The sequence below is a fragment of the Paenibacillus sp. NPDC056722 genome, assembly GCF_042790635.1.
GTDB classification, from domain to species: Bacteria; Bacillota; Bacilli; order Paenibacillales; family Paenibacillaceae; genus Paenibacillus_AQ; species Paenibacillus_AQ agri.
Window position 1 is genome coordinate 57,672 of sequence record NZ_JBHTYV010000008.1, and the last position, 57,671, is coordinate 115,342.

Genomic DNA, 57,671 nt, shown 5'->3' on the forward strand with positions numbered 1-57,671 from the left:
ACACAAAATAACCCCACAAAGTACAGCAGGGAGCTCGCTGCTCTGTCACCATACTTTGTGGGGTTTTCTGATACCAATTTAAAAAAAGAGGGCACTCTCCATAGTCACTAGTCGACTTAAGAGAACCCCCGCCTTAATTGTTCTATTATTCCGGTAGACGTCTGTCCTGCGGAACATTGGCCGCTGCATTCTGCGGGGCTTCCGGCGCTGGTGGAGCTTCGCTCTTCTTGGCCGGCTCAGAATCACCGACGATATCACGTGCGCCTTCCTTGAACTCGCGGAAGGTTCGTCCAACCGCCCGGCCCAGTTCGGGAAGCTTATTCGGACCAAAGAGCAACAGCGCCAGTATCACCAGCAAGATAATTCCCGGAGTACCAATTCCACTTAACATTGTTTATCCTCCTTGTCATTCTGTCCGTTCATGATACCGTTTACGACGATTTAATAATACCATAACTTATATCACACATCCATCGATTTTCTTCGAGTGATAGGGTGACATGACAAGAAAATGACCCGGATAGACAGTGTTACTGGCGGTACTGTCCAGTCACCATCAATAATGCCTCAGGAAGCTGGTCCATGATGGCCGCCAGATTCTCGTGAACACCCTTCGGCGTGCCTGGCAGATTCACAATCAGCGTGCGCCCGCGGATCCCGCAAATGCCGCGAAACAGCATCACTGCACGGTTCTTCTGCATAACCGTGCTACGCATCGCCTCGGAAAGCCCTGGCACCTCCCGCTCAATAACACGCCGAGTGGCTTCTGGCGTTACATCGCGGATGGCAAGATCTGTCCCCCCGGTAGTAAGCACCAGGTCCGCCTGAAAGTAATCAGTCAATTCTATTAAAGCCGCAATAATCTCATCTTGCTCGTCGGGGACAATTCGATATTCAACAATCTCCCCTCCAAGTTCTTCCTCTACCAGCTCCCGGATCACCTGGGCGCTCGTGTCTTCCCGTTCGCCCCTGGCCCCTTTATCGCTGGCCGTCAGGATTGCTGTTTTCCACGCCATAGGTTCGCCCTCCCTCTCTTATATGCTATGTATCGTTATGCAGTGCAGCGCGCTTCTAGAGCTTCTGCACTTCTTGCTGTCAGGGGTTATCCCTTGAAAAACTCTCCGTTATGGCAATCCAGCACGCCATGCTCCGTAATCAGCATGTCCATAACAGCATCATGATCATCCATCGGTACTTCTTCCACGATCTGCATGTCGTAGGCCAGCCCGATCCAAAGCGGGGGGCTCACTCCTTCATAAAGACCGCTAGTCTCCCAAGATGCACGGAGACGGTCATAGTAACCCCGTCCATATCCGAGGCGTCCGCCCCGGATATCAAATGCCAGTCCCGGTACGAATACTGCGGCCGGAAGTTTGCGGGAGAATATGGTCCCCGCATTCTCTCCGGCCGCTGTCGGCTCCATGATGCCATACGTACCGACGGACAACTCCTCCCAGGAAGTGACAATATGCAGTGTCATTGCTCCGCTGCCGGGAACAACCCGGGGCAGTAGCACCTCGCACCCAGCTTCCCAAGCGCGTGTGATTAACGGCCTGGTGTTTAGTTCTGAACGGAAGGATACATAGGCCATAATTGAAGACAGAGTCTCAGACTCACTCCACGCCCAAGCTTTGCGGCAGACCTTCGCGGACAACTCGCTGCGCTGCCCCAGGGACAGACTGTCCCGAGCGGTAGCCTGCTGCACCCGCAGCTCACGCTTTCTTCGCGCGAGCTCTTCATGCAAGCCCGTCATAAGCAGCCGCCTCCCTCTTCTGTCCGTCGTTTCTCCTAGTTTGTAAGATTAGTTTACCACTCTTCTCCCCGGTTCGCCAAGATAGCCCGAAGACATGGTTTTGCGCACGGGCGTTCCCCGTGTCCCGGGCCCTGTTCGTGAAACGTTCGGGTCTTCTTCCCTCCAGCAAGCTCTCGCACCGGAAACGCTTTTCATGTAAACTAAAGGGAATACGTGATTATAGCGGCTGAGGCGACAGCGCCAAGGCGTAATATGCAAGGGTGGAGGTTTCATCATTATGCTTCTTCAAGCAACAGGAATTACGAAATTATATGGAATACAAAGCGTGCTGGACGGTATCAACCTTCAGGTTAATGAAAAAGAGCGGGTAGGCCTAGTCGGCGTTAACGGAGCCGGGAAATCCACTTTTCTGCAAATTCTGGCGGGTGAACTGTCTTTTGACAGCGGGCAAATTCATAAATCCAAAGAAACAACAATTGGCTATCTGGCCCAGAACAGCGGACTACAATCGGACAAGACCATAGAAGAAGAAATGCTCGCGGTCTTCGCTCCGTTAATAGAAGCTGAATCTGAACTTCGGCGACTGGAGGAACAAATTGCCGATCCCGCACTCGCTGAAGACCCCAAACGGTACGAGGATCTGCTGGAGCGTTATGCCCGTCAGTCTGACTGGTTCAAGGACCACGGCGGCTATGAGATGAATACCCGGATTCGCAGCGTCCTGCATGGTATGGGCTTCGGCGACTTCGCACCGGATACCCGCATCTCTACCTTGAGCGGCGGGCAGAAGACACGGCTTGCATTAGCCCGGATTCTGCTTCAGGCCCCTGACCTGCTTATGCTGGATGAGCCGACCAACCATTTAGACATCGAGACTTTGACCTGGCTGGAGGATTACCTGCGCGGATATTCCGGCGGCATTCTCGTGGTTTCCCATGACCGGTATTTCCTCGACCGGCTGGTGACAACGATTGTAGAGATTGAACGGCACCAGTCCCGGCGGTATACGGGCAATTACAGCCGTTATGTAGATATTAAGGCAGCCGAATATGAAGCACGGCTCAAGCAGTATGAGAAACAACAGGGCGAGATCGCCAAAATGGAGGAGTTCGTACAGCGCAACATCGTCCGGGCCTCCACAACCAAACGGGCACAGAGCCGTCGCAAGGCACTGGAGAAGATGGACCGGATCGACAAACCGCTGGGCGACCTGAAAAAGGCCAACTTCGCTTTTGAGCCAGACTTCATGTCAGGCAAAGAAGTGCTGCAGGTGCGTGATGTCGCCGTTGCCTTCGGTGAAGGACAGCCGCCTCTGTTCCGCAACGCCTCTTTCGAACTACGCCGGGGTGAGACCGCCGCGTTAATTGGACCGAACGGGATCGGCAAGTCCACGATGCTGCAATGCATGATGGGCACACGCGAGCCTTCTGCTGGAACCGTAAACTGGGGCACCAAGGTTAAAATCGGGTACTATGATCAGGAACAGACACGCCTAAATCCGCGAAATACGGTTCTGGAAGAGCTGTGGAGCGAATACCCGATGCTGGAGGAAGCCAGAATTCGTACGATCCTCGGCAACTTCCTGTTCAGTGGTGAAGATGTTCTAAAGAAAGTCTCTGCACTGAGCGGTGGGGAAAAAGCGCGGGTGGCGCTCTCCAAGCTGATGCTGCGCGGCGCTAACATGCTCATCCTGGATGAGCCGACGAACCATCTGGATCTCGTCAGCCGTGAAGTACTGGAATCAGCCCTGATTGATTTTGAAGGCACACTGCTGTTCATTTCCCATGACCGTTATTTCCTCAATAAAATGGCAGAGCGTGTGCTGGAATTGCACCCGGACGGCATCGACCCGTATCTCGGCAACTACGACGACTATATTGAGAAAAAGCGGGAGCTAGAGGACATCGCCAAGGAGGCCGCCGAACAAGCTGCGCTCAAGTCTGCTGCTAAAAACATCGACAAAGAGCCACCTCCCGCCGAGAAAGGCACGGCCTCTTCCTTTGAAGCAGACAAACAGGCCAAGCGGGAGGAACGTAACCGTCAGCGCCGGATCGCTGAACTGGAAGAGAGCATCGCGACAGTGGAAGAAGAGATTGCTGTTATAGAGAATGAGATGACCAAACCGGAAGTCTACCAGGATTATTTGGCGCTTCAGCAACATGAGGAAGAATTGAAGGACAAGAAGGAACGATTGAGTCAATTTTTTAGCGAATGGGAAATCCTTGCTGACGAATAATGTAAATCTGCTTCAAAAAAATATTTTTACAGTTCCCAATTTGTTCAAATATACTTATCCACAACTCTATCCCCAGTTTTCGTGCATAACTCTTTGTTAAACACAGCCCTTCGGGGCTTTTTTTATGGATTAAATCGCCCTTTCTGTTGTCAAGGAAATATTATCCACTATACTATCCACATTATCCACAATTTCCACAGAATAACTTCACATCCCCCCATCTAATCAAAGCCCTTAAAAAAAGAGCTGGTATTGCTGATTTTACGCACTTTTTACACAATTCGGCCGGAATATGTGGATAACGTTGTCCACACCTTGACAAAGGCAATTCCCCTTAATATTTCCCGTGATTTTATGGCAAAAAAGAACCCGCCATCTCCAGTTCAGACAGCGGGTATAGTCAATATAAGACAGCTAAGTGGGGGCCATGCCTTCCCTTTCGCCGAAACCTGAAGAACTATGGAGCTGAGAATCGCGGATAAAACGGCCGCCGGCGCAATCGTAAAGCCGATTTCTAGCGGCGATCTGCCGAACAGGTTGGCCAGCGCACATCTTTTGGCTACTCCGCTTCTACACTCCGTGTGGAGAGCAGCGCCGCGTTGCAGGCTGCAATGTAGGCCAATCCGGCAGCCATTACAATATCCTGGTGAATTGCCGTACCCCTGAATTTGGCGCCGCCCCATTCCACCATCACAGCAGCCTCAGCCTGGGCATTCTCTCCGCTGCTCAGCGAGTGCAGTTCCAGCCCGGCAAAATCAATATCTTCCGCAATTCCTTGCCCAATCGCAGCAATAATCGCTCCGAGAGGACCATCACCTGTGCTGGTATGAGAGGTCTCGCTGCCGCTCTGTAAATGGCGCACGGTCACAGCAGCTACACGCCGTGCTGCGCTTCCCGCCAGTACCTGTACCTCACCCAGTTCATAGACCTGGGCTTGCTGTCCAGTGGTACTGCTCACCATCTGCAGAAGCTGCTCGTCACTGACAACCTTTTGCCGGTCAGCTGTTTCTTTGAACGACTCGTACAGGGCATCCAGTTCCGCCGGTTCCAGTGCAATGCCGTATTTTGCGGCTCTGTCTTTCAGTGCATGTCGGCCGGAGTGTTTGCCCAGGATAATCATACTGCGCGGAATACCAAGGCGTTCCGGGTCCATGATCTCATAGGTGCTGCGATCCTTCAGCAAGCCATCCTGGTGAATACCCGACTCATGCTGAAATGCATTTCTGCCGACGACCGGTTTATTGTAAGCAATGGGAAAATGCATCGCGCTACTGATCAGTCGTGAAGACTCATAGAGCTGATCCAGTGCAATGCCCGTCTCTGCACCCAGAACGTCGCCACGGGTCTCCAGCGCCATGACCAGTTCCTCTAATGCACAGTTGCCTGTTCGCTCACCAACACCGTTGACGGTGACCTCAATCTGTGTCGCACCACCCTCAATGGCTGCCAGGCTGTTAGCCACGGCAAGCCCCAGATCATTGTGACAGTGGGCACTATAGATGACTTTATCTCCACCTCTGGCCCCCAGCCGCACCCGCCGGAACATTTCGCCATATTCATGCGGCAGCGCGTAACCAACCGTATCTGGCAAGTTAATAATAGTAGCGCCTTCCTCGATGACAGCCTCCACCATCTCAATCAGGTCATCAATATTGGTCCGAGCGGCGTCCATCGCCGTGAACTCTACAACATCTGTGAATTGACGGGCGTATGCCGTCATCTCACGGGCTTTTGCCACCACTTCGGGTCTGCTCATCCGCAGTTGATGCTGAAGATGAATGTCCGAGGAGGAAATGAACAAGTGAATCCGCCGCCGCTCGGCATCACGGGTTGCTTTTACAGCAGCATCAATGTCGCCCTTGACCGCACGGGCAAATCCGCAAATTTCCACGTTCCGTATCTTGCGCGAAATGGTCTCCACGGCGTTAAAATCACCAGGGCTGGACACGGGAAATCCCGGTTCCATCACATCTACGCCCAACTCTGCAAGCTTGTAAGCCAACAGTATCTTTTGCTCCGGCGTCAGGCTCGCACCCGGCGCTTGCTCGCCGTCACGCAGTGTGGTATCAAAAATCTGAATTCTTTTCTTGACTGGAATAATCATGGTAAGTCCCTCCTGATTTATGTGTTAGATTTGGATTGATTTTGGGTTTGATTTGTTTTGCTTTGCTTTGGGTTTGTTTTTTTCAGCTTTGCTTTGGGCTCGCTTTAGATTTGCTTTCGGCTCTCTTTAGTTTCGTTTTGGGCTCGCTTTAGATTTGCTTTGGACTCGCTTTAGATTTGTTTTCGGCTCGCTTTAGATTCGTTTTGGGTTTGTTTTGGCTCGTTTAGATTTGTTTTGGATTGCTTCTTGTTTTGTCTGGTAACGGACCACAGAGACGTTATTTCCTGACCATCGACCGTTCCAGAAAAATAACGGACTCCAGAGACGCTATGAGTAGAAATCCTGTGTAAAATCCATGATTTGAGCGAAAATAGCGTCCCCTGAGTCCGTTACATGTTCCAGAAGCGGCTTAACGGGCAAATAACGACTATAGAGTCCGTTAGCTCATCGTTAGCCCATCATTAGCCCCATGCCCTTATGATAGTCAGCATATTGGTATTGGCCCTGAAGCTGTACTAGTCGTGTGGTCACGACACATTCTGCGCTTGTTTTGCACTCGCTCTGTACTCGCATATGTCCCTCTGTGAGCGCTCTGTGTACCCACTAAACTTGCTTTGTACTCACTCTGTACTCGCATATGCCCCTCTGTGAGCGCTCTGTGTACTCACCAAACTTACTTTGCACTCGCTTCGTATCCAACTATGAAGTCGTTTTATGCACTGTGTACCCACTGTTTACTCACTGCGTGCGAACTTGCTTTGGACTTGCTTTGGACTTGCTTTGGACTCACTGGACATCCTTCTTTGTGTATATTCGTTATGTTCATTACGCACAGCCGTACGTCGACTTGCGGCTGTGCTTATTCCCACCCACTGCTGCCGGCAGCTAGATGACAGCAGGGATTCCGCTGTTTATGCAGCGGAACTCCCACTCTCCGCGCCCTGTGGATTCGGATGCAGCCACGCTCCATCCGGTCCGCAGGAACGCAAAAACCCGCCGTCTCTTATAAGAGACGGCGGGTTTCCCCTCCGCGGTACCACTCTTGTTGACGCACAGTCGAACAGTATAACATCATCTGCTCGCTGTATGCGTCCAGCTCCTCTTCCCGGCAAGACGCTGAAGTTCATCCTCATCCTGCGGGAAGGTCCGGTAACGGGGACGAACCGTAACGGCCTACTGTTGTTCAGCCGCTCCGCTCCCGGGCGAGCTTCAAAGATTCTGGTGACTGCGTCGCACCTTACCGCAGCTCTCTGAACACCATAGCCTTCTACTACTCCCGTTCACAGCGTATATTTTTTGAAAAAAACCATACAAAAAAGCCTGCCGTCTCATTCAAGAGACGACAGGCTATTAACCTTCGCGGTACCACTCTTGTTGATACTCCTGATACCGGCTGATCTGCACCGACACTGGAATATCCACTTAACAGCCAAACAAATCAACCGGACATGCTGTCCTTTCCTTTGTTTGACCACCCTCTCACGGAGGTTAACCGTAACGATGTATGAAAGGCCTGGCGTGCACTGCCAGTCAATCCCTATTCTAGGGTTTCCTTTGTTCCACCGCTCCGCTCCCGGACGAGTTCAGGTCTCCTTCGACTGCGTTGCACCATCCCGCAGCTCTCTTAACCCGGAGTTTCCTTACTGCTTCCATTCATTGCGTTTACGTCAATTTATAATTGAACTGATTATACCCAGACAAGGAACTGAAGTCAATAGGCGGGAACGGACCATTTTTCCAGCGAAAATCCAGGGTCAGCCACCATATCAAGAGGAATGCCACCCTCATGTTTCCATTTTACATAAGCAGCCGCACCGATCATGGCCGCATTGTCCGTGCAATAAACCGGCGGAGGCACAATCAACTCGATGCCCTCTTTCTCACAGCGGGCTGTCAGTGCTTCACGCAAGCCTTTATTGGCAGCCACACCACCACAGAGCAGCAATTGTTTGGCACTGTGTGCCCGGACAGCCCGAACGGCTTTCTCGACCAGCACCTCTACAACCGACTCCTGAAAGCCCCGAGCAATTCCGGCCACATTCGGTGTCAGACCTTTCATCTTGCTCTGGTTGACTACATTCAGCACAGCAGATTTCAACCCGCTGAAGCTGAAATCATAAGAATCCGGCTCCAGCCACACTCTAGGCAGCGGCACGACTTCTTCGGCTTCCCGAGCCAAACGATCCACATGAGGCCCCCCTGGATACGGGAACCCTAATGCACGTGCGACTTTGTCGTAGGCTTCGCCCACCGCATCATCACGAGTGCGGCCAATAATGTTAAAGCGACCTTCCTGCTCCATATGGACCAGCTCAGTATGTCCGCCAGAAACCACCAGTGTCATGCAGGGATACTGCAGTTCAGCAACGAGGCGGTTGGCATAGATATGCCCAGCGATATGATGTGTGCCGATCAGCGGCTTGTTCCAGGCAAGCGCCAGGCTTTTGGCAGCTACTACACCTACCAGAAGCGCCCCCACCAGACCCGGGCCTTGCGTTACAGCGATGGCTGTTAAGTCCTCAGGTGTTATGTTAGCAGCCGACATTGCCTCTTCAATGACGAGCGTCATTACTTCCACATGCTTGCGCGAAGCAACTTCAGGGACTACCCCGCCGAAGGCACGGTGCGTCTCGATCTGGCTAGAGATGATGTTGGACAACACCTCACTGCCGTCCTTAACCACAGCCACTGAGGTTTCATCACAGCTTGTCTCAATTGCCAATATAATCACAGGCTGAATTGCACCCGTTTCAGTCTTCATTTATGGTCCACGCTTCCTTCCAAAATGCTTCGCTCCTCGTAAGCCGGCAGGTCGGCCCACATAATGAGCGCATCCTCACGGTTATCGGAGTAATAACCTTTACGGGTACCCGCCGAGCGGAAGCCTTTTTTGCGGTACAAATTCTGGGCAATTTCATTGGTTACCCTGACCTCAAGCGTGATGGACTGCATGCCTAAAAAAGCTGCCGTTCTCATCAGCTCGTCCAGCAGGCGTTCTCCCCATTTGCGGCCCCTATAGGCCTCCAGCAGGGCGATGTTCGTCACATGGGCCTCATCCACGATTGCCCACATTCCAGCATAACCGATAATATGACCGGCCAGCTCCATCACCATATATTTGGCAAAATGATTGTGTGTCAGCTCGTTGCGGAAGGCTTCCTCCGTCCACGGCATAGTGAAGGCTTCCCGTTCGATAACCAGAATATCGGGAATATCCTCCACCTTCATCAGGCGAAAAACAAGACCGTCTCCCTGCCCTCTTACTGACTCCGCTTCCGTCATCGTTTATTTATGCTCCCTTCTCTGCTTAACTGCAGATTGGCTTCCGCTTCCGAAAGCTGGGTATAGTTAGGTATGATGCTGTGCAGGTCATCGCTCTCTCCCTGCACCAGTCTTGCTTCGCCGAGCAGTCCTGCCCAGCGTCCTTCCAATTCATAAGGCACCGCCTCTAAGCACGCGGCCCCTTGCAGCGGCCGCAGCGATTCTTCGCTGGCATGCAGCGCCGTCTCGCCGACAAACCAGAGCCTGCGCGGTTTGGTGCCTGACGCAGCAGCCTGTTCCAGCCGTTCGCCGAGTTGCTGCACCCAATCCGCCATCAGGCGGATGGCGTCCGGCTCCAGGCGAACCGGCGCACCGCTGTCAGCAGCTGCGAACAGCGCCGTATAGGCTTGCCCGCGGCGGGCATCCAGCAGCGGGATGATCCAGTCCGGGCCATAGGTACCGGCCCCGGACTCCGCTGGAACGCCGGCATCGGCATCGCTGCCGGCGTTATCCTGCCGGTTCGCCGCAGCCTCTCCGGCGAGACCGGCCTTCCAGCCGCCCCATGCCAAGGCATGCAGGCTGGACACACCGGCCACGGGCAGTTTCCAAGCCCAGGCCAGTGTCTTGGCAGCGGTCACGGCTATACGCGTTCCGGTATAGGAACCCGGCCCAATGCCAACCGATATACCGGCCAGGCTGGCAGGGTCCGTTCCCGATGCCGCCAGCGCCTGCTGAATAATCGGCAGCAGGTGAACGGAATGATTCCGTTCGCCGGATGCGTTAATCTCATGCAGCACGGCGCCTCCTTCTGTGACGGCAACCCCCAGTGTGGCCGTCGATGTATCAAGCGCCAAAAACCGCTTGCGCGGCTTTACATTTTCATTCGTCATTCTTCTTAACCCCGTTCTGTTCCAGAGTCCGGCACCATTCATCATAAGGCGCGCCGGTTCCCGTTACCGTGATGATACGTTCGTCCGGGCCAACCGTCTCCATGTATATATGCAAATGCCGCGGAGGCATCAGCTCGGCGATGATACTGCTCCACTCCACGAGGCAAACTCCCTGCCCGTAGAAATATTCATCCAGACCCAGCTCGTCCGCTTCCTGAACCGAAATCCGGTATACATCCATGTGGTACAGCGGCAAACGCCCCGCATACTCCTTGATGATTGTAAATGTAGGGCTGTTGACGATGCCCTCTACGCCCAGATGACGGGCAAAGCGTTGGGAAAAAGCGGTCTTTCCAGCTCCCAGATCGCCGTCCAGTCCGATTACGGTACCAGGTACCGATGCAGCCGCCAGAGCAGCAGCAAGCCTCTCTGTATCCTCCAGGCTGCAGGAATGGTATTTGAGCACCGATTCGACATTATTGTCCAACTTCAATACCACCTTTGAATAAGTCCGTAATCGTCAGATTACCCAAGAAATCTGTCGAAGTACAATACAATTAATTATATCGGTATGATTGTTTTACCGCAACAACGGTGTCATTTTTGAGATTCGCAAGTAGAAACGGCTTTGCCGTCCTTTAAGGGACGGTATCCGTTTCAGCGAGAAATATAAGGATAATTTAAAGCGTAAAACATATAAATTCATATATTTACAAAAAGGCCCTTGCCCACAAAAAGGGCAAAAGGCCTGAAGCAGATCAAGCCGTTAGACAGCATGATACTGTTCTTTACTGGGTAGTTCTTCTCAACGTAATTCTTCACCACGTCGTTCTTTACAACGCAGTTCTTTATTACACAGTTCTTTATCTCGCTCTCATTATTACGACGTTCATTGTATAACTAATTCCTTAACGCTTCTCTTCCAGCCGTTCCACGCCAACGGTATGCGTATTGGTCGGACGTGACCCCACCTGCACGGTAGCCATGCCGTTCTCGGCATCCACATGCTCAATCCAGACCGGATCGCCGTCCAGATGAACCGAAATCATTTCCTTCGAAGCATAAATATCCTTAGCCCGTTGTACATCCATGTCATGTCCTCCTCCCTTGTGAAATTGGATCATTTACGCTTTATCCTTTTGTTTTGTGATCGGCGGGACTTCGCCAATGGTCTGCTCTGCATCCAACTTGTCCGCATCCGCGCTATCCTCATTCTCTGGCGTGTTCGACGTGACGGCATTCCAGTCGACTACCTCTGCAGGAATGTCCTGCTCACTCAAGCTGTCGCTCCACTCGTTCCAAGATTTGCCCATCTTTTCCCCTCCGCCGTACGTCATATCAGCACGCTTATTGCTGAATTACAGCCGCTTGCCTGACCTTATTTTTTCCCATGGTTCACAAAAAATGCATCCGGCTAGAAAAACGTATCCAGCCTAATACTAAGCCAAAGCAAATCCATGTCCTTATGCTCTTATAACATTAAAAGCAGCAAGATAATTGTTCAGGAGGCGATATCATGCATACCGTTTGGAAGGGAGCCATCAGCTTCGGACTTGTACATGTTCCGGTCAAAATGTTCTCCGCTACGGAGGATAAAGACATCTCGCTGCGTTACATTCATAAAGAATGCGGCAGCCCGTTGTCGTATGTGCGCAAATGCCCGGTCTGCGACAAGGAGGTCGCCTGGGAAGAAATTGGTAAGGGTTACGAATATGAGAAAGGCAAGTTTGTCACCTTCGATAAGGAAGAGCTTGACCAGTTGAACGAAGAAAGCAGTAAGAACATTACCATTCTCGATTTCGTCGATTTGACGGAGATTGACCCGATTTATTTTCAAAAAACTTACTACCTCTCCCCCGATCAGGCTGGAGGCAACGCTTACCGGCTATTGATGGAGGCTATGCGGCAGACGGGCAAAATCGGCATCGCCAAAATCTCCATCCGCTCCAAGAGCAGCCTGGCAGCGATTCGGGTGCTGGAGGAATGCATTGCTATTGAGACGATTTTCTACCCGGACGAGGTTCGTCCGGCTTCTCAAGTTCCCAATCTGCCGGGTGCCGGTGCCGTGAACGACAAGGAACTGGAAATGGCCAAGCTGCTGATCTCCCAGCTGTCCACGCCGTTCGAGCCGTCCAAATATACGGACGATTACCGCCAGCGAATGCAGGATCTCATCTCGCATAAGATTGCAGGGGAGGAATTTCATATTGCACCTACCAAGCAAGAGAGCAATGTAATCGACCTGATGGCCGCACTTCAGGCCAGTATCGAGGCTGTTCAGCATGTTCCCACAGACCCTGGACCCTCCCTGTCCGGCACCAAGAAGACGAAGACTGCCGGTACGGGTAAAAGAAAAACGGCAAAGACCTCACCGGCGGAACCTGCGGTTACGCCTCTGGCCGGAGCAGCTTCATCCGTCGGGACTTCCCCTATGGCTACGCCTCCAGCCGGTGCCACACCATCTGTTGAAAATTCTCCTTCTGCAACAGCCGCAACGGCCGGAGCTCCGAAGGTCGGCCCCATCCCGGTCATCGCACCGACTAAGACTAAGCGCCGCAGCGCTAAGTCTAAAGAAACGATTTCTTAGAGGACCGGCAGATGAAGCTGAAGCCTGTGATCCCCTTCGAGCCCATACTAGCCGATCAGCTTCCGCAGGGTAACCAGTGGATTGCCCAAATCAAATGGGATGGCGTTCGCATGCTGTCCTATTATGACGGGAATAGCACCGAACTGGTTAACAGGCGTGGGAACCGCCGCACGCTCCAGTATCCCGAGCTTGCGGATGCTGCTGCTTATTGTAAAGCAAATTCAGTCATTCTGGATGGCGAGATTATCGCCCTCAACGGCGGCAAGCCTTCTTTTCACGAGGTCATGCGGCGGGACAGTCTGCGGACGGAAGCAACGATCCAAGCTGTAAAGCGACAGGTGCCGGTCATGTATATGATCTTCGACATCCTGTATTGTAATGGCGGGTGGCTACTCGACCAGCCGCTGCATAAGAGGCAGCAGCTTCTGGCTGAAATACTGTTGCCGCATCCTCATGTGCAGAGCGTTCCCAGTTATACCAATCCGGCAGAGCTGTTCAATGCCGCCCAAAAGGGCGGGCTGGAAGGCATTGTCTGTAAGGAAATGGACAGTACCTACGCCCTAAACGGCAAGGACAAGCGCTGGCAGAAGCGCAAAATCATTCAGGATCTTGTAGCGGTAGCCGGAGGTGTCACCTTCCGTGACGGGCTAGTCAACGCGCTGCTGCTCGGCCTGTATGACGATGAGGGCAAACTGCATTATATCGGCCATGCTGGTGCAGGCAAGCTGACCGTACAAGATTGGCGGGAGCTTACCCGGTATGCCCATGAATCGGCAGCTCCAACCATGCCTTTTGCCGCGCTGCCCCAGCGGAGCAAAACTGCCTTTTGGATCATGCCGCAGCTTTGCTTCAAGATCCATTTTCTAGAGTGGAATACATCAGGAACACTCCGCCAGCCTGTCATTCAGGCCCAGGTGGATATTCCACCACAGGACTGCCTGTTAAGTCAGCGGGGAAATAAAGCCTAAGGAGGAGTCAAGCATGCCCACTGCAGTCAAAGGCTCCATCACAGTAGACGGGCAGGAGATCATCATCACCAATCCCGACAAGCCGCTGTGGCCTGAGGTCGGCATCACCAAGAAGCTGTATCTGCAAAAGCTTGCCGCTCTCTCTCCCTATCTGCTCCGTTACTGCCGGGACCGGCTGCTGACCGTTATCCGCTATCCGCATGGCGTAACCGGCATGTCTTTTTATCAAAAGAACGCGCCTGAGCCGCTCCCGCCATTCGTCCGGACCTTCAACCACGACGACATTACTTACATTACCTTGCAGGGCTTGCCTGAACTGCTCTGGCTCGGCAATCTCGCAGCGCTGGAGTTTCATCCGTCCTTACACCTTGCGGGCAGCACGTTGCCCTGTGAATGGATGATTGATTTGGACCCTTCCCGCGAAGAGGAGCCGCGCATTATGGAAGCAGCTTCGATTGTAGGTAAGGTGCTGAAATCCCTTGGCCTCAACTCAGTTCCCAAAACTTCCGGGGCAACCGGCGTTCAGATTATCGTTCCGATTACCCCGGGCGTAACCTTTGACGACCTTCGAAGGGTAGGACATTTTGTCGGACGTTTTGTGACCGAGAAGCACCCGGAGCTGTTCACACTGGAGCGGCTGAAGAAGCATCGTGGAGACCGGATTTATTTTGACTATCTTCAACATTACAGCGGAAAAACCCTATCAGCGCCCTATACCCCCAGAGCTCGTCCGCTCGCAACCGTCTCAACACCTCTGACCTGGGAAGAAGTTGAACGAGACGTTTCTGTTACCGATTATCATCTGCTCAACATTGAAGAACGCCTTACCCAGACGGGTGACTTGATTGCCAGCGTGCCCCCACAGCCGGTTGAAGTCATTGTACGGCAGCTTTCCTAAAAAGCATAAAAATCAAGAAGCCCTCCTTAAAAATGGGGGCTTTTTTACATTTCATTTTCAGGGCAAAAATAAGTTTCCTACTAGGGATTGTCCAGAATACGTTCAGCAGCGAGTTGTACAATTAGCCGTGCAAATATTGTCGACTTTTCGAGGGAATTGTCGCATGTAGCAATTTTAAGGGGGAAAGAAGGCTATGAGTAAGAAACAATCGTTAAAGAAGAAATCAATAGCTATGTTATCTACCACTGTGCTGCTTGGTACTTTAGTACCTCACGCATTTGCTTCGGCATCGTTTACTGATATCTCTAATTCTTACGCCAAAGATGCCATCTTAGAATTAATGGACAAAGGGATTATAAATGGAACAACAGATAGCAAATTTAATCCGACTGGCTTGATTTCCAGACAAGACTTCGCCATTATCCTGGCGAAAACGCTGAATCTTGATCTGACTTCCCCACCTGCCTTAGCTACGTTTAGTGATGTACCAAATAATTCATACGCTTTCAATGCTGTGGAAGCTGCAGTAAAGGCAGGACTCGTGAAAGGCATAGGTGGAGAACTATTTGGAGCAGCGAATACGCTGACCCGTGAACAAATGGCTGTTATTTTTATGAATGCCTTAGCTGTTGACATCACGGGAAAAGGCAAAGACTTAACCTTCAGTGACACATCTTCCATCTCTGCTTGGGCTAAGGATTCCGTCGCCGCTGCACTGGAATTAAACTTAATGAGAGGTAATCCTGACGGTTCCTTCCGGCCGAAGAGCAGCGCACTTCGTCAGGAAGTTGCTCTAGTGGCTTCTAAATTCCTGGTCGAAAAATCTAAACAGGATGCCGAGAACCCGAGCCAGCCAGCAACACCGGAACCTGTATTAGGGGTGGTCGTTCCACAATCTACACCAACTACCACAAGCACTAACAGCAGCAATTGGACTTCGCCAACGCCGGCGGCACCTGAGCCGACGCTGACGCCAACTCCAACATCGACCCCGACCCCGACTCCGACTCCAACACCGACACCGGCGCCAACTCCAACACCAACGCCGACACCGACACCAACACCAACACCAACACCGACACCGACTCCAACGCCGACACCGACTCCAACGCCGACACCGACTCCAACGCCGACTCCGGTCTACGGGACATCGTCTGCGTTTGCACTTAGTAAAAGAATCTACAATAGCAACTTCACGGAACAGCCAAAGACATTTACAGTTAGCGATGGTGTTAATACAGCTACGATCACAGCAGATCAAAACTATGAGGATATGAGAGACTTTGTGCGCGTCTTAAATGCGGCTTTGGCAGAAGGTCATGTGAACGCCAAGGCATCGGTCGTTGATTTATTTAGCTTTAAAATTGTCTCAGATGTGACGGGACCAGATGCTGTTCTTTATTTCGGAGGCGAAGATACGTCATATGCGTTTAGGAAAGAGGAGTATCGCGGATCAAATCTATCCAGCATAAACGAAGCTCCGACCATTCAGGATTTGCAGATTATTTCACGAGATGAGCCTACTGTGGGAGATCGACTCCTTGCTGATTTTGACTATATTGACGTAGAGAACGATGAGGTTGATTCCTTGAATTATCAATGGTATCGTTCTGAATCCATGGAAGCTAACAAGACAGCTATCTCTGGAGCCACCAATCAATATTATCAATTGACCGATGAAGATCTTGGAAGCTATATCACACTTGAGGTTACGCCTATAGCCAAAACGGGAACGATGACAGGAACCACTGCTACCAAAACATTGAATCAGATCATCAAATCAAATGTGCCAACGGTCGATATCTCACAATTTGAAGTGATTGATAACTACAAGGGTGAACAGGATCAAATTAGAGGCTTGGCTGGCGCGGTTAGTGAACCGGACGCTATAGTAAAGGCTTATCGTTGGGAGGATCTTAACGAGAATGGCATCGTGGATGAAGAGGATCTCTTGGGAAGCCCGCTTAATCTCGGCTTAAGTCAGGCGGACGGATCACTCCCTGCCGCCAATATCGGAGATCTGGATGCAAGTGGATACAGCTATATCCTTACCTCCACGAATGATGATGGTAAAGAGTCTCCACTCGATGCTGAACATGCCTTTACATTTACTTTGCAAAAAGGAGCTCGTCCAGCCGTACCAACACTGCCTTCAACTTATTATGGGTTTCCTGACCCAGCCGCGTTCGTACCCTCCAAGTCATTTTTAGCAGGATCTCTTCCATTCTTGATCCGCTTTGACTATGTTATGGGGGAAGCTTATTCGAATGGAACCTTGGAAGTTACATTGGAAGGACTGACGTTTACCACAAATGACTATATAGCGGTAGGCCCGTGGAGGAATATAACAGCGGACCAAATAAGTAATGAGGGACATACCCTCACTATTAAAAACATAACAGGCCCTTCACAGGACATCGCCTTCGAACTGCATGATAAACGAATTCCGTCTGCCGGGGATTATCTTATTCGCTTTAGAGCAGATGCCGATGGCACAGGAACCCAGAAGTCTTTTTCCGAAGAACAACAGATTACATTGAAATCGGTACAACCGTCATAACAACACTATAACAATACAAAAAAAGCGCAAGCCCGAGGATGCAGTATCCCTTTCAGCTTGCGCTTTTTCTCATGCCTTTAATAAAAAATCTAGAAGGTATTCTATATAAGAATACGGCACATAAAGATGGTTCCGCCGTATTTATTGAGCGATCGTTCGTAAATATACCTTCTTTCAGTGAGTTAAAGCCCGCACCCGAGCTTCGCTAATGGATGGATTTTTTCTTAAAGCGTCCACCCTTGACATCATGGATATTACCGATCGCAACGAATGCGTCAGAATCCCAATCCTCTACAATGGCTTTCAGCTTAGCTTCTTCCAGACGAGTAATAACAACAAAGATCACTTTCTTGTTCTCGCCGGAGAAACCGCCTTCTCCATCCAAATAAGTAACACCACGCCCAAGGCGCTCTGTCAGCGCTTCTCCGATATCACGGAATTTCTCGCTGATAATCCATACCGACTTCGACTGATCCAAACCTTCAAGTGTAATATCAATCAATTTGAATGCTATATAATAGGCAATAAGTGAGAACATTGCATTATTCCAGCCGAACACAAAGCCTGCACCCGATAGAATAAACAAGTTAAAGAACATTACAACTTCGCCTACAGAAAACGGTAGTCTCTTGGCAACCAGAATCGCCACAATTTCCGTACCATCCAGCGATCCACCATAACGGACAACCAGCCCGACGCCTACGCCCAGAATGATACCGCCAAAGACGGCAGCCAGCAGTGGATCCGAGGTGAAAGGTTTCACAGGATGCAGCAACTGGGTTCCTATGGACATCAGGACTACGGCAAATAAAGTGGACAAAGCGAACGTTTTACCGATTTGCTTATAGCCGATCAACAGAAATGGAAGGTTAAGCAGCGTCAACAGAATACCGAGGGGAATATCAAAGATATGCGACAGCATGATCGAGATCCCTGTAATACCACCGTCAATCATCTGATTCGGGACAAGGAATATCTCCAGTGCAACCGACATCATCGCTGCCCCTATGGCCAGCATAACAACTCGTTGCGCGAGCTTCGCCGTTTTGATTGCTCCGGACTTTTGTGGTCTGCCTTCTTTCGCAAACAGTTCTTGACTCACATTCATAGAACTCCCCCTACAATTACAGTATAATTTTGAAACATAAGTTATGAGGTTCATCTCTTACATTTCTGATTTGTACACTTTATTATATCATAAATAAACGTTCCATAATGAATGCTTCCTGTAAAAAACGTTCAAGAATTTTGTTGTTTGTCACTTTTCCTGTCATAGAAGTGGTGATAACAACTGACAAATACCCTCACCCAGCTTGACAAGCCAGCCTCTCTCTCTAAATTGCTCCGGATTTATGAACTCACTATGCTTCAAATCCCGTTGAAATCCATCTGCAACCGCTGATATAGCTTTAAGGTCCAGCAGCACTGCTGTCAGCTCAAAATTGGAGTAGAAGCTCCGCATATCAAGGTTTACGCTGCCCACCGCAGCCAGCAATTCGTCGGCTACCATGATTTTGGCATGCATGAACCCCTTGGTATAGCGGTAGAATTTCACGCCTGCATCTTGCAGATTCTCCAAATAAGACAAGGATGCATAATAAACTACCCAGTTGTCTGGCTTCGCCGGGATAACAATCCTGACATCAACCCCCTTGAGCACTGCACTCTTCAGCGCCCGGCAAATGGCGGGATCGGGAATAAAGTATGGCGTGGAAATCCAAATCCGACTCTTCGCAGCGCACAGGGCTCCAAAATACATCTCTTGCGAGGCATCCATTTGACCATCCGGTCCACTCGGCACAATCTTCACCGCCTCTTCCCCCACGCAGGCATGAACCGGAAACAGACGGGGATGGCTTACTCCTTCACCGGAGGCCAGCTTCCAGTCCTTTAAGAAGACGTATTGTATAAAATAAACGGCGTCCCCCTCCAGACGCAGCTGTGTGTCGCGCCAGTAGCCTATTTTGGGATCCCGGCCGAGATACTCGTCCCCCACATTCATCCCGCCGGTAAACCCCACTAATCCATCTATGATCAAGAGTTTACGGTGGTTGCGGTAATTGAAACGCCCTTCCAGCAGCGAAAGCAGTGGCGGCAAAAAGAAATGCACCTCGACACCGGCTCTGCGCAGCGTCTGGATATATCTGCGGCTTAGGGCATGACTGCCCATCCCATCACACAACAGGCGCACCTTAACCCCTTGCCGGGCTTTGCGAATCATCACATCCTGGAACCGATCTCCAATCTCATCATCCCGAAAGATATAGAATTCCATATGAATATGCTCACGGGCGTCTTCCATCGCTTCCAGCATGGAGGTGTATGCTTCTTCTGTGCTGGAAAGTAGCCGAGTGGTATTACAGCCGGTAATCGGGCTTTTCGACAGTCCAGAAAGCAGAGATAACAGCTCTCTTTGCTGGGCGAACTCCGGGTTCCCGCACTCCTCCAGCTTTTTGACTACACGGCTTTTGCCGGAGACATGAGCGTGTATTTCAGGCTGCCGGGTAATGCACTTCCGGCTCAATGAACGTTTTCTCCGAAAATCGCGCCCTAGCGCATAATAGAAAAGCAACCCTAGCGGGGGGCAGCAAAAAGTGAGGAACATCCAGGCTACTGCCCGCTGCGGGCGCCTAAATTCAAGCAGCAGAATTACAGCCAGCTGAACAATAAAGAGAACTAGAATTATGGCAAGCACCTTCATACAGCCGACTCCCTCTCAGTAATTAGAGCACAGCCACTGCGGCCAAAGCTCTTCTTTTTTTCAACAAACCATTGTCATGTTCCCGAAAGATATGGAATACATAGAGTAATAGGACAAATCGGATAGAACTGCGGAACGATCCACTGCCTGCCCGCAGCAATACAGGAGCGGCTGCCTAAAGCCGCAGGAAGGAGACGCTATGAAAAGTCAGCCAGATAAGAGCGGGATTACACTGCTCGTTGTCCGGGATGCCGGGCGTCCGGTCCGACAGCTTCAGCTATCCAGGCCGATGGCGTTGGCCCTGCCGGCTGCAGCCGCTCTATCTATCTCCAGTCTGGTCACCTCCATGCATTTTCATGCATCGAAGTCGATTGCCGAACTGGAAGCAGAAGCTGCTGCGCTGTCCTTGAATAATCTTCGTATGGAAATGCAGGTCGCGGACAAAGACCAGACATTACTCCATCTGCGCAGTCAGGTCTCGGAATTGTCGGAAGAAGCTGAGAATATCAGGGACCGGTTAAAGAATGTAAGTGAACTGGAGAAGCAACTGCAGTCCCTTCTGGACAAAGAGAAAACTACGCCAGCTGGTGCACCGTCCGCAGCAGCCTCGGGGAGTCGTTCTGGAATGAATAACGATAATTCTGTTGCTTCCAATGCGAATTCTTCCTCTGCTGCTACTGCGAGCAAAGGAAGCTCTGCCTCAGCTGCAGTGGATCTCACCTCCGCCTCCAAGGCTACTGTCAACTCGGTCAGTAAGACAGCGGGCATTCGTCAAGAGGATTCATCCACTAGTACAGCATCCTCTGTAATTTTCGTACCGGAGCCTGCTAACTCACCCGCTTCCACCGCTATCCGTTTCCGGATCGGAGCCATGAGCGGCATCATCGGCGATACGGTAACTCCACAGGTAGGCGGTGAATATATCGCCGTGCACCAGAATGATCCTTTTCAGCTGATAGAGGATACCAAGGATGATTTCGAGGAAATTCACAGTATCCTGGATGAAATGCTGGGCCGGATCTCCAATACCATTCATCAGGCTAAAGAAGCCAGCACCCAAGCAGCCCAGAAACAAGCCAAACAAGTGGAGGCCCAGAAGCAAAAACTGGATTCTGGGGTAACGTGGCCGACGCTCTCCAAAGTCATCTCCTCAAATTTCGGCTACCGCTCTGATCCTTTCAAAAGTGTATCTGCCTTCCATTCCGGGATCGACATCGCGGCTAAAACCGGAGATCCCGTCTTTGCAGCCCTCTCCGGCGAAGTTGTTGCGGTGGATCAGCAGAGCGCCAGAGGCAAATATATTGTCGTCAAACACCCGAACGGATTGGAAACATGGTATATGCATCTTAGCGGAATGAACGTCTCTCCTGGAGAGAAAGTAGCCAAGGGACAAAAAATCGGACTGGTAGGCAGTACCGGACGCAGCACCGGTCCCCACCTTCACTTTCAAGTAGTCAAACAGAACAGCCCGGTGAACCCGCTGACCTATGTAAAACCTTAAAACTGTGTATTCAGGCCATATGGAATGGGAGGAAATAAAATGTGGAACAAACGAGGGAAAGCTACACCCATCAAGTCTACGGATTCATTGATCGGGCACGGAGGCACCCTGGAAGGAAAGGTACATTGCGACACCAATTTACGGATTGAAGGGACCTTCAGCGGAGAGATTGAGTGCAGCGGTACAGTCACTGTGGGCGAACAGGGAACTGTTCGCTCCAGCATTACTGCGGAGGAGATTATCATTGCCGGAAAAGTATACGGTGATGTCACCGCGAACCGCAGGCTCATCATGACGGGCAGTGGCCAGCTGCATGGCAATATTTCAGCCGCCACGCTTAACATTATGGAAGGCAGCCTCTTGAACGGTTCGGTAGACATGAAACAGCCCGCCCCGGAATCAGCGGGCGGGCAAGAACAGCAGGCAAAGCCGGACAAGGCCGCCGCACGTGCTGCCAAAGCGCAGAATGCACGTGAAGCTGGATGATCGCTTGGGCCTAAGCCGCTACATCCCGCTTGCGGAACACAATCCAGGAGATCAGCAGGAACAGCAAATAATACGCAGCCAGCACGGCAATCGAGAAGCCTAGTGTGACTCCTCCGGGACCAACATCCGAAGACAGATATACCCGCAGGTCCATGTGGGTAAACAGCAGATACTTCGCCCACTCATATCGGTCTGGGTTGAAGATGATCACAATCAGATTTTTGGCAAATATAATAAACAACGATAGACCGATAGCCAGGCCGCTGGCCCGGAATACACTGGATACCATAAAGGCCAGCGTCGCGGTCAAGAACAACTCCACATAACGGAACAACAAATCCATAAAGGAATAGGCTGAAGGACTCCAGCCCGTCAGGGAAGTCATAACGTCTCCCGTTTGAGAAGAGAATAGGTATGCAGAGCCCAGACCAAACGCAATCAGCACCACTGTACTTAGCAGACTGAATAACACCATGGAAATGTATTTGGATAGCAGTATTTTAGAACGGCTCCACGGGCGAATCAATAACAGCTTGATGGTCCCCCAGGAGAATTCGCCCGCTATGGAGTCTGAGGCCACAACAACTGTAAATATTGTATTCAGGAAAAAGGCCACACTCACAGTCATTTGGAAGGTCTCCCAAAGCCCCATGAGATGACTCTTGTCACTGGCAGAGAAGTAGAACAACACTGGCATCAGCGCACTCATGACTGCCAGAATCAACAGCATCACCCAGGTACGCGCCCTGCTGTAGATTTTGATATTCTCATTATGTATGAGTCCCGTGAATTTACCCAATGCCTTCACCTCCGGTCATTTCCAAGAATTGATCTTCCAGCGAACGGGACAAGGCCCTAATTCCGTACACCTTAACCCCACCCTTGACCAGCAGCTCATTCATAGCCGGAATTTCCTCGCGTGTCACTTCCAGCACAAGGCCTCCATCCTTTACAATCCCCCGGCCAACCAAGGCCATCGCAGTTTCCGCTTGATCCACTTCGAACAAGGTTTCTGCCGCCGCTACCACTGTATCGCCTACGTTCTTCAGCTGTCTAACATCCACCAGCCGGCCATTTTGAATAATGGCTACACTATCACACATTAATTCCATCTCGGAGAGCAAATGGCTGGATACGAAAACCGTCGTCCCCTCCTGCTGACATAACCGGCGCAAGTAATCCCGCAACTCGCGAATGCCCTGAGGATCCAGTCCATTAGTCGGCTCGTCCAAAATCAACAGCTTCGGCCGATGCAGCAGTGCCTGGGCCACACCCAGCCGTTGCCGCATTCCCAGGGAATAGGTTTTCACCTTATCATGGATTCGGTTATCAAGCCCTACCAGCTTTATGACCTCATCGATCCGCTGCTTCGTTACGCCGCTTACCATTCTCGCGTATTGGCGGAGATTCTGATATCCAGTCAGGAATTTGTACATCTCCGGATTCTCAACGATAGCACCGACATGGGACACCGCTTCTTCAAAATGTTCTTTAATGCTTCGGCCGCAGATCAAAATATCCCCTCGGCTGATCGAGATTAAGCCTACCATCATCCGAATCGTAGTCGTTTTACCAGCGCCATTCGGCCCCAGAAAACCGAAGATTTGGCCTGCCGGGATATCCAGTGTCAGATCGCTTACCAGCGTCTTAGAGCCGATTTTTTTGGTCACACCCTGTAGCCTGGCAACCGGTTCGGCAAGTTCTGCCGTCAGCATAGTCTCACTTCCTCTCTCGTATAGAAACACCTTTTCTTTTCTAATTAACCATTCCAGTGTACCACATATCTTATTTTCCCTAAAAATGTAATATTATATCATATCATAAAAAAGGGATTTGGCCCCTCCTGCACTGCAGAGCAGGACCAAATCCCTCTATTCTTTAATTCATCATTACAGTGACCTGCGTTCCGCTTAACCGCCTACACGGGCAAGCTCACGCATATTGGCTTCAAAAGCGGCCATCAAGGCAGCTTCCCCGGACAAGCCGGTCTGCTCCACCTTGCGAATCTGTTGCATCATCCGTTTGTAATCCTTAGGAATAACACGAACAAACTGCGGCAGATTGTCATTCCATTGCTCAAGAACCCGCGCGCCAATCGCACTACCTGTCAGCTCATTGTGACGGGAGATCAGATTGAACAGCTCCTCAGCTTCCTCAGGCTCTTCTACCCGTTCCAGCAGAACCATTTCGAGGTTGCAGCGCTGGATGAAGCTATTGTCCGGATCGTAGACATAGGCGATACCGCCCGACATTCCAGCCGCGAAGTTGCGTCCAGTCTCACCCAGGACAACTACACGCCCGCCGGTCATGTATTCACAACCATGGTCACCTACGCCTTCAACCACTACATTCGCCCCGGAGTTACGGACTGCGAAGCGTTCACCGGCGATACCGTTAATATAGGCTTCCCCGCTAGTGGCTCCGTACAATGCCGTATTTCCGATGATGATATTATCCTCAGCTGCAAAGGTAGCTTGCGGTGACGGCTTGATGATCAGCTTACCACCGGACAATCCTTTACCGACATAGTCATTGGAGTCCCCTTCAACAGTAATCGTGATCCCCTTCGGCACGAACGCTCCCAAACTTTGACCGGCAGAACCGGAGAAGTGAAGACGAATCGTATCTTCCGGCAGACCCGCCGCTCCGTATTTACGGGTCAGCTCACTACCCAGGATCGTACCTACTGCACGGTTCACGTTCGTAATCGGCAAGGAGGCTTCAACTACAGTACCATTCTCGAGTGCCGGAGCTGCCAGTTCAAGCAGCTTGGAGACATCGAGTGTCTCATCCAGGCCATGGTTCTGATACTGGCTGCGGAAGCGCGTGCTGCCTTCTGGAAGCTCTGGTGTATGAAGCAGGCTACTAAGGTCAACGCCCTTCTTCTTCCAGTGGTACGAAGCCTTCACAGCATCGAGACAATCGGTACGCCCAACCATCTCTTCAATGGTACGGAAACCAAGCTCCGCCATGATTTCACGCAGATCTTGTGCTACGAAATTCATGAAGTTAACCACATGATGTGGGTCACCTGTGAAATTTTTACGCAGATCAGGGTTCTGGGTAGCTACACCCACCGGACAGGTATCCATTTGGCATACACGCATCATGATACAGCCAACAGCCACCAGTGGCGCTGTCGAGAAGCCGTACTCTTCTGCTCCGAGCAGTACCGCTACAGCAAGGTCACGTCCGCTAAGCATTTTGCCGTCTGTCTCGAGCACTACACGGTCACGGAGATTGTTGAGAATCAGCGTCTGGTGCGTTTCAGCAAGACCAAGCTCCCATGGGAGACCGGCATGACGGATCGAGTTCATCGGCGAAGCGCCTGTACCGCCATCATAACCGCTGACCAGAATGATATCGGCCCGGCCTTTGGCTACTCCGGCCGCAATCGTTCCTACGCCCACTTCAGAGACCAGCTTCACGTTGATATTTGCACGTGGATTGGCATTCTTCAGATCATAGATCAGCTCCGCCAAATCCTCGATAGAGTAGATGTCATGGTGAGGCGGCGGCGAGATCAAACCTACGCCTGCTGTGGAGCCACGGACCTCGGCAACCCAAGGATATACCTTGCGCCCCGGAAGCTGTCCGCCTTCACCTGGCTTCGCGCCTTGCGCCATTTTGATCTGAATCTCATCGGCATTCACCAGATAGTTCGAGGTAACCCCGAAGCGTCCTGAAGCGACCTGCTTAATCGCACTACGGCGGGAATCGCCGTTGCTGTCAGGAATGTAACGTGCCGGGTCTTCACCGCCCTCACCGGTGTTGCTCTTGCCGCCAATGCGGTTCATCGCGATAGCCAAAGTCTCATGCGCTTCCTTACTGATCGAACCGAAGGACATCGCACCAGTCTTAAAGCGTTTCATGATCGATTCTACGGATTCGACCTCTTCCAGCGGAACCGGCTCATAAGGGGAGTTGAATTCCAGCAGAGACCGGAGGGTCAAGTGCTTCTCACTCTCGCCTTGAACAAGCGCAGCATATTTCTTGTACATCTTATAGTCACCACTGCGCACAGAGTGCTGGAGAAGGTGAATGGTCTGCGGGTTGAACAAATGCTCTTCCCCGTCGCTGCGCCATTGGTAGTCGCCGCCGGAATCCAGCACCTTGTCATTCCCGTCCTTCTCGGTAAAGGCCCGGTTATGATGAGCCAGTGCTTCCGCAGCCACTTCCTCAAGGCCAATACCGCCGATGCGGGAAGGCGTCCAGGTGAAGTAACGATCCACGAAATCGGAATTCAGACCGACAGCTTCAAAGATTTGTGCGCCGCGGTAAGATTGGATGGTCGAAATCCCCATCTTGGATAGTATTTTAACTACGCTCTTCGTCGCAGCTTTGATATAGTTCTTCACGGCCTTAGCATGCGAGATGCCGCGCAGCAAGCCTTGGCTGATCATATCGTCCAGACTTTCGAACGCCAGATAAGGGTTCACCGCACTGACGCCATAGCCGAGCAACAGTGCATAATGGTGCACTTCGCGCGGCTCGCCGGATTCCAGCAGGATGCTAACCTTGGTCCGGGTGCCTTGGCGGATCAGATGGTGATGCAGACTTGCTACGGCCAGCAGGGCCGGAATCGCTGCATTCTCACGGTCCACACCGCGGTCGGACAGAATCAGAATGTTGTGGCCCTTGGCGATAACGCGGTCTGCCGCCTCAGCCAGCCGGTCAATCGCGATACGCATGCCTTCGGCGCCCAGCTCAGCCGGGAAAAGAATCGGAATGGTCATCGACTTGAAGCCTGCACGGCGAACATGGCGAACTTTGGCGAAGTCTTCATTGGACAAGATCGGTGTCTCTAAGGAGATTTGCCGACAGCTTTCCGGTTCCGGCTTCAGCAAGTTGCGCTCAGGACCGATCGTAGTCGTCGTGGAAGTGACCAGCTCTTCACGAATCGCATCAATTGGCGGATTCGTTACTTGGGCAAACATCTGCTTGAAGTAATTGTACAGACGCTGTGGTCGGTCAGACAGCACCGCAAGCGGAGCATCGTAACCCATAGAGGTAACAGCTTCTGCGCCGGTGGATGCCATTGGCTCAAGCACCTTGCGCAGATCCTCAAATGTATAGCCGAACGACTGCTGCAATTGGAGTACATTGTCATGCTTCGGATTAGGAAGCTCCGGCGCATCCGGAAGCTCATCGAGGCTAATCAGATGCTCATCCAGCCATTCACGATAAGGGCGTTCAGAGACGATGGCTGCCTTCACTTCCTCATCAGAAATGATGCGGCCTTCCTTCGTATCCACGAGCAGCATGCGGCCTGGCTTCAGACGATCCTTGTACAGCACGTTCTCTGCCGGGATATCCAGTACGCCGGCTTCAGAAGACAGGATAATCTTATCGTCTTTTGTAACGTAGTAACGCGCAGGACGCAATCCGTTACGGTCAAGCATCGCACCGATCTGCACGCCGTCAGTGAAGCCCATTGCAGCCGGTCCGTCCCAAGGCTCCATCAGGGTGCTATGGTATTGATAGAATGCTTTCTTCTGCTCATCCATGGTGTCATGGTTGTTCCAAGGCTCAGGTACCATCATCATGGCTACCTGCGGCAACGAGCGGCCGCTCAGGTACAGGAACTCAAATGTGTTATCGAACATCCCAGTATCGGAACCATCCGGATTGATGACTGGCTTGATCTTATCGAGGGATTCGCCGAACACATCACTCTTGAACAGTGATTGGCGGGCATGCATCCAGTTCACATTTCCGCGCAGCGTATTAATCTCACCGTTATGAATCATGAAGCGGTACGGGTGAGCGCGTTCCCAGCTCGGGAACGTATTGGTACTGAAACGAGAGTGAAGCAGCGCAATTGCCGATTCCAGATTCTCATCCTGCAGATCAAGATAGAATTGTCCCACCTGCTCTGTGGTCAACATTCCTTTATAAACGATTTTGCGACAAGATAAGCTTGGCAGATAGAAGGATTCTCCCTCTTCTGCACCGCTGTAACGGATAGCCAGCTCAGCCCGTCTGCGGATGACGTATAGTTTCCGCTCGAAGGCCAGCTCATCGGATACCGCTGCGGAACGGCCGATAAAGACCTGACGCACATAAGGCTTGGCGGCTTTAGCCGTCTTACCCAGCATCTCGTCAAAAGTAGGTACGTCGCGGTAGCCGAGCACCTCTTGGCCTTCTTCGGCAATAATCTCGCTCAAGAGAGCCTCATGGCGGGCTCTGATCTCCTCGTTATGAGACAGAAAGATCATACCCACGCCATAATGGCCTTGCTCAGGCAGTTCAAAGCCAAGCTTCTTGGCTTCTAAGGCAAAGAAACGATGCGGGATTTGCAGCATAATGCCGGCTCCGTCACCGGAGTTCGGCTCGCTTCCCTGGCCTCCCCGATGCTCCATGTTAATGAGCATGGTCAGAGCATTACTTACGATTTCATGGGACGGTACGCCTTTAATATGGGCAACAAATCCCATGCCGCAAGCATCTTTTTCGAACTGGGGATCATACAGGCCCTGTTTGCGGGGCAGTTCAGTGTGTCTCATCTTACGCAACCTTTCTATAATAAAGTGGGGCGGTATCTCGAGAAAATTTGACATATTAAAATCTAAATAATTATTCCGCGGTGATTTGGTTTTACTAGTGTATCACCGGGGTTTATGCTGGGCAAATTATAGTTTTTTATGATGTTGATAACTATAGTTTTTGCTGTACAGCTTTACTTAACCAAAGATTTATTTGCATTTCCATGTAGAGTAATACATATTCTTTGCATTATTTTTTTTGCACTGAAAAATGTTTCATAAATTTTCCTAACCTAGCGTCTTTTTTAACGAAAAATGTCACTTCTAAATGCGCAAGAAGCGCTCCACATGGGAGCGCTTCTTGTTGTATAGGCCAAACCAAAACAGCTTACCGATTATACAGTTAATACTTTTTCATTCTTCAAAGCCATTTCATTATCCTGACTGCGTGTCATGAAGTAAGCGAGGGTAAGCATCATGAAGACCACGCCATAGATAGCAAGTCTTCCCATATCGCCCCACATTGCGCTGTAATCTCCGGTAGAGATCACTGCCTTTAATCCTGCAACACTGTATGTCATTGGCAGTATCGGGTTAAAGAACTGCATCCAGTCTGGAATCAGTTCCAGCGGGAATGTACCGGCGCTTGTTGTCAATTGGAAGATCAGAATGACAATGACAATGAAGCGGCCCGGGTTAGCCAACCAGGTTACAAGCGCCTGGATGATCATCATGTAGGCAAGACTTGTGATGAAAGTGAACAGATAGAACAGAGGTACACTCTGTACTTCCAGACCCAGACCATACAGGACAATCATCGCCGCCATCAACGATTGAAGCAGACTCATCATCGAGAATGTCAGTGTACGGCTGATAAAGCGGTTGAACCGGGTTGCTTCTGCAACCTCTGATTCACGCGTAGGAATAACCAGCGTGCAGATAAGTGCCCCTACGAAAAGGCCCAGCGACAGGAAGTATGGTGCAAAACCTGTACCGTAGTTAGGTACTTTGTTGATTGCATGATCTTCGATAACAACAGGCTCAGCAAACATTTGAACCATAGCATCTGTTTTGCTTACAGCACTTGTCTTCTCGGCAGCATCATCGAGTTTGGTAGCCAGTTCATTGGAACCGGATTTCAGATCAGCCATCCCGTTCTTCAGTTCTCCGGCACCGTCCGCCAGCTTCTTGGAGCCATCTGCTACAGCGTTGATACCGTTACCCAGCTCGCCAACTCCGTTCAGAAGCTTCGAAGTACCTGCGCCCAGCGCTTTTCCGCCATCGGCCAGCTTGCTGCCGCCGGCTGCTGCTTCACTCAGCTTCTCGCCGAACTGCTTCATACCAGCGGTCAGCTTATCGCCGCCCGCTGCCAGCGCAGAAGCGCCTTGCGCCAGCTTCTGCTGTCCTTGCAGCAGCTGTGTGCTGCCTGCGTTCAGCTGCTTGGCACCGTCATGCAGTTGGCTTACGCCGCCTGCAAGCTGCTGTGAGCCCGCGTTCAGCTGCGCCGCACCTTGGGCAAGCTGTTCTTGGCCGCTGTGCAGGGCGCTTGCGCCTTGTGCCAGCTGCTGCTGGCTTTGCTGAAGCTGTGCGTTGCCGTCAGCGACCGCTTTGCTCGCGGCGAGCAGCTTTTGCACTGCCGGATTCTCCGCAAGCTGCGGATTCGACTGAGCCAGCTGCTGCAGGCCGTCAGATACTGCTTTTGCACCTTCAGTGACTTTGGCGCTGCCTTCTGCGGAAGCCTTCAGACCGGCTTCCAACTGCGCGCTGCCTTCTGTAGAGGAGTTCAATCCCGCCTGCAGCTTGCTGCTGCCGTCAACCAGGGATTGTGCGCCTGCTTGCAGCTTGCTTGTGCCGTCTACAGCGGCCTTAGTTCCTTCTTGCAGCTTCGTTGTACCAGTAACGGCCTGCTGGAGACCAGTGCTGAGCTGCTTACTACCGGACGAGCTTTGGTTCAAGCCGTCTTGAAGCTGCTTCTGTGCAGCAGACAACTGCTGCAATCCACCAGCCAATGTGCTGGTGCCTGATTCCAGGGCAGCTGCACCAGTATTCAGATCAGTAACGCCTTTAGTAAGTGGCTCTACGCCATCTTTCAATTTGCCTGTGCCATCGGTCAGCACCAGCAGGTTCTCTTTCAATTTCAGCGCACCGTCATCCAGCTTGCCTGCGCCGTCGGCAATCTTGCCCGCGCCCTCTCCTGCGTCGCCAAGACCGCTGGAGATTTCAGTGATTTTATCAAAGACGGATTCAGTATAAGCTTCGGTGATCTTAGCAGATACTTTCGCCTTGATTTCCTTCACGGCCGTTCCCCCGATTTGTCCAGCCAGGAAGTTGTAGCCTTCATTCGGTTCAAAAATAATTTTGGCCGGCTGCGGATCTTTATCCAGCAGCGTTGTTGCCTTTTCGGAGAAATCCTCAGGTACGATAATGGACATGTAGTACTTGTTGCTCTTAAGACCGGCGTCAGCTTCTTCACGACTTACAAAATTCCACTGAAAGCCATCCGTCTCCTTAAGTACTTCTATCATGTCACTGCCGGCTGTCAATTCTTTTCCTTCATAATTGGCGCCCTTATCTTGGTTCACCACGGCGACCGGCAGTTCATTCATTTTGCCGTACGGGTCCCAGAATGCCTTCAGGAACAATCCGCTATACATCACCGGAATGAAGAGGACAACTATGATCGGGATCAGCAACTTAGGATTTCTAAGAGCCGCACCAAGGTCCTTGATAAACACGGATAATGATTTCATTCTGGTTCTCTCCTTTTGAACATATGCTCTTTTTAAATGTGTTTGTTGTGTTTCTTTAATGCTGTACGTATGAAATATTACTGTAACACCAAGTGACCGTTTTCCCCATTCAGTCAATCAAAGCCATAAAAAAAGCACCATCTCGGTGTGCTTGCGACGAAGCAGGAAACCTTTTTGCATAAATTATGGCCAAACAAGGTATGAAGAAATAAATGATAGGGAAAGCAGATATGAGGAGCGCCATCCCTACGCCGATTCTAAACATTACTGTGCCAGCCCTTCAGCGAGAAACAAACGAAAGTAGTCCTTAATTTGCTCTTTGTCCAAAGGCGTGTGCGTTTTGTTCAGCTCGGCAGTCAGCACAATGTACAGCCTGAACATTACCACCGATACAATTTTAGGGTCGCAGGGCTTGATCTCACCCTGTCGAATTGCGAGTTCCACCTCCCGTTCGATATATTCCAATACTACGCTCTCGATCTTATCGAGTCCTTCTTGAGCCTGCGGCGTTCCGAATTCGCGATTTTCCTGGGAAAGCTTGATGAATAGCTCGTGTTCACTTCGAAATTCCAACAAGGCATCCAGCACGCGGTGCAGGTTATCAAAGAAGGGCTTGTCGCGCCTGATCTCCCGCTCGGCAATCATTTTCATCTCAGTCATCATGTCACGCAGGATTTCATCAAACAGCTGTTCCTTGTTCGTAAAAAAGGTGTAGATGGTTCCTTTGCCGACATTAGCTATCTTGGCCACCTGATCCATCGTGGTCGCTTTATAGCCGAATAATGAAAATGATTTGGTCGCGGCCTGAAGCACCTGCTGCCTTCGATCTACCACAGCCACCCGTACACATCCCTTCTCAAGAAATAATGGTTACCATTGAACTTCTGACCACTTTACTAATCCGGTCAATTGGTCATTTATTACTTTAGCACTTTGCCTATATATTTGCAATACCTTGAGGCTAAACATTTTATTTTTTTATTTTATTGCAGTGTTTTAACTTTCTATTTACGTCTTATTTGTATAATGTGAGAAGAGTGAGGATTTGCCACGTATATAGTATAGATAGATTGCCGCAATTCTACTCATGAAGGAAAGTAGCAGGTGAACTTATGCGAAAGAAAAGAGTACTGCTGTTTTCGGAAGGCTTTGGAACAGGCCATACAGGGGCAGCCTATGCTCTGGCCGAAGGAATAAAGCTGCTGAATCCGGATGTGCAATGCCGGGTAATCGAGCTGGGCAGATTTCTTAACCCAACGGTCGCTCCTTGGATTCTTTCCGCTTACCGAAGAACCGTCAGCAGCCAGCCCAAACTGGTCGGCATGATGTATAAGACCCAATACAACAAATCACTGAACCGGTTGACCAAACTAGCCCTTCACCGGATTTTTTATACTCACGCTGCACAGGTCATTGAGCAGCTCAAGCCTGACCTGATTATCTGTACCCACCCCATTCCGGCTGCCGTCATCTCCCGCCTGAAGCGACAGGGCCTTAATGTGCCACTGTATACGTTGATTACGGATTATGACGCGCATGGAAGCTGGGTGAACGACGAGGTAGACCGCTATCTGGTGTCCACTGCCCGCGTTAAGGCCATTCTTACCGGCCGCGGCATTCCTGCCGAGTATGTGACCGTGACTGGCATTCCGGTGCATCCCAAGTTCTGGGAAAGATCGAATAAAACCCAGCTTCGCAAAGAACTCGGCCTCGCTGACATCCCCACCGTGCTGATTATGGGCGGCGGCTGGGGTCTAATGTTCGGCAAAGATGTCATGACCTCGCTCACCTCACAGATGAACGAGATTCAGCTTATCTTTTGTATGGGCAGCAATGACAAGCTCGTGTCCAAAATGCAGAGCAACCCGCTGCTTAGTCACCCCAATGTCAAGATTATCGGCTACAGCAAGGAGATCAACAAGCTGATGGACGCGTCCGACCTGCTGATCACTAAGCCCGGCGGCATGACCTGTACGGAAGGCCAGGCCAAAGGCATCCCAATGCTGTTCTACAAAGCGATTCCTGGTCAGGAGGAAAAGAACTGCCAATACTTCGTGGAGCTGGGGCTAGCGGAGGTCCTGGACGCCGCAGTCGTGGACAAATGGTTCACCCGAATGATCCGGGAGAGAGGCTCGCTGGAGGAGCAGCGGAAGCGCCGGCTGGCTCCTGACCGGCACCAGCCGCGCCACTGCGCGGCCACGGTCCTGGAGATGCTCGGCAAGCCTGCAAGCGGCCTGTCTGAGAGCCGGGGATCAAGATCACAGCCTCGAAGCGAGGAGGCTGTTCTGCTGACGCCTTGAGCGGAAGCAGCTACTGCCTGCTCGACTTGGTTGTCTTGCATATTATAGAAACGAAACAATAAGAGGGTGTCCGGCAAGCCATTGGCTGCCGGCACCCTCTTATTTTGTGCAGAAGCTGAAATTATATATCGACACTCTCTCCAGGTTTAAGCGGAAAGCCTGTGATCCCTTCTTGGCGCAGCCTATTGCAGAAATTGTCGCCGTCCTGGGCAATGGCAGGAAACGTATTGTAATGAAGAGGAATAACCTTATCTGCCCGCAGCCAACGTGCAGCTAGCAGTGCATCGTCAGGTCCCATAGTTAGCATGTCCCCAATCGGCAGTGCAGCCAGATCAATATCGTTCCGCTCCCCAATCAGGCGCATATCGCCAAAAAGCGATGTGTCCCCGGAATGAAACAGCGTCTTGCCGTCAGTGGTCAGCAGGATTCCTGCCGCTTCACCTCCGTATATCCATGAATCCCCCTCTGCGATCGAGGAAGAATGAATGGCCTGGGTGTACTTGACGGTAAACCCGCCGTACGTATGGCTGCCGCCAATGTTCATATGCCTAACCTCTGCTCCCTTGGAACGGCAATACTCCGCCAGCTCATATACAGCAAAGATAGGGCATTGATTACGCGCAGCAATAGCGAGCGCATCGCCAAAATGGTCGGAATGGGCATGGGTAAGTAAAACCGCATCTACCGTAATTTCATCGGGAGAGATACCGGAGTTTGGATTCCCTGACAGAAAGGGATCAAAGATGACTTTGCAGCTTTCGGACTCTACCAGCAAGGCTGAATGTCCATAATAAGTGATTTTCATGACAACAGTTCTACCTCCAGGTTCATAATAGAATACTTACCCTATAATGAGCTGAGGTTCCCCAAAAAATCAAATTATTTATAAAAAGTATGATTGCCGATTGTTTTGGCATACTTCTGGGTATGATGTACCGTCAAATCCTGCGCAAGTTTTAGCGACAAAAAGAAATAGGTGTCGTCTGTAACCTCCTTGATTCCCGATAGTGCGGCGTTAACAGCCTTGATACAATCCTCATTAGGCTTCACGCGATTAAGACGACCGTTCGCCACTGGACTGAACTGTCTCTTCTGATAGATTACTTTATGCATCGTGTCGGGGAAATTGGCTGACCGTAGCCGATTCAGAACAACGTTGGCAACTGCCACTTTGCCCTTGTACGGTTCGCCTTCCGCCTCTGCCATGACAATTTTCTGCAGCAGAAGCAGGTCTTCTCCGGAAACTGCGTAGCGCCAGGTTGCTTTATCTTTCTGTTCCTGGCTTAGTAGCTCCGTCCGGGAGAAGTACAATATGATGGGGGGATGTTGCTGAGTTGCCGCGACCTTCTTTGCTTCGGTCTGACTCCCCTTTGATGCCGTTGCCGTTTTTTGCAGCGTCTGTTGTACCGCTGGTGTGACTGGTATAGCTGCAGCCTTTGTTTTGACGGCGGCTCCCTTGACCACAGCAGGTTTAACCGTGTCTGCGGCGGCAATGGTTTGGCGGCTCAACCACTCAGCCTTCTGCTGAAGGCTCCAGTCCGGCTTGGGTTGTATCACAGCACTGCTGATCACCGGATGTATCGTACTTTGTATCTGTATCCTCGTATGATTAGAAGCTGTTGTCTTTGGTGCCAGCTCCAGCGCCGAGGTCACTGGGGGCGCACTCAGTTTACCCTGGACTTTAGTTAACTTCCCTTCTGTCGTTGGTTCGGGATGCAGCAAGTTTATCGCTGAGAAACTCACCAGTATCACGCCAATAAGCAGCGCAATATAGCGGTTTTGTTTATAAATAACCATAATTCTCCTCCTATATCACGGCACATTCCTATTCTATGTAACCGAAAATGGAAGATTTGAAAACTGTCCTTTGTCGAATTTTTTAGAAGAATGTCATGTTTTCAACATTTTCATACATAGGAATGGCACACATTCTGGTAGCATACAACACAAGGCTATCTACCGTCCAGTGTCGAATAGAGGACAAATGTTCCCGTTTTTGCCGTAAAACCTCCGAAAATTCGACAAATTCGGCCTTATAAGGGATGTCACCGCGATATTTCCGGGCTAGCGTCAAATGCGGCTTATAAGATCTGTCCTCTGCCACAAAGCCTAAAGGCACTGTAGCGTTAGTTACCGCGCTCTGCAGAGCATTAAGTTTCTCCAATTCACCGCTGAGGCCGGCCCATAATACACGTGGTGAAGCCGGAAGGCCAAAAGTATCAAAGCTCTCCAGAGAAAGTTCAAACGGGGTCCCTGCGGCGGCAACTTTTTTAAGAGCTGCAATCAAACCCGGGATGTCCTGCTTCGCTGTATCTCCCAGAAATTGCAACGTAATATGATAATCTTCGGGGTGTGTCCATTTAGCAAATGACACTTCCGTAGCAAGCGACTGACACAGACTCCCGAGAGATTCGCGAATCGCCGGGGGCACAGGAACTGCAACGAACAGGCGCTCTTTATCGTGGCTTTCCTTTTCATTCTTCATGGTCATTTCACCTTTCGTGGTAGATTTGTTATCCTTAAACATATCTATTCGTTCAACCATAGAGCATAACGGGAGGGAACCAACATGACTAAATCCATTGTATGCCTTCAGCCCCTGACACCGAGCCAGCAGGCAAAAATCAGAGAGGCCGCCCCGGGCTATACACTTGAATTGGGAAGCGCCAAGGAACCAGACCTTCAGCAGCTCGCGAGCGCCGAAATCGTTATTGGCTGGGCTAAGGGAGTCGGAGAGGCTCTGCTTGACGGAGAATCGCAGCTGCGCTGGGTACAAAGCTGGTCTGCCGGCATCGATAAAATGCCGCTACAATGCCTGCAGGAACGTGGTGTCCTTCTAACCACAGCTAGTGGCGTACATGCCGAACCTATCGCAGCCGTGATCTTCGGCTTCATCTTGAGCTTCACCCGAAATCTGCACAAGGCTGTGCTTAACCAGAGCAAGCGTGAGTGGCATTCCTATGGAAATGAAACCGAATTGTCCGGCAAGACAGCTGTCATCTTCGGCACCGGAGCCATCGGGGGCGAAACGGCGCGAATCGCTAAAGCTTTCCGTATGAAGACCGTCGGTGTCAGCCGTACAGGCAAGCCGGCAGCGGAGTTTAATGAGGTCTTCCAGATCAGCCAATGGCAGGATGCGGTTAGCCAAGGCGATTTTGTGATCAACACATTGCCGCTTACAGACGATACACATCATTTATTCAACGCTGCCGTCTTCTCTGCGTTCAAGGAAGGTTCCTATTATATCAATATCGGCCGCGGAGGCACCACACATACCGGCGATTTGATTGAAGCCCTGCAATCGGGTCATATCCGCGGTGCCGGCCTGGATGTATTCGAGACCGAACCGCTGCCGCAGGATCATCCGCTGTGGGGAATGGAGCAGGTGATCATTACACCGCATTCTGCCGGCAATACGGATCGCTATACCGACCGCATTGTTGATATTATTACCGAGAATCTGAAATCCTATATTGCTACAGGTTCCCCGTCTCTCAATAAAGTTGACTATAGTCAACAATACTAGGTCTGCGTGCTCAATAAGCCTCCGCACTACTCTTTACAGACTTCGTAAAGGGTGCGGAGGCGTTTTTAATGCTAATCACACTTGAAATCTGGAGACAGACTCCTTCAACTCACTGGACAAGGATTTGAGATATTCAACACCGGCAGCGACCTCGCTTGTGGCGCTTACCTGCTGCTGGGCTGAAGCCGAAGTCTCTTCCACCGAAGCGGCCGATTCCTGTGACAGTGCCGAAATATGCTGGCTAAATTCATGCATCGTCTCGCTGGACTGTTTCATCTGTCTCAAATCGTTTCCTACCTCTTCCATTGTTTCAACCATCACCTGAACCGATTGATTAATGTCTGACAACGCAGCCCCGGTCTCCACAATCTGCACATTGCCTTCCTCGGTCTTCACCACCCCGTCCTGCAAATATCTCACTACTTCCTTGGAGTCATGCTGAATCCCTTTCGTAATGCCGGTAATCTCCGTTACTGTCCGCTGTACATCCTCAGACAGCTTACGCACCTCTGTCGCAACCACTGCAAAGCCGCGTCCACTCTCACCAGCTCTTGCTGCTTCAATGGCTGCATTAATGGCCAGCAGATGGGTCTGCTCGGCGATACCACGGATCGAACCCACAAGCCGAAAAATCCCCTCATTTTTCTTATTGAGTTGTTCCAGGGTAGCCATAGACTGCAATACTGCCTCTGTGATCTGCTTCATATATGTAACAGAGCTGTCCATCAGAACTTTGCCTCGTTCGCCTTTATGTAGTACTTCCAGTGAATATAGTCCCAGTTCATGACTTTTTCCCGTAAAATCTTCAATCAGCTTGTTCAGGTTCTCAATCGCTTTGGACGCATCCACTGCGGCCTCAGCCTGACTTCCGGAAGCTGTTGCAAGTTCCTCCATCGTAACGGCAATCTGCATGCCGCCCTCTTTAGTCTCGGTGATGGAGCGAACCAGCGTTTCACTCTGATCACCAATGATCTGGGATACACTACGGATTCTTTTAACAATATCCAACAACGCATGATTCATTTCATTCACGGTATTCGCCAGCACGCCGATTTCATCCTCGTTGCCAATCAGAGTGTCCTCGGCCTGCAAATCTCCGGTAGCAATTCGTTTCAAATGGACCGTCACTTTCTTCAGAGGAACAATCATCGCCCGGTTGATGACCAGATTGATGATCCCGATCACTACAAGCACAAGCAGCATGGTTATGACCGTCACGATAACGGAGCCCTGGAAAATGTTTGCCGAAATCTTATCCTTGCTGTTGCCTTCTTCCACGCTGTGTTTCACAAGGGCTTCCATGTCCTCCTGCATGTTATTAAAAGCAGAGATACCCTTCCGGGACACTTCCAGCGCTAACTGGTCATCGTTCCCCTGACTTAGTTTCAGTACCTGGTCATTCATCATCATGTATTCCGTCCATTTGCTGCGCAGGGACTCGAAGCGTTTGGTCTGCTCCTCACCTTGAAGCTTGCTCTGATAGCTCTTCATGGCAGTAGCTACATTACGGATATAAGCGTCGCGTTCCTCCTCCAGCTTGCTCATCTCTGTCTTGTGAGAGCTTTGGATATGCTGCAAAGTAAGCGACATAATATGCTCCGTATAATAATTGATGCTGTGAATCTCGTTCAATTCGGGGATCAGCCCTCTAATGATTTCACTGCTGTTTGACTGCATCCGGTTCATTTGAAAAAGAGAGAGTACCCCACTGATCACCACCAGCAGTGCCAGAGCCACATAAGCCGAGGTAAATTTAAAGCTGATGCTTCGTTTGCCGTTGGATATGATTTTCTTGAGTCTGCCTGCCGGCAAGCGGGAAGCCGGGTTTTTACTTTTATTCTTGAATCCTGAAGCTTTGTCCATATCCTTGAGCCCCCTCATCTTTTTTCAACATTTTACATTGAGTTTACAAATCTTTCTTTTCATTTCAAAAATGACGAAAAAAAACGCCCCTTCCTATATTTTCGGCAAGTGGCGTGCATTAATTTATATGGTTTTGCCCGGGGATAGTACACTTTCTGCAAGCAGGCGATAAGAAGCCCTCCGCTTCTCATAGTCCTTGAGTGGTGTAAAAATCAGCAGCTCACCAGTGCCACACCGATGGGCCATCTGCTCCAGATTCTCCTTAAGCTGCTGCGGTGTACCGCATAGCAATGGCGGTCCCGATTTATCTTCGCCAGTGCCAGTGCCAGCGCCTCTCTCACCCTGCTCTACATGATCTGGCCATCTGCTCTCTTCAGCCAGCAGCGCAGCTTCCTCCGCGCTACTTGCACATATCACAGCCACCGCAACCATGCTACGCGGCTCCGGCATCAGCAGCGAAGGCTCAAAATTACGCCGGTACTGTTTCAGAACCGGCTCAGCTTCTTTGTCGCTCATGTAGCTGCCAAAAACATAGCCCGTCCCAAACCGGGCAGCATATTCCGCGCTGCGCACGCCTGTGCCGAGTAACCATGGCACAGGCGGCACGGCTGGCAGCGGCCGGGCGGTAACGGGCTGCCCCTCATAAGCGTAGCCGTCCTGAAGCAATTCCATCACCGCCCTGATCGTCTCGGGCAGCTCAGCTACTGCTTTCAGGAAATTGCCGCTCAGCGCCATCGATGCATGCGGCGGCCCACCCGGCGCCCGACCGAGACCAAGCTCGATTCTGCCCGGGCACAGCGCTGATAACAGGTGGAACGATTCCACGACCTTCAGCGGGCTGTAATGGGGCAGGAGCAGCGCGCCGGAGCCAAGCTGAATCCGGGAGGTCAATGCGCCAATATGCCCCAGCAGCACTTCAGGCGATGGACAGGCCAATCCCTGAATATCATGATGCTCCGCTACCCAATAGCGATGATAGCCCCAGGCTTCTGCTGACTGAGCCAGCAGCAACGCCTCTCGCAATGCTGTTTCCGCGCTAATCCCAGACAAACGCGGAGCCAAATCCAGCACGCCCAGCCGCAGTGGTTCCATAACTGCCTCTCCTTTCAAATGTGCGGTACCGTCACCCTAATCGAGATCGTAAATTGAACCAACCTTAAGACCGTACAGTTCATTGTATATTTTCTCAGCGAAGGCATCTGTCATGCCAGCGATATAATCAATAACCATATGCTCCCAGGTCCAGATCGGCTTTGCCTGCCGCTGGTCCTTCTCAAAGCGCTGCAGCCAGTCGGACGGAATAATGGCTTTAGAGGTATCCGGGTCCAGGAAGGCTCCCCAGAGCCGACGAAGAATCCATTCACTTCTTTTCTGAAGCCGCTGTACCCGTAAATCGCGAATCATGGTGACCCATGCGAAGCTTTTCAGGACACTGACTGTACGCAGCATATCCGTATCCTCCTGCCCCTCTTTAATGAAGGTAACCTTCTTCCAGTCCCCATCCGTGATCACGCCAAGACTGGCCACAAAGGTGCTGACCCAGTAGGCCTTCACTTCCCGGCGGGTTCTGGAATAATCATTTTCACAGGTCGGCAGCTTCTCCTTCCAGACACGAAGGAATGCACTGAGAACCTCCTCCACCTTAGCCCGAATGCTCTCGGTCTCCCAGCCCTGCCAGAAGAAATCCTCCAGCGTAGTGATCTTCTCGACAATCAGACGCTGGATATAGTCATCATGCATGAAGTGTTCATGTACTTCGATCTTACCAGCCTTAATACCATCCTCAAGATCATGTGCTGAGTAGGCTATGTCGTCACAGAGATCCATGAGCTGGGCCTCCAGTGTTTTCTTACCGGCAGGAATTCCCCAATCGCTGCGGATTTCAGAGATGTATTCCCATTCATGCAAATACAAGCCTTTCTTCAACACTGTACCTGGAAAAGGATATTTATTAATGCCCAGCAGTACAGCATCGGACAAGTTTAAACCGTCAATGTTCTCCCGCTTCTCCAGGAACATAATCAGACGGAAATTATGAGCATTCCCTTCAAAATGCTCGTAGCGCTGCTTCATCTCATCCTGGATAAACAGCTTCTCTGCAGGATCAGCACCTGCCAGGCGGGCTGCTTCATTCGTTTTATTCTCAATCAACTGCTGCAAAATGCTGTCCAGGACCTCTTCTCCTTTATGTCCAAAGGGCGGATGGCCGAAATCATGAGCAATAGCCGCACACTCCACCACCTCCGGATCAATCACCAGACCAGGATTGTCAGCCTGTCCGGTCTCCACTTCCGGATAGGATCGCAGCAGGCTTTTAGCGGCCTCGCGGGCGATCTGGGCGACTTCCAGCGAATGAGTCAAGCGTGTGCGGTAGTAATCACCAGTGCCTGCGCCGAAGACCTGGGATTTGCCCTGAAGCCTTCGAAACGTCGGCGAGTGAATCAGGCGGGAATAATCTCGTTCATAAGCAGCACGCGACGTCTCCAGGCGTGTAATCTCCGGATACTGCCGGTGTTCTCTTTTGTCAATCAGTGTCATGTTCCCCACCCTATCCTGAAATCTTTATTTAGTAATTTATTATAGAACATATTACCCCGAACTTTCACCTATATAAGCCAAACAAAAGAAAGTAACAAAAAGCGAGAAGGTTAGTAATTAACAACTGGAAACAATTTAACAATCTAATTACTATGCGGTCTGGAGATATTACTGTGCAGGGGAAAAAACATTTTGAGGAGGAAATACATTTATGAAGAAATTAGCTGTTGCCGCCATTTCTGCCTGCTTGTTGATGTCCGCTGTATCGGCTGCTAGTGCGGCTCCGGTTGAGCCTACGAAACATGAGAAGAAAGCACATGCTCAAACTAAACACAAAGCTAAGGCACACCATAAAGCTCATGCCAAAGGAACACATGCGAAGAGCCTAAAAGCCAAAAGCTTGGGACACAAAACTTTAAAAGCCAAGAGCTTGAAAGCTAAGAGCATCAAAACAAAAGGCATTAGCACCAAAGCCACTAAATTGCCGAAAACAGGCTTCGGCGGCGCGAGCGAACAAACGGAGTAAGGAGGACGAAAGGGGGAGGACAACTCCCTCTTTCTCTTATAATTATGAAAAAATGGATCCTTGTCTTGCTACTCACCAGTATGGCCTTCTATGGCTGTGGTTGCGCAGCAACAACGCCCGCACCTACACCTAAAGATAATCTTCATACAAAATCACAGACGAATACAACCGCAAATGACATTACAGTTGAACCAACCAAAGAACCCATACCGGTCCATTCCGCTCCTCCGCTACCTGAAAAACCGTTTATGCCGACCCGGCTTTCCATTCCCGTTATAGAAGTCGCTGCAGAAATTGAACCGGTGTCTGTTTTACCAAGCGGGCAAATGGGCGTGCCAGAATCAACCGATCTGGTTGGGATTTCTTATCCAGGCGTCCTTCCGGGATCAAAGGGCAATGTGGTATTGGATGGACATGTGGACAGCTATACCGGTCCTGCCGTTTTTTTTAAATTAAAAAAATTAAAGCCAGGCGATAGCATTATTGTCTCAAACAACACACACAGGCTTACTTACACAGTCGAATCTGTTGAGATTTACCCCACCGAACAGGCCCCATTAGAACGAATATTCGGGGATACCGCGGAACACCGGTTAACCCTTATCACCTGTACAGGGAAATATAGCAGAAAGAAAAAAGAACATGAGAAAAGGCTGGTCGTTTTCACGAAGCAGAAAGGTGAGTTATGATTGTGCTTAAAAAAACCAGTATCCTGTCCCTCATCCTTATTCTTCTGACCTCCTTTTCTTTGCCCTCTGCTATGGTGAATGCAGAGGAAAGCAAAGAAAATCAAGAGGTAGATGCCGCATTAAAGCAAATCTTCGCAGATCGCGCACAGACGCTGATCGACCAGCAAACGCAGCAGCTAAAGGGCTTTTATCTGATGGAGCAGGCGCTGGGCAGAAACGCTTATCATATCGAGAGCAAACGAGCCGCTTATGTTAATGCATGGGCCGCGAAAAGGTCTGTCAAACTCGTCAAAGCCAATAGCAGCATTCGAATCATACGCCGGAATGTAAACGGAGATACGGCCAAGGTGTCCCTGGTGCAATCACTCAAGCTCAGTTATGTGTATTTAAATGAAGTGATTCCGCCACAGTCCTTTGGCATCGGTACACGGCATTTCATGACCCTGAAGAAAATCAATGGAAGCTGGAAAATCGCCCGCGAATGGTATTTGGACCCGCTGGACGAGAATCCAGATACGATTGCCGACAGTCCAGATGGGTTGGCCCCTTCTGTAAAACCTGCGTCTGCCGCATCGGGTAAAAGTCGCTATAATCGTTCTCGTGCCGTAGCTTATGCGGATAAATATGCAGGAACCGCATGGGGGGCCGGCAATCATCATCGGTATAACCGCAAATATCTCGACTATACAGGTAAAGGCGGCGATTGCACTAACTTTGCCTCTCAGGCGGTTGGTGATCCTGAGGAAGGTGGAGGATTGCCGATGAAGTCGGGCTGGCGATACTTCTATCAGACCGGGGGGACTCAAACTTGGGTGCAGACTGATGCCTTCCGCAACTTCCTGCTACGCTCCGGCTATGGCACCATGGTCGCCAAGGGTACCTATAAGGAAGTAGTAGCCCCTTCCAGAAAACATGCTCATGGCGCCATCTCCCAGCTGCAGGCCGGTGATCTGATCGGCTATATTCTGCAGCATAATGATACGGATCATTTTTCAGTTATCACAGGCTTTGATGAATACGGGTATCCACTGGTCAACTCTCATACGGCAGACCGTTACCGCGTTCCTTTCGACCTTGGATGGGACAAGTACACCAAATATGAGTTGATCCATATCAGAGATTAAGCTTGTCAGCATAACGCCATTTCAATGTCATACAATTAAAGATCACGACATTGAATACGTTACGCTGGAGGTAGCGCTGTGCCCCATCTATTCAAGCAATCTGCCATCCGGGCAGCCGCCATGGTTGCGGTCAAGCTGTTCGGGCTGGCGGGACGAATCATCCTCACCAGAATTGCTGGCGCGGAAGGAATCGGGCTGTATCAGATTGCCTACTCCTTCTACGGCTTTATATTGATGCTGGCCGGAGGGCTGCCCACCGCGCTCGCTCTGGAAACCGCCAGAAAACCCGCACAGGGCTGGCAGTTTCTAAAGATTGTTGCTGTGCTTCTGATGTTTGGAGGCGGAGCCGCTAGTCTGGTCGTTTTCCGGTACTCACCATCCCTCTCCACTTTGCTTGGTAATCCCGGTCTGGAGCATGCGCTGCACAGCCTGGCCCCTGCCCTGTTTGCTGCTCCATTGCTCGGATTACTGCGAGGTTATTTGCAGGGACTGGGACGCATTGGCATCATTGCTTTATCAGAAGTCACTGAGCAAGCTGTTCGCGTAACCTGCATGGTGCTAATCACAGCACAGCTCCTGCCGCTCGGCATGAACCAGGCTGTGGGTGGAGGGTTATACGGCACCTTTCTTGGTGCATTTATCTCTTTTTCCCTATTAACCATATACCTTTCATTGGACACCCATTCGCCGCGCCCGCAGGGCCGCTCCAAAGTATTGCCAGTTACGATATTCTTTAAAACTTCGCTCGTCATCTCCATGACGCGTATGTTCATCCCGGCTTCGGAATTTATTGACGCTTTGCTAGTTCCCAGCCGTCTGCTCGCAGCAGGCCACAGCACTTCCGAAGCAACCGCCATGTACGGCGTTATTTACGGGATGGCCGCTATTGTCGTTTATGCCCCTACGCTCGTAACAGGAGCACTCAGCCATACGCTATCGGTCCGTATCGCAGCTGAATGGCAGCAGGGCACTTTGGAAAAATTCAATCATCTGGCAAGCCTGGCCTTGAAGATTTCCTGGTTGTGGGGAATCGCCTCCGGGCTGTTTCTGTTTGTTCATGCTGACATGCTTTCCATCCTCATCTTTAATACGACGGCAGCGACTGCACCGATCAAATACCTGGCCTCTATCCCGCTTCTGGTAGGCTTCCGCGAACTGACCACCAGCATTCTCTGGGCACAAGATGTCAAGAAGGCTCCCTTCTGGGGTCTGCTTTCAGGACTGGCCTGCTCCACTTTTGCGCAATATATGCTCGTAGGCATTCCCGGTTTTGGGTATGCCGGAGCGGCAATTGCCATTGTATCCATGGAGCTGGTGTCTTCGCTCTGGAACCTGAAAGCTCTACATATTCATAAGCGGAAGCTTCACGGGATCCTGCTTTTGATGCTCTGTGACATCGGAATTCTGCTCCTGGCTGCGGCGGGGGCTTCACGATGTCGGCAGCTGTTACAAGGTCTATTTTCCGAACTATGGATCTTTATGCTGGAGAGCATCTTATTCTTTCTCGTTGCGGGTTTATATTTTTATCTGCGCTGTTTTTACGGCGGCAAGTTCAGAAGATCCTGATCCAGCACAGTTTTTCCCATCTCGTCCTCCCTCTGCATATTTCCTCCTGCCAAAGGTGCATTCTATATAACTGAACCTAAGAAAAAAGGGGGGGCATCCATGAAAAGAGCGTATAGGGTCATTTCGGCTGCATTAGCCCTGCTGCTCTGCTGTACGCCATATACACTGGCCAGCCCGATAGTCAAGAATCGCTACTATTTTGAGAAACGGGGCGACATGATCTGGGAGGTACATACCAGTCAAAAGGTGATTGCCCTCACCTTCGATGACGGTCCGGATCCAGTGGAAACCGAGCTAATTCTGGATTTGCTGCAGCAGTACAATGCCAAGAGTACATTTTTTGCAATTGGAAAACGGATTGCTGCTTATCCAGATATCGCCCGGCGGGTGGTTGCCGAGGGTCATGAACTGGCTAACCATACTTATAATCACGTGTATTTCAAGCGGCCTATCTCCGAAAAGCAAGTGCACGAGGAACTGGATCTAACGGAGAAAGAAATTATCAAGGTCTCGGGCAAGCGAAGCAACCTGTTCCGTCCGCCTGGAGGAATGTACGATGAGACTCTGATTAATGTGTCCAATCAAATGGGGCTGAAGCCCATCCTCTGGTCCTGGCATCAGGATACCCGTGACTGGAACAGACCGGGGGTCTATGCCATCTCGAACAAGGTGATTCGGAATGCCCACAACGGCGATATTGTGCTTTTTCACGACCATGTACATGGAAAATCGCAAACAAGACAGGCGCTGAAGATCATTCTGCCAGAGTTGGAAAAGCAGGGGTACCGGTTCGTCACCGTCTCCGAACTAATCAAGCTCTCCGACACACAGCGGGCAGGCAAGCAGCAGGTCGGACGAAACCCCTGATAGATAATAAAAATCTTCTATTATATAGGAAGCTCAATTCGAAGTATAAAATAGCCCTTTCGGTAATGCGCACCGAAAGGGCTTGCTTCATGGTTTATTTTTTCATTCTGGGGTCCAGCACATCACGCAGGCCGTCACCTATAAGATTGAAGCCCAGCACAGTCAGCATAATGGACAGACCCGGAAAAATGACTGTCCACGGCGCTTTCTGAATAAACTGCCGAGAGTCGGAAAGTATCTTCCCCCACTCCGGATCAGGTGGTTGGGCACCTAGACCCAGAAAACCAAGTGCGGCGGCTTCAATAATCGCATGTGCGATACCGAGTGTACCCTGCACGATAATCGGCGTTAGACTGTTCGGCAAGATATGGGTGATCAGAATGCGGCTATCCTTCATGCCTATCGCCCGAGCTGCGGTGATATACTCTTCCGTTCTCAGACTGAGCACTTTGGCTCTCACCAATCTCCCATAGGTTGGAATGTTGACGATGGCGATGGCATATAACGCATTTTGTAAGGAAGGGCCCAGAATCGCCACAATGGCAATAGCGAGCAGAATGCTAGGAAACGCCAGCAGAATATCAAACATACGGGAAATCAACATATCGATCCATTTTCCGTAAAAACCTGCGAGCACTCCCAGGATGGTTCCGGCAATCATGGAGCCGATGACGGAAAAAAAACCAACCCATAAGGAAATCCGCGCTCCATAGATCAATCGGCTGAACAGATCCCGGCCGAGATCGTCGGTACCAAGCCAATGTTGGGCCGAAGGTGGCTTCAGACGGTTCACCAGTTCCTGCTCCTTGTAGTCATAGGGCGCAATCCACGGCGCCAAGAGCGCAATCATTACGAAGAATAGGATGATCCCCAGTCCCAGCATCGCCGTCTTGTTCTTACGGAAGGCCCGCCACGCATCGCGCCAGGGGCCGGATGCCTCCTTAGCGGGAACATTACTGGGAGACGTTGCATGGATTGTTGGCTGTGACATAGATTCACCCTCACTTGTAATTAATGCGCGGATCAATAACGGCGTATAGCAGATCGACCAGCAGATTAATGATTACGAAAATAAAAGCAATCACCAGAATCCCCGTCTGGATGACAGGATAGTCGCGTGAACTGATGGCTTCAAAGATGTAGCGCCCTACACCCGGCCAGGCAAAAATGGTTTCGGTGAGCACCGCACCGCCCAGCAGTGCGCCTGTCTGCAAGCCGATTACGGTCAGTACAGGAATAAGGGCATTCTTCAGTGCATGCTTGTACACGACCAGAAACTGCGACATGCCTTTCGCCTTGGCTGTGCGGATATAATCGGAATTCATAACCTCAAGCATGCTGGAACGGGTCATCCGGGCAATAATTGCCATCGGAATCGTTCCGAGTGCCATACTTGGCAGAATCAAATGCTTGATGACGGTCCATAGCTGGTCCCAGCGTCCTGCCAGGATCGTATCGATGACATAGAGATTGGTGATGCTATCCACCGGATTACGCTGGTCCATCCGCCCAATCGAAGGAAGCCATTGGAGCTTCAGGGCGAATATTAATTGTTCCATGAGTCCTAGCCAGAAGATGGGCATGGATACCCCGATGAGCGCAATAATCATGGCACTATAATCAAACCACGAGTTCTGTCGCCAAGCACTAAGGATCCCCGCATTCACACCCACCAGGGTAGCAAACAGCATACTGGCTACCGTTAATTCCAGCGTTGCGGCCAGATAGGGCAGAATCTCCTTCGCAATCGGCATTTTTGTGCGGATCGAGGTACCGAAATCTCCCTTCACCAAATCTCCCATGTAATTCAAATACTGCTGAAACCAGGGCTTATCGAGACCGAGTTGATCACGCAGCGCCTGCTTGGACTGTTCCGTAGCCTTTTGACCGAGAATCGTCTCGGCCGGATCACCGGGAATAGCATGAATAATAGAGAATACAATAATCGTCATGCCAATCAATACAGGAATTAAAACCATGACTCTTTTTAATAGGTAGGCATTCAAAGTCGGCTCACCTTCCAAAGGTGTAATGGTACTCTAACGACGGTTAAAACCATGCACAGCTTAACACAGCTATTCGAAGTACACTTCGCTGTAATATTCCGTGCCTGTCGGACCCGGTACAAATCCCTTCAGATTAGCTTTGCCGGCCAGAAGCGGCGTCGTGTGCACCAATGGAACCCACGGAGCATCGGCTTTGATAATTTCCTGTGCCTTCTTATACAAGTCAGAGCGCTTGTCCTGATCTGTTTCCTTCTGAGCGCCAACTAGCAGGGTATGCAGTTCTTCATTGACATAGAAGGTCCGGTTATTGCTTGGAATAGCATCTTTGTCTAGCAAAGTATAGATGAAATTATCTGGGTCGCCGTTGTCGCCGGTCCAGCCGAGCATGTAGATATCATCTTTTTCGCCCGCCTTGGTATCGTCCAGATACGTAGCCCATTCTGGCGATTCAATCACAGTTTTCACACCGATCTTCTCCCAATCCGCCTGGATGGCTTCTGCCACCTTCTTGCCATCAGGCATATAAGGACGAGGCACAGGCATAGCGTACAAGGTTACAGGGTCGGGCAGACCATTTGGATACCCGGCTTCTGCAAGCAGTGACTTCGCTTTGTCCAGATCAAATTCATAATCCTTCACGCTGTCATTATAGCCCCACAGTGAAGGCGGCATTGGATTGACGGCCGGCTTAGCCTGACCAGAGAAGAATGCATCAATAATGGCTTGTTTGTTCACCGCATGGTTCAGCGCTTGTCTAACTTTCACATTATCAAATGGCTTCTTCTTGAAGTTAAAGCCTAGATAAGAAACGTTAAACGGCGGACGTTCAATCTTTTGCAGATTACTGTTGCTCTCCAGCGTGGACAGATCATCCGGACTTAAGTCTTCCATCAGATCGATCTCTCCGTTCTGCAAAGCAGTGAAGCGGGCCGAGTTGTCCGGTATGGAACGCACAATGACTTTGTTCAGCTTCGGCAATCCCGATTTCCAATAGGCGGCATTCTTCTCCAAGGTAATGGAATCATTGCGTTTCCATTCCTTGAAAACAAACGGACCCGTGCCGACCGGTTCATTCTTGAAGTTCGCCTTCTTCTCCTTAATCGCTGTAGGGCTGGCAATCCCAAAGGAAGTCATCGCGATGTTCTGCAGGAAAGGCGCCTGCGGCTGGTTCAGAATAATTTGCACCGTGCCGTCATCCACTGCCTTAACTTCTTTAATGACACGGCTGCCCTCAGGACCGAACATCGAATCATAATAATCGAACGAGTCGCCCTCGAATTTGAATTCACTCTTCGGATCATTCCAGCGATCGAAGTTAAACACGACAGCATCGGCATTAAGATCGGTGCCGTCATGGAACTTCACCCCAGGATGCAGCTTGAAAGTATAGGTCAAGCCATCAGGAGTCACTTCCCAGCTGTCGGCGAGAGAAGCCTGCACTTCGGAAGTACCCGGCTTATATTCCAGCAAAGAGTCGAATACCTGATGGGAAATCTTCAGGGACTCGCCATCTGTGACAATTGCCGGATCAAGTGAAGCAGAATCTCCGCCTCGTCCCAGAATTAACGTATCCTGAACCTCTTTGGGCTTGTCCGTGGCATCTACAGGGGCATTGGTTGCCGCTGCGTTGCCTCCAGAATTGCCATCCTTACCTGCATTGTTGCTACCTCCGCAGCCGCTCAGCGTGAACGCCAGACTAAGCGTTAAAACCAGTACAAGACTACCCCATTTCTTCATCTCATCGAAAACTCCCTTCTGCTATTGAAAGTATTAAAGTGTTTATATAGAGCTGTGCCAAAGCGCAGCCATAAACCGGTATCTATTCTTTCTAAGCTGTCAGATTAAGCGAGCTGTGAATGGGTTGTTCCGTCATGCAAATGACAGGCGGTGAAATGGGCGGAGCCCGTCTCCAGCAGTGGTGGCCGTTCCTTACGGCAGACCTCCATCACCTGGGGACAACGGGTATGAAAAGAGCAGCCGACCGGCGCATTAGCCGGGCTTGGCACCTCGCCCTGGAGAACGATTCGCTGCTTGCGGATATCAGGATCAGGTTCGGGAACAGCAGATAACAAAGCCTTGGTGTAGGGATGCTGAGGGTGGGAGTATAACGAGTGTTTGTCCGTAATTTCAATAATTCTGCCCAGATACATAACGGCAACCCGGTCGCAGATATGCTTGACGACACTAAGATCGTGGGCAATAAAAAGATACGTCAATCCAAATTCGCGCTGTAAATCCTGCATAAGATTAATGACCTGGGACTGTATGGATACATCCAGCGCGGAGACCGGCTCATCGGCCACAATCAGCTTGGGCTGAAGGGCAAGTGCCCGAGCAATACCGATCCGCTGTCGCTGCCCGCCAGAGAACTGATGCGGATACCGTTGCAATTGGCTTTTTGCCAGTCCCACCACATCAGCGAGCTTGTCCACGGCGGCACGACGTTCTCTGGCATTCCCGGTACGGTGCACAATCATGGGCTCCTCTAGAATCCGCTCTACGGTGTGCCGAGGATCAAGCGACGAGAACGGGTCTTGGAACACCATCTGCATCTCGCGGCGCTGCTTGCGCATTTCTCCAACAGAGAGCTTCGTAATGTCCCGGCCTTCAAAAAGAATCTCCCCCGCCGTCGGCTCCATTAACCGCAGCAGCGACCGGCCTGCAGTCGATTTGCCGCAGCCACTTTCCCCCACGAGCCCGAAGGTCTCTCCTCTTCGGATCGCAAAAGAAATATCATCGACCGCCTTCACGAACCCCGCTGTAGAATTAAGAAATCCTTTTTGCACCGGATAGTATTTCTTCAGTCCTTTGACCTCCAGCAGATTTCCGCTCATACCGCATCCTCCTGACTTCTTTCATGCAGCCAACAGCGGCAGCTGTGCTGTTCTTCCTGTAGAGTGAGCTGCGGAAGCGATTCATGACATATCTCCATGGCCTCCGCACATCGCGGTGCGAACCGGCAGCCCTGCATTTCTGTGCTAAGTACAGGCACATTGCCCGGAATGGAGTACAGACGCTCACGGGTCTCGTCCATTCTCGGTACGGATTGAATCAAGCCACGTGTATAGGGATGCAGTGGGTGTTTAAAGATATCATGCACACTGCCCTCCTCTACTACTTTGCCTGCATACATAACGGCCACACGATGGCACATCTCCGCAACTACACCCAAATCATGGGTGATCATCATGACAGCCGTTCCCTGCTCTTCATTCAGCCTGCGGATCAAGTCCAGAATCTGGGCCTGGATCGTCACATCAAGCGCGGTGGTAGGCTCATCAGCAATCAGCAGCTCCGGATTGCAGGAGATTGACATTGCGATCATGACTCTTTGGCGCATACCGCCCGACAATTGATGGGGGTATTCATCAATAATGGACTCCGGTCTTGGAATACCGACTTTACGCAGCATATCCACGGCGTGATCCCGTGCTTGTCTTTTGGACATACCCCGGTGCAGGCGCACAGTCTCAATGATTTGCTGCCCGACGGTAAACAGTGGATTAAGCGAGGTCATCGGCTCCTGAAAGATCATCGAAACCGCATCTCCGCGAATCTTGCGCATCTCCTTTTCCTTGAGCGTTACAAGATCCTGGCCTTTCAGAAAGATCCGGCCTTCTACAATCCGGCCAGGGGGACTGGGAACCAGCCTCAGCACGGACAGCGAGGTTACGCTTTTGCCACAGCCGGATTCTCCAACTACACCCAGCACCTCGCCAGGATTAATGTAAAGATCAACACCATCAACAGCCGGAATTTCTCCGCGATCAGTAAAAAAATGGGTATGCAAATTCTCAATTTTTAAAATGGGTTCAGACAAAGAATGATACCTCTCTTCTGTTTAAAAATTGAACAAAGGTCAAATAAGGGTGAACAAAATAACGGAGAATTGGGAAGTTTAAGTAACCTGTAGTTAACATATCGCGGGAGAATAAGGCCTTAAGAAGTAATTATATCTAATTAATGTATAACATTACTATATAAATCCAAGGTATACAAGAAAAATTTGTTATATAAAATTACCTTATAAGGTTAGTCAGAATACATTTTGTGCAAAAAAAAGACTGCGCTATTTATACAGCGACAGTCCTTTCTCTAATTGATGCCGCATGACTTCACGGTAATATGATGGCTCCACAAGTTCAGCTTCTTCTCCAAATTCGAGGATCCAGCGTACGAATGTGATTTCCTGATCCACAGACACTTTAAACTGGAAAAAACGATTCTCACGATCCATCCTGGCCGGCTTCATCAACATCCCCTCTTTCCTGATCCGCTCCATGGACCATTCAGAGAACTTAATTTTAAATTCGACCTGCAGACTATCCTTATCCAGCTCCCATTTATGTTTCATAAAAGCCTGCAGATCAAAATTATCTTTGGAGAATCCGTACTTGAGGGGTTTAACATTAGAGAGTCCATTCGTATGAAAAGTACGCATTACACCGAAGCGGTGACAATAACCGATTAAATAAAATCTATTCTCCAGCGGTATAAGATAATAGGGATCAATAGCGATCCCCTTCTCTTCATGCGAATTCTCGCTATAATCGACTTGGATGCTTTTCTGCTTCAACATGGCGACGAACACCTCGATCAAAAATGCAGGATGTTCCGGTTGCATACTACCTCTTTCCATCCAGGCGGTGCCCGCCTCTCTTCCCACGATTTCCATCTTCTCTTCTTTGTCAGCTCTATGCTTATATTCAGCCGCCATTACCTTCTCATAGGCACTCTCAAAGCCCGAAGGCAATAACGGTTTAATGTCATCCATTAGGTTGCGAAGCTGGGCAAATGCCATCGCTTCTTCATCTGACCAGTCCAAGGGGTACAACGCAAAATTCCCGATAAAGGCATAACCTTTCCCATGACCCAAATGGGTGATCGGAATATGCATAGCACTAAGGGCATCCATATCCCGGTAAATCGTCCTTTCACTGTTGCCGCATCGCTCGGCTAGTTCCCGGGCCAGAATACCCGGTTTGGCCTGAACCAGCGTAATAATGCGCATCAGCCGGATTAATCGGTCTGTCATATTCAGTTCTCCTTGATTCATGGTAAAATAGACCCATTATTTTTGAATTAATTAGTCGTATATATCTAAAAACCAAGGAAGTAATAACCGAGATTAGGAAAATATAATAGAACTATTTTACTATTTTACCGCAATTATATATCACATTCCCGGTTTCTTGTTCTTGAAAATATGAAAAATAAGGCTATTTATGTATAAAGTATTTTTCGCATATATGCATTATCTATGTTCAGTACCGGCCGCTTTTTCCTTCGCCTGCAGCTCTCTGTCACTCTGTTTGTACAACGCTTCCGCTTCCCTCAGCAGAGACAAATCACCGGATCTTGCGGACAATAGCAGCAAATTATCAGCATGACGGCGAAGGCGCTCTGCAGCCTCGATGTACTGCCCCTTGTCCTTTAGCAGCGCGATTTCGTCAAGCATGATAGGGATTTTCAACAATTCCAGGTGCTTCTCTACATGAAAGCAGACGGTGTCTCTGGCAACAGCTGTATGACGGCTATATTCCAGGCTTAATTTCTGCAAGGGCAGTTCGCGTATTCGCCCTCCTGGCGGCTGTTTGTAAAGCCACTGCACCCATAAGGCATCATGTTTACCGGCTGGCATAGAGCTGGTTGAAAATTCCAGCGCCAGATACTTGTGCTGTCCGCAAAGAATATTTCCCAGGTTTAGCAGCAGTGAACGTCCTTCTCCTGCTTCTGCCCTGCAGCCATGGCATGCGGTGAGGTTCAGGTGGGGTTCAAGCCATATTCGCAGTTCGATGTCACGTGCGGCTATTTTATGGCTTCGTTTACGAAGTTGATCTACTTTTACAATACCTCTCCATTCCACCAGCAAAACAATATTATGGATCCCACCTGCAAAAATATGTTCTTGACTCCAAGTAAATATCGGCTGAATACTTGCTTGCATATTTCCACCTCTTTCTTTTTTTGGTTCTTCTATTAATGTACCAATAATGGCGGACAACTCCTTGTCATGGAATATATGTTCGGGGTTATAAAATCGACAAAAAAAGAGCCAACTCCGTCAAATAGACCAGGTTGCCCCTTAAAAGTGAAAATTCAAATGTCGATATATGTAGAAAAATATCCATCCCTACCGCTAACCTTTTCTGCCTGTACGCATCCGCTGGGCTTTAAAGAAAAATTCCAAGGCCCACTTTGCGCACAGCAGGGAGAACAGAAAGAACAGCGCCGCCCAGAAAAGCGACGGAACTCCCGTTAGCCTTGCCAGATTGCCAGCATCACCAGCGCGGGACGGTGAAGTCACCGAAGCGGTTACCAGATAAAGAGTCCCCGTCACGGACTCCTCCAGAGTAAGGAACGCCAGCAGCAGATAGTAATACTTGCTGACTCTGTCCCAGAAGAATAGCATAACGATGTTCAAGGCGATAAATCCGCCCAGCCACAGCATTCCGAAGCTGCTCCGGACGTACAACAGCAGCATAATTATCGCTATACCGGTGGTCAAGCCCAGACCGAAGCGTATCTTTCCTTTTCCATAGAGAAAGAACAGCAGCAGCGCAAACAAAGACGCCAGCGGGTACCCCGCCAATGCCACTCCAATCGCCCGTCCTCCCGCCTGGATTGCAGAATAGGTTACTCCACTATGATCGGCATACAACTCAATGCGTAGCACCTTGCCCGATAAGAGCAGCGTGACCAGCGCATGGCCGAATTCATGAATCATCGTGTCCAGGTTACGGAACAGAGACGAGAACGGAATGAACCGTGTCAAGAATGCCGATCCGGCCAAGATTAGCAGTGTTTTCACCCATTTATTCATCATGCACCTCCTCTTCCCGTCACAGTATACGATAAACCCCTGCTGTTCTCAATGAAGGATGCTCAGCCAGGAAACGCTTGTCTTCTCTGTACGTATTATCGTTTAAAACGCCTGCCGCTCCCTGCTGTAAACTGTCGAACACTGTAATGCTATGGTAAAATAAAAGAAGAATAAGCCTATTCAGGTGGTGATGCAATCATGAGAAAAAAGATAACACCCCAAAGATTTAGACTATTATGCTCAGCTCTGCTGTTACTCGGAATTCTCATCTCTCTTCCGGCTCCTTCAGCACAAGCTAATTATTTCAGCGATCTATATAATGGATTCCAGAAGTTCTCCGAGCTTCCCGGAGAGGTCAATAAGCTGCAGGAAAGCTACCGTCAGACGGTGGAAGAGCTCGAACGAACCAAAAACGAACTCGGCGAAGCCAAGGATCAGCTGGGAGCAACCGTATCACAGAATGCCGCCCTCCAGGAGCAGAACCGTCAGCTAAGCCAAATGGTCAATGAGTTAAGGGATGACCGCCAGGCACGCGACAACAACTTTAACCGAATTAAGGTTACTATCATTACAGGACTGTGCCTGATCCTGGGCTATTTCCTGCTAATTCGGATGGTTCGCCTAGGGATGCGAAGCCGTTCCAGAAGAAATGACCGCCTCAGGTAAAGCAGAAATGAAGAGTATGTGAATAATGACTCAGAAGCAAGGGGGAAGACCCGTTGAATATTGATGTTCAGGATGAAGGCAACAACACCAGCGGACAAGCCCTGTCCTTCTCCGTCGGTGAGAATGAAACGGTACATGTGCTACACCCACAGCAGATCATAGCTTATCAAGGGCCCTCGTCTGGCCGTGCGGACCGGCTAATGGATGTGAAAGGGATCTATCGCAAGCACAAGTTGATCCGTTCCGATATGACCGGCCCCTGCCGCTTCGTAGCGGCACTGCCCCCAGGCTACCGGGTTAAGACGCTCGAACTGGAAGGTAATAATGATCTGCTCTACGATTTCAGACACCTCTTCTACTACAGCGAAGGCATAACTATGCAGACACGTGTGCTCAGCATGAAGAATATGTTTATCACGCGCGACATCGTTAAAATCAAATTCTCTGGCATAGGAAGCATCGGCATTCTAACGGAAGGCACAGTATGTGAAGCTGAGCTGCACCCTTATGACCCTCTGTATGTAGACGCCGGCAGCATTATTGCTTATCCTGAAAACGCCAAGCTGGAGCTTACCGTCTACGGTAATCATCTCGCCAGCCAGCATATGAGCTATCACTGGAAAATGACTGGTCATGGACCCGTGCTATTTCAGGCTGGAGTCCAAAACCGGCGTTTTGAACGTGACAACAACGATGACGGGATTCTTAAGCGTTTCTTGCGGGAAGCCTTGCCATTCGGCGGTGTCTTCATTAAGTAGTCAGGAAGTTGGGGCTATTCATATGCAATTGTGCAGAGCCGGCCATGAGCTCTTAGACGATATGGGTCACATCACCCGCCTTGGAATCCAACTGCTGCGCAGAGGACAGAATGTTACTGAACTCATTCATGGCAACTTCAATCTGCTGCTGGCTCATACTCACGTAATGCTGCACCTCCGTCGTCCCTTTGGAGATCTTCGTTATTTCCCGCGCAATTCCCTCAACACTGTCTCTGATCTCAATGATGGACTCATGGGCCATATTCGACAGTTTCCTCACTTCCTTGGCGACTACATCGAAGCCCCGGCCATATTCTCCGGCATGTGCAGCTTCAATAGCGGCATTCAGTGACAGCAACTGGGTCTGGGAGGCGATGTCACGAATCGTCTGCACCACTCTCTGTATGGAATGTGCTTGTTCCTGTAACCCTGCCAGTGTTGCTGTATTATTGGAGGATACGCCAGCAATAACAGAGATACTATCCAGCAGTTCCTGGCTGCGCTCAATTCCCTGCTCGGCCCGAGTATTCAGGCTGCTGGACATCAGCTTCAGCTCTTCCACAACAGTGGAGATATGATTTTGACGGTTCGTAATATTAGTCGCAATCTTGCATACTCCCAGCATGTGTTCGCCAGCATCATCATAGATTGGCATGTACGTAGCCTCCAGCCAAATAGGATGACCTTTGGCATCTCTACGTTCAATCTTATCTTGGAAGCTTGTGCCCCCAATGATGCTATCCCAGAATTGTTCATAAGCAGGACTGTCACTGAATTCGGAAAAGCACAATTCCCGGTGCAGCATTCCTTGCATTTCCACTGGTGTATATCCCATGGTCTTGGCGAAGATTTCATTTACATACGTCACCCGGCGCTGCAAATCGAACCGGATTATCGCCAAATTAAGCTCCAATGCCCTGATTACATTTTCTTCCTTGATTGAATCCTTCAGATGTTCAATGCTCATTTTCAATCTCTTCCTCCATACCTCAAATCCGAATGATTTGTTAGCCTCTGCGCTGCTCCATTAATTCAGACCCTGCCCGGCTCGGCTCGGGACAAAAAACTGCTGCTCCACATCGATAGCGGATAAAGGACGGCTGTAAAAATACCCCTGAACTTCATTGCAATCCTGTTCGGCCAGGATGTCCAGTTGTGCTCTGGTCTCAATTCCTTCCGCAATAACGTCCATATTTAGCTGCTTTGCCATCGTAATGATCGTGGAGACAATCGCTTTGT

Annotated in this window: 49 protein-coding genes and 1 other annotated feature (1 of these 50 only partly in view); of the genes, 16 read left to right on the forward strand and 33 right to left on the reverse strand. The window is 50.4% G+C overall.

The features are described from left to right. Positions 1 to 145: 145 nt before the first annotated feature. The 3 genes from tatA to ACFRAM_RS19245 all read right to left on the reverse strand — a co-directional run bounded on the left by tatA (position 146) and on the right by ACFRAM_RS19245 (position 1,753). Entirely contained in the window at positions 146 to 391 is a 246-nt protein-coding gene (tatA, locus tag ACFRAM_RS19235) for a twin-arginine translocase TatA/TatE family subunit (protein WP_175373943.1), read from the reverse strand. 139 nt (positions 392 to 530) lie between these two features. Then, positions 531 to 1,016 carry a MogA/MoaB family molybdenum cofactor biosynthesis protein gene (locus ACFRAM_RS19240; RefSeq protein ID WP_020429419.1) on the reverse strand — a complete coding sequence of 162 codons (486 nt, stop codon included), beginning with the start codon at positions 1,014 to 1,016 and terminating at the stop codon, positions 531 to 533. A gap of 86 nt (positions 1,017 to 1,102) precedes the next feature. Then, positions 1,103 to 1,753, reverse strand: a complete 651-nt coding sequence (locus ACFRAM_RS19245; protein WP_379467228.1) for a 5-formyltetrahydrofolate cyclo-ligase — start codon at positions 1,751 to 1,753, stop codon at positions 1,103 to 1,105. 277 nt (positions 1,754 to 2,030) lie between these two features. Here ACFRAM_RS19245 and ACFRAM_RS19250 point away from each other — a divergent pair, with 277 nt between their 5' ends. Continuing rightward, on the forward strand, positions 2,031 to 3,989 hold the full coding sequence (locus ACFRAM_RS19250; protein WP_379467229.1) for an ABC-F family ATP-binding cassette domain-containing protein: 1,959 nt from the start codon (positions 2,031 to 2,033) through the stop codon (positions 3,987 to 3,989). Between the two features lie 559 nt (positions 3,990 to 4,548). Here the strand turns inward: ACFRAM_RS19250 and ACFRAM_RS19255 are convergent. The 7 genes from ACFRAM_RS19255 to ACFRAM_RS19285 form a co-directional block, all read right to left on the reverse strand. Continuing rightward, positions 4,549 to 6,093 (reverse strand): 2-isopropylmalate synthase, encoded by a 1,545-nt coding sequence (locus ACFRAM_RS19255; protein ID WP_379467230.1) that lies wholly within the window; start codon positions 6,091 to 6,093, stop codon positions 4,549 to 4,551. Positions 6,094 to 7,098: 1,005 nt separating this feature from the next. Further along, positions 7,099 to 7,386 (reverse strand) — a binding site (T-box leader). A 418-nt stretch (positions 7,387 to 7,804) separates the two neighbouring features. Continuing rightward, entirely contained in the window at positions 7,805 to 8,854 is a 1,050-nt protein-coding gene (tsaD, locus tag ACFRAM_RS19260) for a tRNA (adenosine(37)-N6)-threonylcarbamoyltransferase complex transferase subunit TsaD (RefSeq protein WP_379467231.1), read from the reverse strand. Beyond that, positions 8,851 to 9,375, reverse strand: a complete 525-nt coding sequence (rimI, locus tag ACFRAM_RS19265; RefSeq protein ID WP_066377428.1) for a ribosomal protein S18-alanine N-acetyltransferase — start codon at positions 9,373 to 9,375, stop codon at positions 8,851 to 8,853. The genes tsaD and rimI overlap by 4 nt, the downstream gene beginning before the upstream one ends. Beyond that, positions 9,372 to 10,244, reverse strand: coding sequence for a tRNA (adenosine(37)-N6)-threonylcarbamoyltransferase complex dimerization subunit type 1 TsaB (tsaB, locus tag ACFRAM_RS19270; protein WP_379467232.1), 873 nt, complete (start codon positions 10,242 to 10,244; stop codon positions 9,372 to 9,374). The genes rimI and tsaB overlap by 4 nt, the downstream gene beginning before the upstream one ends. Further along, positions 10,234 to 10,731, reverse strand: coding sequence for a tRNA (adenosine(37)-N6)-threonylcarbamoyltransferase complex ATPase subunit type 1 TsaE (tsaE, locus tag ACFRAM_RS19275; protein WP_379467233.1), 498 nt, complete (start codon positions 10,729 to 10,731; stop codon positions 10,234 to 10,236). The genes tsaB and tsaE overlap by 11 nt, the downstream gene beginning before the upstream one ends. Before the next feature lie 421 nt (positions 10,732 to 11,152). Then, positions 11,153 to 11,335 carry an H-type small acid-soluble spore protein gene (locus ACFRAM_RS19280; RefSeq protein ID WP_379467234.1) on the reverse strand — a complete coding sequence of 61 codons (183 nt, stop codon included), beginning with the start codon at positions 11,333 to 11,335 and terminating at the stop codon, positions 11,153 to 11,155. Positions 11,336 to 11,368: 33 nt separating this feature from the next. Continuing rightward, a complete protein-coding gene (locus ACFRAM_RS19285) occupies positions 11,369 to 11,557 on the reverse strand; it encodes a hypothetical protein (RefSeq protein WP_379467235.1) in 189 nt (62 codons plus the stop codon). 203 nt (positions 11,558 to 11,760) lie between these two features. Between ACFRAM_RS19285 and ku the strand changes: the two genes are divergently transcribed. The 4 genes from ku to ACFRAM_RS19305 all read left to right on the forward strand — a co-directional run bounded on the left by ku (position 11,761) and on the right by ACFRAM_RS19305 (position 17,257). Further along, the gene (gene ku, locus ACFRAM_RS19290) at positions 11,761 to 12,831 is read left to right on the forward strand and encodes a non-homologous end joining protein Ku (RefSeq protein WP_379467236.1); all 1,071 of its coding nucleotides are present in this window, start codon (positions 11,761 to 11,763) and stop codon (positions 12,829 to 12,831) included. 11 nt (positions 12,832 to 12,842) lie between these two features. Continuing rightward, positions 12,843 to 13,799 (forward strand): ATP-dependent DNA ligase, encoded by a 957-nt coding sequence (locus tag ACFRAM_RS19295; protein ID WP_379467237.1) that lies wholly within the window; start codon positions 12,843 to 12,845, stop codon positions 13,797 to 13,799. 13 nt (positions 13,800 to 13,812) lie between these two features. Continuing rightward, a complete protein-coding gene (ligD, locus tag ACFRAM_RS19300; protein ID WP_379467238.1) occupies positions 13,813 to 14,697 on the forward strand; it encodes a non-homologous end-joining DNA ligase in 885 nt (294 codons plus the stop codon). 193 nt (positions 14,698 to 14,890) lie between these two features. After that, complete coding sequence (locus tag ACFRAM_RS19305; RefSeq protein ID WP_379467239.1) at positions 14,891 to 17,257, forward strand: S-layer homology domain-containing protein; 2,367 nt, start codon at positions 14,891 to 14,893, stop codon at positions 17,255 to 17,257. Positions 17,258 to 17,462: 205 nt separating this feature from the next. Here the strand turns inward: ACFRAM_RS19305 and ACFRAM_RS19310 are convergent, their stop codons facing one another. Together ACFRAM_RS19310 and cls are read right to left on the reverse strand one after the other, a co-directional pair. Then, complete coding sequence (locus ACFRAM_RS19310) at positions 17,463 to 18,365, reverse strand: YitT family protein (RefSeq protein WP_379467240.1); 903 nt, start codon at positions 18,363 to 18,365, stop codon at positions 17,463 to 17,465. Positions 18,366 to 18,527: 162 nt separating this feature from the next. Next, complete coding sequence (cls, locus tag ACFRAM_RS19315) at positions 18,528 to 19,958, reverse strand: cardiolipin synthase (protein WP_379467241.1); 1,431 nt, start codon at positions 19,956 to 19,958, stop codon at positions 18,528 to 18,530. 199 nt (positions 19,959 to 20,157) lie between these two features. On the opposite strand from cls, the gene ACFRAM_RS19320 reads away from it, so the two are divergent. Beyond that, the gene (locus ACFRAM_RS19320) at positions 20,158 to 21,459 is read left to right on the forward strand and encodes a M23 family metallopeptidase (RefSeq protein ID WP_379467242.1); all 1,302 of its coding nucleotides are present in this window, start codon (positions 20,158 to 20,160) and stop codon (positions 21,457 to 21,459) included. A gap of 39 nt (positions 21,460 to 21,498) precedes the next feature. Then, complete coding sequence (locus tag ACFRAM_RS19325) at positions 21,499 to 21,945, forward strand: bactofilin family protein (RefSeq protein ID WP_379467243.1); 447 nt, start codon at positions 21,499 to 21,501, stop codon at positions 21,943 to 21,945. Positions 21,946 to 21,955: 10 nt separating this feature from the next. Here the strand turns inward: ACFRAM_RS19325 and ACFRAM_RS19330 are convergent, their stop codons facing one another. The 5 genes from ACFRAM_RS19330 to ACFRAM_RS19350 form a co-directional block, all read right to left on the reverse strand. Further along, the gene (locus ACFRAM_RS19330) at positions 21,956 to 22,744 is read right to left on the reverse strand and encodes an ABC transporter permease (protein WP_379467244.1); all 789 of its coding nucleotides are present in this window, start codon (positions 22,742 to 22,744) and stop codon (positions 21,956 to 21,958) included. Continuing rightward, a complete protein-coding gene (locus ACFRAM_RS19335) occupies positions 22,737 to 23,660 on the reverse strand; it encodes an ABC transporter ATP-binding protein (protein ID WP_379467245.1) in 924 nt (307 codons plus the stop codon). Before ACFRAM_RS19335 ends, ACFRAM_RS19330 begins: the two co-directional genes overlap by 8 nt. Before the next feature lie 195 nt (positions 23,661 to 23,855). Continuing rightward, entirely contained in the window at positions 23,856 to 28,451 is a 4,596-nt protein-coding gene (gltB, locus tag ACFRAM_RS19340) for a glutamate synthase large subunit (RefSeq protein ID WP_379467246.1), read from the reverse strand. Between the two features lie 374 nt (positions 28,452 to 28,825). Further along, a complete protein-coding gene (locus ACFRAM_RS19345) occupies positions 28,826 to 31,180 on the reverse strand; it encodes a YhgE/Pip family protein (protein WP_379467247.1) in 2,355 nt (784 codons plus the stop codon). Positions 31,181 to 31,444: 264 nt separating this feature from the next. After that, positions 31,445 to 32,020, reverse strand: a complete 576-nt coding sequence (locus ACFRAM_RS19350) for a TetR/AcrR family transcriptional regulator (protein ID WP_175373923.1) — start codon at positions 32,018 to 32,020, stop codon at positions 31,445 to 31,447. Between the two features lie 272 nt (positions 32,021 to 32,292). Between ACFRAM_RS19350 and ACFRAM_RS19355 the strand changes: the two genes are divergently transcribed. Then, complete coding sequence (locus ACFRAM_RS19355) at positions 32,293 to 33,480, forward strand: MGDG synthase family glycosyltransferase (protein WP_379467248.1); 1,188 nt, start codon at positions 32,293 to 32,295, stop codon at positions 33,478 to 33,480. A gap of 121 nt (positions 33,481 to 33,601) precedes the next feature. On the opposite strand, the gene ACFRAM_RS19360 is transcribed toward ACFRAM_RS19355, so the two are convergent. The 3 genes from ACFRAM_RS19360 to thpR all read right to left on the reverse strand — a co-directional run bounded on the left by ACFRAM_RS19360 (position 33,602) and on the right by thpR (position 35,965). After that, entirely contained in the window at positions 33,602 to 34,285 is a 684-nt protein-coding gene (locus ACFRAM_RS19360; protein ID WP_379467249.1) for a metal-dependent hydrolase, read from the reverse strand. A gap of 74 nt (positions 34,286 to 34,359) precedes the next feature. Further along, positions 34,360 to 35,277: a cell wall hydrolase gene (locus tag ACFRAM_RS19365; RefSeq protein ID WP_379467250.1), complete on the reverse strand. Its 918-nt coding sequence runs from the start codon at positions 35,275 to 35,277 to the stop codon at positions 34,360 to 34,362. An 82-nt stretch (positions 35,278 to 35,359) separates the two neighbouring features. After that, positions 35,360 to 35,965: an RNA 2',3'-cyclic phosphodiesterase gene (thpR, locus tag ACFRAM_RS19370; protein ID WP_379467251.1), complete on the reverse strand. Its 606-nt coding sequence runs from the start codon at positions 35,963 to 35,965 to the stop codon at positions 35,360 to 35,362. Between the two features lie 84 nt (positions 35,966 to 36,049). Here thpR and ACFRAM_RS19375 point away from each other — a divergent pair, with 84 nt between their 5' ends. Further along, positions 36,050 to 37,006: a D-2-hydroxyacid dehydrogenase gene (locus ACFRAM_RS19375; protein WP_379467252.1), complete on the forward strand. Its 957-nt coding sequence runs from the start codon at positions 36,050 to 36,052 to the stop codon at positions 37,004 to 37,006. A 75-nt stretch (positions 37,007 to 37,081) separates the two neighbouring features. On the opposite strand, the gene ACFRAM_RS19380 is transcribed toward ACFRAM_RS19375, so the two are convergent. The 3 genes from ACFRAM_RS19380 to ACFRAM_RS19390 all read right to left on the reverse strand — a co-directional run bounded on the left by ACFRAM_RS19380 (position 37,082) and on the right by ACFRAM_RS19390 (position 41,407). Further along, positions 37,082 to 38,869, reverse strand: coding sequence for a methyl-accepting chemotaxis protein (locus ACFRAM_RS19380; protein WP_379467253.1), 1,788 nt, complete (start codon positions 38,867 to 38,869; stop codon positions 37,082 to 37,084). Between the two features lie 123 nt (positions 38,870 to 38,992). After that, the gene (locus tag ACFRAM_RS19385; protein ID WP_379467254.1) at positions 38,993 to 39,961 is read right to left on the reverse strand and encodes an MsnO8 family LLM class oxidoreductase; all 969 of its coding nucleotides are present in this window, start codon (positions 39,959 to 39,961) and stop codon (positions 38,993 to 38,995) included. A 36-nt stretch (positions 39,962 to 39,997) separates the two neighbouring features. Beyond that, positions 39,998 to 41,407, reverse strand: a complete 1,410-nt coding sequence (locus tag ACFRAM_RS19390) for a deoxyguanosinetriphosphate triphosphohydrolase family protein (RefSeq protein ID WP_175373915.1) — start codon at positions 41,405 to 41,407, stop codon at positions 39,998 to 40,000. A gap of 211 nt (positions 41,408 to 41,618) precedes the next feature. Here ACFRAM_RS19390 and ACFRAM_RS19395 point away from each other — a divergent pair, with 211 nt between their 5' ends. From ACFRAM_RS19395 to ACFRAM_RS19415, 5 genes are all read left to right on the forward strand, one after another. Continuing rightward, positions 41,619 to 41,933, forward strand: coding sequence for a hypothetical protein (locus ACFRAM_RS19395; protein ID WP_379467255.1), 315 nt, complete (start codon positions 41,619 to 41,621; stop codon positions 41,931 to 41,933). A 65-nt stretch (positions 41,934 to 41,998) separates the two neighbouring features. Further along, positions 41,999 to 42,622, forward strand: a complete 624-nt coding sequence (locus ACFRAM_RS19400; RefSeq protein WP_379467256.1) for a class F sortase — start codon at positions 41,999 to 42,001, stop codon at positions 42,620 to 42,622. Then, positions 42,619 to 43,746, forward strand: coding sequence for an amidase domain-containing protein (locus ACFRAM_RS19405; protein WP_379467257.1), 1,128 nt, complete (start codon positions 42,619 to 42,621; stop codon positions 43,744 to 43,746). Before ACFRAM_RS19400 ends, ACFRAM_RS19405 begins: the two co-directional genes overlap by 4 nt. A 78-nt stretch (positions 43,747 to 43,824) precedes the next feature. Beyond that, positions 43,825 to 45,312 carry an oligosaccharide flippase family protein gene (locus ACFRAM_RS19410; RefSeq protein ID WP_379467258.1) on the forward strand — a complete coding sequence of 496 codons (1,488 nt, stop codon included), beginning with the start codon at positions 43,825 to 43,827 and terminating at the stop codon, positions 45,310 to 45,312. A gap of 99 nt (positions 45,313 to 45,411) precedes the next feature. Further along, on the forward strand, positions 45,412 to 46,179 hold the full coding sequence (locus tag ACFRAM_RS19415) for a polysaccharide deacetylase family protein (protein WP_379467259.1): 768 nt from the start codon (positions 45,412 to 45,414) through the stop codon (positions 46,177 to 46,179). Between the two features lie 94 nt (positions 46,180 to 46,273). Here the strand turns inward: ACFRAM_RS19415 and nikC are convergent, their stop codons facing one another. The 8 genes from nikC to ACFRAM_RS19455 all read right to left on the reverse strand — a co-directional run bounded on the left by nikC (position 46,274) and on the right by ACFRAM_RS19455 (position 55,008). Continuing rightward, on the reverse strand, positions 46,274 to 47,170 hold the full coding sequence (nikC, locus tag ACFRAM_RS19420; RefSeq protein ID WP_175373911.1) for a nickel transporter permease: 897 nt from the start codon (positions 47,168 to 47,170) through the stop codon (positions 46,274 to 46,276). A gap of 10 nt (positions 47,171 to 47,180) precedes the next feature. Continuing rightward, positions 47,181 to 48,185 (reverse strand): ABC transporter permease, encoded by a 1,005-nt coding sequence (locus ACFRAM_RS19425; protein ID WP_379467260.1) that lies wholly within the window; start codon positions 48,183 to 48,185, stop codon positions 47,181 to 47,183. Between the two features lie 69 nt (positions 48,186 to 48,254). Further along, on the reverse strand, positions 48,255 to 49,922 hold the full coding sequence (locus ACFRAM_RS19430; RefSeq protein WP_379467261.1) for an ABC transporter substrate-binding protein: 1,668 nt from the start codon (positions 49,920 to 49,922) through the stop codon (positions 48,255 to 48,257). Positions 49,923 to 50,026: 104 nt separating this feature from the next. Continuing rightward, on the reverse strand, positions 50,027 to 51,019 hold the full coding sequence (locus tag ACFRAM_RS19435; RefSeq protein WP_066377275.1) for an ABC transporter ATP-binding protein: 993 nt from the start codon (positions 51,017 to 51,019) through the stop codon (positions 50,027 to 50,029). Further along, positions 51,016 to 52,005, reverse strand: coding sequence for an ABC transporter ATP-binding protein (locus tag ACFRAM_RS19440; RefSeq protein ID WP_379467262.1), 990 nt, complete (start codon positions 52,003 to 52,005; stop codon positions 51,016 to 51,018). Before ACFRAM_RS19440 ends, ACFRAM_RS19435 begins: the two co-directional genes overlap by 4 nt. Positions 52,006 to 52,254: 249 nt before the next feature. After that, positions 52,255 to 53,220, reverse strand: a complete 966-nt coding sequence (locus tag ACFRAM_RS19445) for a helix-turn-helix transcriptional regulator (protein ID WP_379467263.1) — start codon at positions 53,218 to 53,220, stop codon at positions 52,255 to 52,257. A gap of 219 nt (positions 53,221 to 53,439) precedes the next feature. After that, the gene (locus tag ACFRAM_RS19450) at positions 53,440 to 54,132 is read right to left on the reverse strand and encodes a hypothetical protein (protein ID WP_379467264.1); all 693 of its coding nucleotides are present in this window, start codon (positions 54,130 to 54,132) and stop codon (positions 53,440 to 53,442) included. 192 nt (positions 54,133 to 54,324) lie between these two features. Then, on the reverse strand, positions 54,325 to 55,008 hold the full coding sequence (locus ACFRAM_RS19455) for a M50 family metallopeptidase (RefSeq protein ID WP_379467403.1): 684 nt from the start codon (positions 55,006 to 55,008) through the stop codon (positions 54,325 to 54,327). Positions 55,009 to 55,206: 198 nt separating this feature from the next. Here ACFRAM_RS19455 and ACFRAM_RS19460 point away from each other — a divergent pair, with 198 nt between their 5' ends. Both ACFRAM_RS19460 and ACFRAM_RS19465 read left to right on the forward strand, forming a co-directional pair. Next, complete coding sequence (locus tag ACFRAM_RS19460; RefSeq protein ID WP_379467265.1) at positions 55,207 to 55,674, forward strand: coiled-coil domain-containing protein; 468 nt, start codon at positions 55,207 to 55,209, stop codon at positions 55,672 to 55,674. A gap of 101 nt (positions 55,675 to 55,775) precedes the next feature. Then, a complete protein-coding gene (locus ACFRAM_RS19465) occupies positions 55,776 to 56,432 on the forward strand; it encodes an AIM24 family protein (RefSeq protein WP_379467405.1) in 657 nt (218 codons plus the stop codon). A gap of 52 nt (positions 56,433 to 56,484) precedes the next feature. Here ACFRAM_RS19465 and ACFRAM_RS19470 read toward each other — a convergent pair whose 3' ends face one another. Together ACFRAM_RS19470 and ACFRAM_RS19475 are read right to left on the reverse strand one after the other, a co-directional pair. After that, positions 56,485 to 57,399: a methyl-accepting chemotaxis protein gene (locus tag ACFRAM_RS19470; RefSeq protein WP_379467266.1), complete on the reverse strand. Its 915-nt coding sequence runs from the start codon at positions 57,397 to 57,399 to the stop codon at positions 56,485 to 56,487. 60 nt (positions 57,400 to 57,459) lie between these two features. Continuing rightward, positions 57,460 to 57,671, reverse strand: partial view of an EAL domain-containing protein gene (locus ACFRAM_RS19475; RefSeq protein ID WP_379467267.1) — the 3' portion only. Its footprint extends 2,242 nt past the window's final position; 212 of the gene's 2,454 nt are visible here — the last part of the coding sequence; its start codon lies beyond the right edge, outside the window; its stop codon occupies positions 57,460 to 57,462.

Bases quoted from the DNA above. Each gene is read 5' to 3' on its own strand.
- tatA (WP_175373943.1), bottom strand. From the start codon at position 391: ATGTTAAGTGGAATTGGTACTCCGGGAATTATCTTGCTGGTGATACTG.
- ACFRAM_RS19240 (WP_020429419.1), bottom strand. From the start codon at position 1,016: ATGGCGTGGAAAACAGCAATCCTGACGGCCAGCGATAAAGGGGCCAGG.
- ACFRAM_RS19245 (WP_379467228.1), bottom strand. From the start codon at position 1,753: ATGACGGGCTTGCATGAAGAGCTCGCGCGAAGAAAGCGTGAGCTGCGG.
- ACFRAM_RS19250 (WP_379467229.1), top strand. From the start codon at position 2,031: ATGCTTCTTCAAGCAACAGGAATTACGAAATTATATGGAATACAAAGC.
- ACFRAM_RS19255 (WP_379467230.1), bottom strand. From the start codon at position 6,093: ATGATTATTCCAGTCAAGAAAAGAATTCAGATTTTTGATACCACACTG.
- tsaD (WP_379467231.1), bottom strand. From the start codon at position 8,854: ATGAAGACTGAAACGGGTGCAATTCAGCCTGTGATTATATTGGCAATT.
- rimI (WP_066377428.1), bottom strand. From the start codon at position 9,375: ATGACGGAAGCGGAGTCAGTAAGAGGGCAGGGAGACGGTCTTGTTTTT.
- tsaB (WP_379467232.1), bottom strand. From the start codon at position 10,244: ATGACGAATGAAAATGTAAAGCCGCGCAAGCGGTTTTTGGCGCTTGAT.
- ACFRAM_RS19280 (WP_379467234.1), bottom strand. From the start codon at position 11,335: ATGGATGTACAACGGGCTAAGGATATTTATGCTTCGAAGGAAATGATT.
- ACFRAM_RS19285 (WP_379467235.1), bottom strand. From the start codon at position 11,557: ATGGGCAAATCTTGGAACGAGTGGAGCGACAGCTTGAGTGAGCAGGAC.
- ku (WP_379467236.1), top strand. From the start codon at position 11,761: ATGCATACCGTTTGGAAGGGAGCCATCAGCTTCGGACTTGTACATGTT.
- ACFRAM_RS19295 (WP_379467237.1), top strand. From the start codon at position 12,843: ATGAAGCTGAAGCCTGTGATCCCCTTCGAGCCCATACTAGCCGATCAG.
- ligD (WP_379467238.1), top strand. From the start codon at position 13,813: ATGCCCACTGCAGTCAAAGGCTCCATCACAGTAGACGGGCAGGAGATC.
- ACFRAM_RS19305 (WP_379467239.1), top strand. From the start codon at position 14,891: ATGAGTAAGAAACAATCGTTAAAGAAGAAATCAATAGCTATGTTATCT.
- ACFRAM_RS19310 (WP_379467240.1), bottom strand. From the start codon at position 18,365: ATGAATGTGAGTCAAGAACTGTTTGCGAAAGAAGGCAGACCACAAAAG.
- cls (WP_379467241.1), bottom strand. From the start codon at position 19,958: ATGAAGGTGCTTGCCATAATTCTAGTTCTCTTTATTGTTCAGCTGGCT.
- ACFRAM_RS19320 (WP_379467242.1), top strand. From the start codon at position 20,158: ATGAAAAGTCAGCCAGATAAGAGCGGGATTACACTGCTCGTTGTCCGG.
- ACFRAM_RS19325 (WP_379467243.1), top strand. From the start codon at position 21,499: ATGTGGAACAAACGAGGGAAAGCTACACCCATCAAGTCTACGGATTCA.
- ACFRAM_RS19335 (WP_379467245.1), bottom strand. From the start codon at position 23,660: ATGCTGACGGCAGAACTTGCCGAACCGGTTGCCAGGCTACAGGGTGTG.
- gltB (WP_379467246.1), bottom strand. From the start codon at position 28,451: ATGAGACACACTGAACTGCCCCGCAAACAGGGCCTGTATGATCCCCAG.
- ACFRAM_RS19345 (WP_379467247.1), bottom strand. From the start codon at position 31,180: ATGAAATCATTATCCGTGTTTATCAAGGACCTTGGTGCGGCTCTTAGA.
- ACFRAM_RS19355 (WP_379467248.1), top strand. From the start codon at position 32,293: ATGCGAAAGAAAAGAGTACTGCTGTTTTCGGAAGGCTTTGGAACAGGC.
- ACFRAM_RS19360 (WP_379467249.1), bottom strand. From the start codon at position 34,285: ATGAAAATCACTTATTATGGACATTCAGCCTTGCTGGTAGAGTCCGAA.
- ACFRAM_RS19365 (WP_379467250.1), bottom strand. From the start codon at position 35,277: ATGGTTATTTATAAACAAAACCGCTATATTGCGCTGCTTATTGGCGTG.
- thpR (WP_379467251.1), bottom strand. From the start codon at position 35,965: ATGAAGAATGAAAAGGAAAGCCACGATAAAGAGCGCCTGTTCGTTGCA.
- ACFRAM_RS19375 (WP_379467252.1), top strand. From the start codon at position 36,050: ATGACTAAATCCATTGTATGCCTTCAGCCCCTGACACCGAGCCAGCAG.
- ACFRAM_RS19380 (WP_379467253.1), bottom strand. From the start codon at position 38,869: ATGGACAAAGCTTCAGGATTCAAGAATAAAAGTAAAAACCCGGCTTCC.
- ACFRAM_RS19385 (WP_379467254.1), bottom strand. From the start codon at position 39,961: ATGGAACCACTGCGGCTGGGCGTGCTGGATTTGGCTCCGCGTTTGTCT.
- ACFRAM_RS19390 (WP_175373915.1), bottom strand. From the start codon at position 41,407: ATGACACTGATTGACAAAAGAGAACACCGGCAGTATCCGGAGATTACA.
- ACFRAM_RS19395 (WP_379467255.1), top strand. From the start codon at position 41,619: ATGAAGAAATTAGCTGTTGCCGCCATTTCTGCCTGCTTGTTGATGTCC.
- ACFRAM_RS19405 (WP_379467257.1), top strand. From the start codon at position 42,619: ATGATTGTGCTTAAAAAAACCAGTATCCTGTCCCTCATCCTTATTCTT.
- ACFRAM_RS19415 (WP_379467259.1), top strand. From the start codon at position 45,412: ATGAAAAGAGCGTATAGGGTCATTTCGGCTGCATTAGCCCTGCTGCTC.
- nikC (WP_175373911.1), bottom strand. From the start codon at position 47,170: ATGTCACAGCCAACAATCCATGCAACGTCTCCCAGTAATGTTCCCGCT.
- ACFRAM_RS19430 (WP_379467261.1), bottom strand. From the start codon at position 49,922: ATGAAGAAATGGGGTAGTCTTGTACTGGTTTTAACGCTTAGTCTGGCG.
- ACFRAM_RS19435 (WP_066377275.1), bottom strand. From the start codon at position 51,019: ATGAGCGGAAATCTGCTGGAGGTCAAAGGACTGAAGAAATACTATCCG.
- ACFRAM_RS19445 (WP_379467263.1), bottom strand. From the start codon at position 53,220: ATGACAGACCGATTAATCCGGCTGATGCGCATTATTACGCTGGTTCAG.
- ACFRAM_RS19450 (WP_379467264.1), bottom strand. From the start codon at position 54,132: ATGCAAGCAAGTATTCAGCCGATATTTACTTGGAGTCAAGAACATATT.
- ACFRAM_RS19455 (WP_379467403.1), bottom strand. From the start codon at position 55,008: ATGAATAAATGGGTGAAAACACTGCTAATCTTGGCCGGATCGGCATTC.
- ACFRAM_RS19460 (WP_379467265.1), top strand. From the start codon at position 55,207: ATGAGAAAAAAGATAACACCCCAAAGATTTAGACTATTATGCTCAGCT.
- ACFRAM_RS19470 (WP_379467266.1), bottom strand. From the start codon at position 57,399: ATGAGCATTGAACATCTGAAGGATTCAATCAAGGAAGAAAATGTAATC.